This window comes from Streptomyces sp. NPDC101237 (assembly GCF_044767465.1).
In the GTDB taxonomy this organism is placed as follows: Bacteria; Actinomycetota; Actinomycetes; order Streptomycetales; family Streptomycetaceae; genus Streptomyces; species Streptomyces gramineus.
Map to the genome: position 1 here is coordinate 14822 of NZ_JBIWNY010000030.1, position 55335 is coordinate 70156.

Genomic DNA, 55335 nt, shown 5'->3' on the forward strand with positions numbered 1-55335 from the left:
GCGCGGCGGGCGGGGCGGTGGGGCGCCGGTGTCATCGCACGGGGGCGGTTGGGCACGGGTGTCACCGCACAGGTGTGAGGTCCCGTGCGCCGATGCCGTGTCCGAGGGCCGCTGCGCGGCGGGCGGGGCGGTGGGGCGCCGGTGTCATCGCACGGGGGCGGTTGGGCACGGGTGTCACCGCACCGGTGTGAAGTCCCGTGCGCCGATGAACTCGGGGCGGGGGACCGGGGCCGAGAACGGCTCCACCGCCTTGTTCTCCACGCTGTTGAACACGATGAAGACGTTGCTGCGCGGGAACGGCGTGATGTTGTCGCCGGAGCCGTGCATGCAGTTGCAGTCGAACCAGGTCGCCGAACCGGCGCGGCCCGTGAACAGCTTGATGCCGTACTCGCCGGCCATCGCGGTCAGCGCCTCGTCCGAGGGCGTGCCCGCGTCCTGCATCTGCAGCGACTTCTTGTAGTTGTCCTCCGGCGTGGCGCCGGCGCAGCCGAGGAACGTCCGGTGCGAGCCCGGCATGATCATGAGGCCGCCGTTGGTGTCGTGGTTCTCGGTCAGCGCGATCGAGACCGACACCGTGCGCATGTTCGGCAGCCCGTCCTCGGCGTGCCAGGTCTCGAAGTCCGAATGCCAGTAGAAGCCGCTCGCCCCGAACCCCGGCTTGACGTTGATCCGCGACTGGTGGACGTAGACGTCCGAGCCGAGGATCTGCCGGGCCCGGCCGACCACCCGCTGGTCGCGCACCAGATTCGCGAACACCTCGCTGATCTTGTGCACCTCGAAGACCGAGCGGATCTCCTTGGACTTCGGCTCGATGACGGAGCGCTCGTCGGCCCGGACGGCGGGGTCGGCGACCAGCCGCTCCAGCTCGTCGCGGTAGACGGCGACCTCGTCGTCGGCGAGCAGCTGGTCGACGGCGAGGAAGCCGTCCCGCTCGAACTCCTCCAGCCGGGCCGTGGGGATCGGCCCGGCAGCACCGGGCGCCGACCAGACGACCGGGTCCTTGCGGGGCACGGAGACCTCGACCGGGCCCCGGCTCGGGTACAGGTCGGTGATCGTGGTCATGGTCAGCCCTCCTCCGTCAGCAGCGGATAGACGCCGTTCTCGTCGTGGTCCTCCCGGCCGGTGACCGGCGGGTTGAACACGCAGATGCAGCGGAAGTCCTCCTTGACGCGCAGCGTGTGCCGCTCGTGCCCGTCGAGGAGGTACATGGTGCCGGGCGTGATCGTGTACGACGTCCCGGTCTCACGGTCGGTCAGCTCGGCCTCGCCCTCGACGCAGACCACGGCCTCGATGTGGTTGGCGTACCACATGTCGGTCTCCGTGCCCGCGTAGAGGATCGTCTCGTGCACCGAGAAGCCGACCCGCTCCTTGGCGAGGACGATGCGTTTGCTCTCCCAGGTCCCGGACGCGGCCTTGACGTGGCGGTCGGTACCCTCGATCTCCTTGAACGAACGGACGATCACGGTGGTGTACAGCCTCCTAGCTGGATCCTGGTCAGACGGTCTCCCGGACGGCCCGGGCGAGGATGCTCAGCCCCTCGTCCAGTTCGTCCGGGGTGATGGTCAGGGCGGGGAGCAGCTTGACGACCTCGCTCTCCGGCCCCGACGTCTCTATGAGCAGCCCCAGTTCGAAGGCGCGCCGGGCGATCCGCCCGGCCCGTGCCTTCTCGTGGAACTCCACGCCCCACACCAGACCGCGGCCCCGGTACTCGCGCACGTCGGCGAGGTTCTCCTCGACGATCGCGATGAGTCCCTGCTCGATCTGCTCGCCCTTGGCGCGGGTCTGCTTCTCCATCGCCGGGCCGTCGGCCCAGTAGCTCTCCAGCGCGGCGGTCGCGGTGACGAAGGCGGGGTTGTTGCCGCGGAAGGTGCCGTTGTGCTCGCCGGGCTCCCACACGTCCAGCTCGGGCCGGAACAGGCACAGCGACATCGGCAGTCCGTACCCGCTGATGGACTTGGACACCGTCACGATGTCGGGGACGATCCCGGACTCCTCGAAGGAGAAGAACGCGCCGGTCCGTCCGCAGCCCATCTGGATGTCGTCGACGATCAGCAGCATGTCCTGCCGCTCGCACAGCTCCTTGAGGGCGCGCAGCCACTCGGGCCGGGCGACGTTGATGCCGCCCTCGCCCTGCACGGTCTCCACGATCACCGCGGCGGGCTTGTTGAGCCCGGATCCCTGGTCCTCCAGGAGCCGCTCGAACCAGAGGAAGTCCGGGACCTTGCCCTCGAAGTAGTTGTCGAAGGGCATCGGCGTCCCGTGCACCAGCGGGACCCCGGCGCCGGCCCGCTTGAACGCGTTGCCGGTGACGGCCAGGGAGCCCAGGGACATGCCGTGGAAGGCGTTGGTGAACGAGACGATCGCCTCGCGTCCCTTCACCTTCCGCGCCAGCTTCAGCGCGGACTCCACGGCGTTGGTGCCGGTGGGCCCGGGGAACATCACCTTGTACGGCAGGTCGCGCGGCCGCAGCACGAGGTCCTGGAAGGTCTGCAGGAACGACCGTTTGGCGGTGGTCGACATGTCGAGGCCGTGGGCGACCCCGTCACGTTCCAGATAGTCGAGCAACGCCCGTTTCAGCACGGGATTGTTGTGTCCGTAGTTGAGTGACCCGGCGCCGGCGAAGAAGTCCAGGTACGCGTGGCCGTCCTCGTCGTACATCCGGCTGCCCCGGGCCCGGTCGAACACGGTGGGCCAGCTGCGGCAGTAGCTGCGGACCTCGGACTCCAGGGTCTCGAAGACGCTCAGATCGGGCTGCGTGATGGTCACAGGGAGGCTCCTCAGTGCGATGTGGGGGTCAAGGGGCCGATGCGGTACAGGACTTCGGGGTCGTGCGGACCGTCCGGGAACTCGCCGGCCTCGAACAGCACCGTCCGTTCCACGGTGGCGCCGTGCCGGGCGGCGTACGAGGTGAACAGCCGCTCGGAGGCGGTGTTGCCGGGCGTGATGGTGGTCTCCACCGCGGTGAGCGGCTGTTCCGCGGCCACCCGTGCCGTGAGCCCGTCCAGCAGCCGTGCGGCGACACCGCGCCCGCGCTGGACGGGGTGCACGGCGACCTGCCATACGAGCAGCGTGTCCGGGCGGTCCGGCCGCGTGTATCCGGTGACGAATCCGACGGGCTCACCGTCCGCTCCGCGCGCCACCGCCGACGTGCCGGCGAAATCCCGGCACCACAGGAGATAGCTGTACGAGGAGTTCAGATCGAGGTTTCCGGATTCCTTTGCGAGACGCCACAGGGCGGCGCCGTCGGTCACCAGCGGGCGCTCGACGATCAGGTCTGCTTGTGGGGCGGTCATGCGGACTGAATTTAGCGAGGCAAATGCAAAAATGCACGGCGGGTGTCGTTGCCGATCGAACCTGCCATGCCCGTATGTGCCGAAATGTACCAGCACAAACCGGGCAAATGACCCGGTTATGTGGAGTGTGTCACAGGGTTGAAATCTGGAGGAAATTACCCCCGTTTAGCTCCGCAAAAAGCGGGCAGAAGAACTCGGGCAAGCCATCGCTGAAAAGGGAATTCGGAATTAATTTGAATTCAGGCGCCGTCGCCGCCCTCGATGAGCCGCGGACGGCGGGTACCGGCCGCCGGGCGCGGGCGGCGCATACCGCCCGCGGCGCGGCGCCGGCCGGCGCCCGTTTTCGGCCGTCACCGCCAGGCGGACTCCACGGCCCGGCGGGCGCCCTCCAGGTCCACCGTCCGGCCCCGCTCCGCCAGCCCCGCGCCGAGGGCGGCCAGGCTCGCCTGGACCGCACCCACCGTCGCGTCCACCCCGTAGTGGTTCACGCGGATCATCTCCGCGGCCAGCGCACCGCCGCCCGCGGCCAGCGGCAGCGTGCCGTCGCCGGCCAGCGCACCGGCCACCAGCTCCGAGGCCACCACGTCCGAGGGCACCCGCAGCGTCGTGGCCACCGGTGCCGCGTGCGCCTCCTCGTACACGTACGGCTCCAGGCCGCCGCCCAGGGCCACCGCGCCCGCCCGGGTGGCCAGCGCCGCCGTGCGGTGCCGGCGCATCACCGCCTGCGGGCCGTCCGCCTCGATCCGCTCCAGGCACGCCTGGAGGGCGAGCATCTCCAGCTGGGCCGGCGCGTGCGGCAGCGCCGCGCGGCCGCCGTCGAGCCAGCGTTCCTTCCAGTCCAGCAGCGACAGGTACGAGCGGCGCGGAGCGTGCGGGTTCGCCGCCATCCGGGCCCAGGCCCGCTCGCTCACCGACACCGCCGAGACGCCGGCCGGGCCGCCCATCGCCTTCTGGGCCCCGATCACGCACAGGTCCACGCCCCAGGCATCCGGCAGCACCGGCTCGGCGCCGACCGAGGCGACCGCGTCCAGGTAGAACAGCGCGCCGTGCTCCCGCACCACCGCACCGATCCCGGCGACCGGGTTGGTGTTGCCGGTCGCCGCCTCGGCGTGCACCAGGGACACGAAGTCGATCTCCGGGTGCGCGTCGAACGCCTCCCGCACCTGCGCGGCCGTCACCGCCGTGTGGAACGGCACGGAGAGGTCGATCACCGTCGCGCCGCAGTCCCGCAGCCAGCTGCCGAAGGTCTGCCCGTAGGGGCCGGTGATCACGTTCAGCGCGGTCGTGCCGGGACCGGCGGCGGACCTGATCGCACCCTCCAGCGGCAGCAGCGCCTCGCCCTGCATGACCAGGACGTCCTGCCGGGTCTCCAGCAGCCGGGCGACGCCGTCCTCGATGGCGGCGAAGTCCGCGGCGCTCAGCGGGGGCAGGTCGAGGAAGGGGTGGGTCACGGCGGTGCTCTCTTCGCTCGCGTAGGGGCGGGTCGGCATGAGCGTAACCGGCGCCTTTTCGCCAACGGGACCGGTGGTGACCGGCTACTTCTCAGGTCGGACGGCTCCACCGCCATCGGTTTGGTTTGAGATACCCAAACATCTCCTTATAATCGGAACCCGCAGAATCGGAATCCAAAGTTCCCTCACAGTTTCGTGGGGGCCCGCAGACCTACGGGAGGTCTCGTGACCACGCTCCTCGGGCACCGCCGGGCTCGCGCCCTGGCCGCCGCCACCGCCGCGGCCGGGCTGGCCCTCGTGGCCGGCTGCACGTCGAGCGGCAACGGCTCCAGCGCCTCCAGAACGGTGGCGGGCGGGGTCGAACTCGTCAAGGCCGGACAGCTCACCACCTGCACCCACCTGCCGTACCCGCCGTTCCAGTCGGTGATCGACGGCAAGGTGCAGGGCTTCGACGTGTCGATGGTCGACCTGGTCGCCAAGGACCTCGGCGTGAAGCAGAAGGTCCTCGACACGCCGTTCGAGAACTTCAAGACCGGCGCCTTCCTCAACTCCGGCCAGTGCGACCTGGCCGCGGCCGGCATGACCATCACCGCCGAGCGCAAGAAGAACGTCGACTTCTCCACCCCGTACTTCGACGCCACCCAGGCCCTCCTCGTCGCCAAGGGCAGCGGCGTCACCTCGCTCGCCGACGCCAAGGCCAAGAAGACCAAGGTGGGCGCCCAGGCGCAGACCACCGGCGAGGACTACGCCAAGGCGCAGGGCCTGGACCCGGTCTCCTTCGAGTCCTCCGACGCCGTCCTCAACGGGCTGCGCACCGGCCAGGTCAAGGCCGTCGTCATCGACTACCCGGTGATCCAGGGCTGGCTGAAGGACAAGGCCAACGCCGCCGCGTTCCAGGTCGCCGGACAGATCAACACCGGTGAGCAGTACGGCATCACGGTCAAGAAGGGCAACACCAAGCTGCTCGCCGCCGTCGACAAGGCGATCGCCGACGCCAAGGCCGACGGCACCTACAAGAAGCTCTACGAGAAGTGGATCGGCCCCTACGACGCGTCCGCGGCCTCCCCGGCTGCCTCATGACCGCCGCGGACACCGAACTCCAGCCCCGCAGGAAGGGCCTGACCCGGCGGCAGAAGCGCCGGCTGTCGCGCGGCGCGCAGTACGCCGTCTTCGTCGCCGCCGTGGCCGCCTTCGCGGCCGGCGCCGACTGGGGCCGCCTGCAGAACCAGTTCGCGCAGTGGGACATCGCCCGGCAGATGTTCCCGGACGTCATCACGCTGGCACTGAAGAACACCGTGTTCTACACGGTCTCCGGGTTCGTCTTCGCCCTGGTGCTGGGCCTGGTGATCGCGCTGATGCGGCTGTCGTCCGTCGCCCCCTACCGCTGGGTGGCCGGCGTCTACATCGAGATCTTCCGCGGCCTGCCCGCCCTGCTGATCTTCATCTTCATCGGGGTCGCGGTGCCGCTCGCCTTCCCCGGCACGGAGATCGTCGGCGGCACGTACGGCAAGGCCGCCATCGCCCTCGGCCTGGTCGGCGCCGCCTACCTGGCGGAGACCTTCCGCGCCGGCATCCAGGCCGTGCCCAAGGGGCAGATGGAGGCGGCGCGTTCGCTCGGCTTCTCGCCCGCCCGTGCCATGGTCTCCGTCGTCATCCCGCAGGCGTTCCGGATCATCCTGCCGCCGCTGACCAACGAGTTCGTGATCCTCTTCAAGGACTCCTCCCTGGTGCTGCTCCTGGGCGTCACCCTGGAGGAGCGCGAACTGTCCAAGTACGGCCGGGACCTGGCCAGTACGACCGCCAACTCCACGCCGATCCTCGTCGCCGGCCTGTGCTACCTGCTGGTCACGATCCCGCTCGGCTTCGTGGTGCGGCGCATGGAGGCGAAGGCCCGGGAGGCCGTGCGATGACACCCGACACCAGCCGGCCCGAGATCCGGGTCGAGGACCTGCACAAGTCCTTCGGCGACAACGAGGTGCTGCGCGGCATCGACCTGGAGATCGGCCAGGGCGAGGTGGTGTGCGTCATCGGCCCCTCGGGCTCCGGCAAGTCGACGCTGCTGCGCTGCGTCAACCTCCTGGAGGAGCCGACCGGAGGCCGGGTGTTCGTGGGCGGCACGGAGCTGACCGACCCCGACGTCGACATCGACGCCGTACGCCGCCGCATCGGCATGGTCTTCCAGCAGTTCAACCTCTTCCCGCACCTCTCGGTGACCGAGAACCTCATTCTGCCGCAGCGCCGGGTCCTCAAGCGGGACAAGGTGCAGGCGGCGCGCGTGGCCGCCGAGAACCTCGCACGCGTCGGCCTGACCGAGAAGGCGGACGCCTACCCAGCCTCCCTCTCCGGCGGCCAGCAGCAGCGCGTGGCGATCGCCCGCGCGCTGTCGATGGGCCCCGAGGTGATGCTCTTCGACGAGCCGACCTCTGCCCTCGACCCCGAACTGGTCGGCGACGTCCTCGCGGTGATGCGGATGCTGGCCCGCGAGGGCATGACCATGATGGTGGTCACCCACGAGATGACCTTCGCCCGGGAGGTCGCCGACCGGGTCGTCTTCATGGACGGCGGGGTCATCGTCGAGGACGGCACCCCGGACCAGGTGATCGGCGACCCCACCCACGAACGCACCCGCCACTTCCTGTCCCGGCTGCTGAACCCGGCGATGGCCCAGGTCGAGGAGGAATCCGCGGACTAGGCCCGGTCCCCGAGGTGCCGCGCGGGGCCGGCCGCCGGGCCCCGTCGATGGGGGACTTCCCGTCGTCCTAGGCTGAGGCCCATGAGCGATCAACCGGTGCTGCACGTGAGGGGCCGGGTCCTGGCGGGGCCCGACGACGTCCGGGACGAGCTGTGGGTGATCGGCGGCCGCGTCTCCTACGACCGTCCCGCCGGGGTCCGGGACGTCACGGCCGTCGAGGGCTGGACGCTGCCCGGCCTCGTCGACGCGCACTGCCACGTCGGCCTCGGCCCGCAGGGCCCGGTCGACGCGGCCACCGCCGAGAAGCAGGCCCTCACCGACCGCGAGGCCGGCACCCTGCTGATCCGGGACGCCGGGTCGCCCTCCGACACCCGCTGGGTCGACGACCGCGCGGACCTCCCGAAGATCATCAGGGCCGGCCGGCACATCGCCCGCACCCGCCGCTACATCAGGAACTTCGCCCACGAGATCGAGCCGCCCGACCTGGTCGCCCACGTCGCCCAGGAGGCCCGGCTCGGCGACGGCTGGGTCAAACTGGTCGGCGACTGGATCGACCGCGACCTCGGCGACCTGGCTCCCAGCTGGCCGCGGGACGCGGTGCAGGCGGCGATCGCCGAGGCGCACCGGCTCGGCGCCCGGGTCACCGCGCACTGCTTCGCCGAGGACTCGCTCCAGGACCTGGTCGAGGCAGGCATCGACTGCGTCGAGCACGCCACGGGCCTGACGGACGAGCTGATCCCGCTCTTCGCCGAACGAGGCGTCGCCATCGTCCCGACCCTCGTCAACATCGCCACCTTCCCGAGCCTCGCGGCCGGCGGCGAGGCCAGGTTCCCGCGCTGGTCGGCCCACATGCGCCGGCTCCACGAGCGCCGCTACGACACCGTCCGCGCCGCCTACGACGCCGGCATCCCGGTGTACGTCGGCACTGACGCCGGCGGCTCCCTCGCGCACGGCCTGGTCGCGGGCGAGGTCGCCGAGCTGGTCACCGCCGGCATCCCGGCCGTCGACGCGCTCGCGGCGACCAGCTGGGCCGCCCGCGCCTGGCTCGGCAGGCCCGGCCTGGAGGAGGGCGCACCGGCGGACCTGGTGGTGTACGAGAGCGACCCGCGCGCGGACGTACGCGTCCTCGCGTCCCCCCGTCGGGTGGTGCTGAACGGGCGGGTCGTCGAGTAGAGGAACGTCTGTGCGCACGGCCTCGAATGAACGAGCGGAAAGTCCACTAATGAGTGAAGTCACGCAGGATCGCCGCCCGTTCACCCTCAGTGCGTAATTCTTGGCGGGTCCCGAGCAAGTTTCCTCTGGGGGTCCCACCACCTTGAACAGCGACACATTCCGTATGCCCGCACGCCGTCTCGCGACCGTCGCCACGGCCACCGCCCTGGCCGTCGGTCCCGCGGTCCTGGCGGGCGCGGGCACCGCGCACGCGACCACCGGCCAGGGTCGCGCGAGCGCGGTCGTCCTGCGCACCGGCCTCGACGTCTCCCTCCTCGACAAGACCGTGAACGTCCCGCTCGCGGTCTCCCTGAACGAGGTCCAGGCACCGCGCAGCGCCGACCGCACCGCGCTCACCGCCACGCTCGACGGAGTCGACGGCGGCAAGCCGTTCAACGTCCTGAGCGCCGACGTCTCCTCGGCGAAGGCGACCGTCTCCGACGGCGTGGCCGAGGGCTCGGTCCACCTGGCCCACGCCCGGCTGCACCTGCCGGGCCTGCCCCTGCTGTCCCTCGTGGAACTCGGCACCGTCACCTCGAAGGCCACCTGCGAGACCGGCAGGCAGCCGGTGGCCGAAGCCAACGTGCTCGGCGCCGTCACCGTCCTCGGCAAGCGGGTCACGCTGAGCGCCGGCGGCCCCACCGACGTCCGTGTCCCCGGCGTCGGCGAGGTCCGCCTGGACCTGTCCAGGCGCGCGACGACCTCCACGACGGCGGCGGCCAGCGCCCTGGAACTCAAGATCTCCGTGAACCCGCTGAAGCTGAACGTCGCCGACGTGGAGGGAACGCTCACCCTGGCGAAGGCGACCTGCGAGACACCGCAGGCCCAGGCCGCTCCGTCCGACCAGGCCGCTCCGTCCGACCAGGCCGACGCGTCCGGCGCGGCCGGTCCCGTGACCGACGTCAAACCCCAGGGCGCCCCGGCGAAGGAGACCGACCTGGCCGAGACGGGCGGCAGTTCACTGACGCCGTACGTGGCGGGAGGCGCGCTGGCGCTGCTCCTGGCGGGCGCGGGGGCGGTGACCGTCGCCCGACGCAGGCGATAGCGCCCGTCAGGGGCGCGGGGAGCTGTGCGACCGGCCACCGGCGACCGTCCGTCGACAACGGCGCGCAGCCCCCGCTCTCCTCACCCCCGGACCAGGGTCAGCGCCCGGTCCAGCGCCTGCAGGAACCCGTTCACCGTCCCGCGGTCCCGGACGGCTATCCGCAGCCACTCCTCGTCCAGCCCGGGAAAGGTGTCCCCGCGCCGCACCGCGTAGCCCAGCACCCGCAACTGCCGCCGCACCGCGGCCGCCTGGGCCATCCGTACGAGCACGAACGGCCCCTCGGCGGGCCCCGCCACCCTTACCCCCTCCGGCGCGAACTCCTCGAGACCCGCGACCAGATGGGCCCGGTCGGCCGCCGCCCGGTGCGCCGCGTGCGCGGCCTCCGCCAGCGCCCGGGGCGCCGCACACGCCTCGGCCGCCACCAGCGCCGGCGCCGACACCGGCCACAGGGGCTGCGCCCGGGCCAGCCGCTCGACGGTCCGCGGACCGGCCAGCACGTAGCCGATCCGCAGCCCGGCCAGCCCCCACGTCTTCGTCATGCTCCGCAGCACCACGAGCCCCGGCACGTCGGTCCGCCCGGCCAGCGCTTCCCGCTCACCGGGCACCGCGTCCATGAACGCCTCGTCCACCACCAGCGTCCGGCCGGGGCGGGCGAGCCGGGCGACGGTGTCGGCGGGGTGCAGCACCGACGTCGGGTTCGTCGGATTGCCGATCACCACCAGGTCGGCGTCCTGCGGCACGGCCGCGGGATCGAGCCGGAACCCGTCCTCCTCCCGCAGCAGCACCCGGCCCACGGTGTGCCCGGCGTCCCGCAGCGCCACCTCCGGCTCGGTGAACTGCGGATGCACCACCACCGGCCGCCGCACCTCCAGCGCCCGCGCCAGCAGCACGAACGCCTCCGCCGCGCCCGCCGTCAGCAGCACCCGCTCCACCGGCAGCCCGTGCCGCGCCGCGACCGCCGCCCGCGCGGCCCGCCCGTCGGGATAGGCGGCGAGAGCGCCCAGCGAGTCGGCGATCCGCTCGCGCAGCCAGATCGGGGGCGTACCGGCGCGCACGTTGACCGCGAGGTCGACCAGGGCCGACCCGTCGTCACGGACCTCGGCGTCGCCGTGGTGGCGCAGATCGTGCGGTCCCTCCGGGCCGCCGTCAGTGCGCATGCGCGTGGCCGCCGTGGTGATGGTGGTGTCCGTGCCCGTGGCCCTCGTCGTCGGGATGGAAGTGCGGCTGCTGCGGCAGGCCCACCTTGTCCTCGAAGCCGGGCATCGCGATCCGGTACACGCACGAGTCGCAGTTCATCCGCACCTGGTCCGCGGCCGCCTCCCGGTACCGCTCCATCACCAGGTCGAGCAGTTCCGGCTCGGGCCCGATGACGTCGGCCGAGCGCACCTCCGCCTCGGGATGCGCGGCCGCCCAGCCCTCGGTCTGCTGCCGCACCCGCTCCGGCAGGATGCCGGTGAACAGGAAGTACGGGAGGACGACGATCCGCCGCGCCCCGAGGCGCAGACACCGGTCGAGTCCGCTCGGCACGTCCGGCGCGGCCAGCGACACGAACGCCGTCTCCACCCCTGCGTACCCGCGCCCCTCCCACAGCAGCCGAGCCGCGCGGTGCACCTCGGCGTTGGCGTCCGGGTCCGTGGAGCCGCGGCCCACCAGCAGCACGGTCACGTCCGCGCGGTCCAGCGGGGCGCGTCCGCCGTCGCTGCCCAGCACCTCGTCCAGGCGCCGCTCCAGCACGGACAGCAGCGCCGGGTGCGGGCCGAGGGGACGCCCGTAGGTGTACGAGATCCCCGGGTGCCGTTCCTTCTCCCGGGCCAGCGCGGCCGGGATGTCGCCCTTGGCGTGCCCGGCGGAGACCAGCATCAGCGGGACGGCGGCGAAGCGGCGGACACCGCGTTCCACCAGGTCGCTCACCGCCTCGGCCAGCGGGGGCGGCGACAGCTCGATGAAGCCGCCGGCGACGGGCAGTTCGGGATTGCGGCGCCCCAGCTCCCGTACGAAGGCGCGGAACGCCTCGGCCCCGGCTTCGTCCCGGGTGCCATGGCCGGCGATGAGCAGGGCGGGCGGCGTGGTCACGGTGTCTCCTTCGACGTGGGGTGGTACAGCAGGGCGTTGAGTGCGGCGGCGGCGACCGCCGAGCCGCCCTTCTCGGACACGTTGCTCACGGCGGGCAGCCCGCTCGCGCGCAGCGCGGCCTTGGACTCGGCCGCGCCGACGAAACCGACGGGCAGACCGATGACGAGCGCGGGAGCGGCGTCCAGGGTCAGCAACTCCTCCAGCGCGGTCGGTGCGTTGCCGATCACCCACAGGGCGCCGGGGCCGACCTGCTCGTGGGCGAGCCGGATCGCGTGCGCCGAACGGGTCAGCCCGGGACGGGACTCGGCGTCGCGCAGCCGGCACACCGTCTCGCGGCGGGTGATGCCGGCGGCGACCATCTCGACGTCCACGACCACCGGCGCCCCGGCGTGCAGCGCGGCGTGCGCCGCCGCCAGGTCGGCCTCGTCCGTCACGATGTCGGTCGCGTAGTCCAGGTCGGCCGCGGAGTGGATGACCCGCTCCACGACGGCGCGGGTCAGCGGCGGCAGGTGCGAGGTGTCCAGGCGGGCCCGCAGGCGCCGGTAGGACTCCTCCTCGATGGGGTGGACGACCCGGTTCACTCGGCCTCCTTCGAAGCGCTCTCCTGCCAGCGGTACCCGCGCGGGGTGACCATGCGCCCGGCGACGTTGCGGGTGGCGGTGTTGCCGACGGTCACGACGGTCATCATGTCCACCCACGCCGGATCCAGCCCGCCGAGGGTGGTCAGCCGGCTCGACTCGTCGGGGCGCGAGGCGTTGCGCACGACGCCGACGGGGGTCGTCGGCTCGCGGTGCCCGGCGAGGATCGAGAGCGCCTTCGGCAGCTGCCAGTGGCGGCCCCGCGAACGCGGGTTGTAGAAGGTCACCACGAGGTCCGCCTCGGCGGCGGCCCGGACCCGGCGTTCGATGACCTCCCACGGCGTGTGCAGGTCGGACAGGCTGATGGAGACGTGGTCGTGGCCGAGCGGCGCGCCGAGGACGGCCCCGGCGGCGAGCGCCGCGGTGACGCCCGGCACACCGATCACGTCGATGTCGTCGGAGGCCTCGGCGAGGGCGGGCGAGGCCATCGCGTACACGCCGGCGTCACCGCTGCCGATCAGCGCGACGGCGTGCCCGGCCCGCGCCTCGGCGACCGCGGTCCGGGCGCGCTCCTCCTCCGCGCCGAGCCCGGACTCCAGGACCCGGGTGCCGGGCCGCAGCAGGTCGCGGATCTGGTCGACGTACTGGTCGAGCCCGACGAGCACGGAGGCACGCCGGAGTTCGGCCCCGGCACGCGGGGTGAGCAGGTCGCGGGCGCCGGGCCCGAGCCCGACGACCGCCAGCCGCCCGCGCGGCGGCCGCCGCACGACGGCACAGGTCGCCATCGCCGGCCGGGCGTCCGACTTCCTTTTGGGGACGAGGAGTTCGCCGCCGCGCAGCAGGGCGGCCGCCTCCGCGACGGACGGCGTGCCGACGGCGGCCAGCGGCGCCTCGGACGGGTGGGGCACCGTCACCCGGGCCAGCTCCCCGGCCGTGTAGGTCACCAGGGGAACCCCGAGCCGCGCGGCCGCCGCCACGATGCCGGGCTCCTCGGCCTTGGCGTCGACGGTGGCGAGTTCGGCGACGCTGCGCGGGGACAGCCCGGCGTCCCGCAGCGCCCCTTCGACCAGCGCGTACACCTCGTCGGCCGGGGCACCCCTGGAGGCACCGACGCCGACCACCAGGGACGGCGGCCGCAACAGCACCTCGCGCTCGCCCGGTTCGGCCGCGCGGTCGGTGAGCCGGACCGTGTACGCCCCCTCCGCGGCGAACGGCAGCGCCGGCAGCGGCCAGGCCGAGTCGGCCCGCAGCGCGACCGGTTCGCCGTCCAGGAGGGCCCGCGACACGGCCGCCACCGAGCCCTCGACCGGGAAGCCGAGGGTGTCGAGGCCGGGCAGCCCGACGGCGTCCGTCGCCGTGGTCACCACCGGCTGCGCCGCCAGCAACTCGGCGACCTCACGGGCGAGTTCGTTCGCACCGCCCGCGTGCCCGCCGACCAGGGACACCGCGAAGCGTCCGCCCTCGTCGACGCAGACCACACCCGGGTCGGCGGTCTTCTCGCCCAGCAGCGGGGCGATCAGCCGGACCACCGCGCCGGTGGCCAGGAAGCACACCAGCTGCTCGCACTCCGCGAACGCGGACCGCACGGCGTCCCCGACCGGACCGTCGTACACCCGCGTGCGGTCCGGCCACGCCGCGGCCAGCCGGTCGCGGGCCGCCGCCCCCGCCGCGGTGGCGGAAATCAGGCCGATCACTGAGCAACTCCTTCGTCGGAACGGGGGACGCGATTCCCCCACAGCAGGAACACGGGATTGGCCGCCGCCAGCCGCGTGACATCACCCGGCAGCGGCGCCAGGCGCGACGACTGCAGCAGCACCCCGTCGCAGGAGAACCCGGCACCGGTCAGCGCCTCGCGCGCGGCCGGCACCCGGTCCAGCGCGGCGAGCGCGACCACCACCGTCCGCCGGGCCCGCAGCGCGCAGGCGCCGACCACGGCGGCCAGTTCACGGCCCCCGCCGCCGACGAACACGGCGTCGGGATCGGGGAGTCCGTCCAGGGCGTCGGGGGCCGTGCCGTGCACCACGTCCACGTACACGCCGTGCGACCGCGCGTTGGCCGCGATCCGTCCCACCCCGTCGGCGGTCTTCTCCACGGCGACGGCGGCCGCCCCGAGCCGCGCGCACTCCACCGCCACGGACCCGGAACCCGCGCCGACGTCCCAGACCAGGTCGCCGAGGCGCGGTCCGAGCCGGGCCAGGGCCAGCGCCCGCACCTCGAACTTGGTGATCATCGAGTCCCGGTGGGCGAACTCGCCCTCGTCCAGGGCCCAGCCGGCCGGTCCGGCCGGCACCCCGGCGACCGTGCGCACCGCACCGAGCGTCCGCGCCGGGTCCAGGCACAGCACCACGCTGACGTCCGCTCCCCAGTCCCGGCCCGCGGCCTCGGCGGGCGTGACCCGCTCCACCCGCTCCCGCTCCGGATCGCCGAGCGCGCTCGCCACGACCAGCACCCGGTCCGCGGGCACCGCGGCCGCCAGCTCCGCCGGTCCGGCCCCCGGCCCCGTCAGCACCGCCACCTTCGGATGCGCCCGGCACACGTGGACCGCGGTGCGCGGCCGCCGCCCGTGGGCGCTCACCACCACCGCGTCGTCCCAGGGCAGCCCGGCACGGGCGAACGCGGCGGCCACCGAGGACACCCCGGCCCGCACGTCGAGCAGCTCCGGCCCGAACCGTTCGGCCAGCGCTCGCACGATCCCGAAGAACCCGGGGTCGCCGGAGGCCAGCACCGCCACCGGCCGGTCCTCGGCGACGTACCGCGCGACGGCGTCGAGGGCCGGCGCCAGCGGCCCGAGGACGATCCGCTCGGCGCCCTCCGGCAGCCGGGCCGCGTCCAGGTGCCGGCGTCCGCCGACCACCAGCCCGGCCCCGGCCAGCGCCTCCGCCGGCAGCGGCGCGCCGGTGCCCGTGCCGAAGACCGTGATCACGTACTCGCCCCCCGTTCCCGCAGCTCCCGCCGGGCCTCGGGGTCGGCCTTGCGGAACCCGTGGAAGTGGCCGGGGTGGTAGAGGTGCGAGCGGGTGCCGTGCGCGGCCAGGGCGGGGCCGACCAGGAAGAGGGTGTGCTTCCAGAGCTTGTGCTCCTTGACCGTCTCCTCCAGCGTCTCGATCGTGCACCGCACGACCAGTTCCTCCGGCCAGGTCGCCTGGTAGGCGACGACCACCGGCGTCGACGTCGGATAGCCGCCCTCCAGCAGTTCCCTGACCAGCTGCCCGCTGCGCGCGGCCGACAGGAAGATCGCCATGGTGGTGCCGTGCCGGGCGAACTCCCGCACCTCCTCGCCCGGCGGCATCGGCGTCTTGCCGCCGCCGAGCCGGGTCAGCACGACGGACTGGGCGACCTCGGGAATGGTCAGCTCGCGCCGCGCGAGCGCGGCGACCGCCGAGAACGAGGACACCCCGGGCACGATCTCGACCTCGACGCCGATCTCGGCACACCGGTCGACCTGCTCCTGGGTACCGCCCCACAGGGCCGGGTCCCCGGAGTGGATGCGGGCGACCCGCAGGCCCTCGGCGCGGGCCCGCTCGTACACCGCCACGACGTCCTCCAGCGACATCGTGGCCGAGTCGAGGATCTCCGCGCCCTCGCGCGCGTGCCGGAGGACCTCGGCCTGGACCAGGCTCGCCGCCCAGATCACCACGTCGGCGTCGGCGATCGCGCGCGCGGCCCGGAACGTCAGCAGATCGGCGGCGCCGGGACCGGCGCCGACGAAGGTCACCTTGCCGGTGGGAGCGCCGCCGGGGACGGCGGCGGAGGCAGCGGCATCGGCCATGAAAATTCGGTCCTCTCTGGACAAAGGGTGTTACGGGTGCCGCTCGATGTGCGCTGGGGCCGGTCGATCGGATAGCAAGGGCACATGGCGGTCTTCGTCGCGCTCGGCGCGTTCCTGATGACGCTGGCCGGCGGCTGGACGGCACAGCGCGTGACCGACCGTCGCCACCTGGTCCTGGGCCTGGCCGGCGGACTGATGCTCGGGGTGGTCGGCCTCGACCTGCTGCCGGAGGCGCTGCGCGCGGCCGGCCGGGAGGTCTTCGGCGTGCCGGCCGCCCTGCTGCTCTTCGTGGCCGGGTTCCTGCTGGCCCATCTGGTGGAACGCACCCTGGCGCTGCGGCAGGCCGCGCACGGCGGCGCCGAGCACGGTCACCGGGCGCCCGAGGTGGGCCTGACGGCGGCCGGCGCGATGGTCGGGCACAGCGCGATGGACGGCGTGGCGATCGGCGCGGCCTTCCAGGTCGGCGGCGGCATGGGCACCGCGGTCGCGCTGGCCGTGATCGCCCACGACTTCGCGGACGGCTTCAACACGTTCACCCTCGCGAGCCTCTACGGCAACGCGCGCCGCCGGGCGATAGGCATGCTGGTCGCCGACGCCTGCGCGCCCGTCCTCGGCGCCCTGTCCACCGTCTTCGTCACCGTCCCCGAAGCCGTGCTCGGCGGATATCTCGGTGTCTTCGGCGGGGTCCTGCTCTACCTGGCCGCCGCCGAGATCCTGCCCGAGGCCCACCACGAGCACCCGGCCCGCTCCACCCTGCTGTTCACGGTGGCAGGCGCCGCCTTCATCTGGCTGGTGGTGGGCATCTCCGGCTGAGCCCACGGGGGCCGCTGGGCGCCGCGGGCCGGCCGGGCGCGCCGGGGCGGTCACAGTTTCCCGCCTCTGCCGCCGTCCCGGCGCGGCGGCGCGATGAGCGTGGAGAGGTACGGCAGCGGGGCGCCGTCGAGGTCGGCGGCGGGCCGGATGGACTCCTCGTCCAGGCCCAGCGCCGATCCCCACACGGCGTCCCCGGTCCGCCCGGTCTCCCGCAGCGCCTCGGCGACCGCGGCGGCGTGCCGCCCGAACTTGTACGCGACGACCGTCCCCGGCCCGCTCAGCGCGTCCTTCAGCACCTCGGCGCCCGCCGTCACCGGCACCAGCGTCAGCGGCTCGGTCCCCTCGGCGAGCACGGCACCGGAGCGGGCGGCGAGGTCCTGCATGGCGGTGATGCCGGGCACGGTCTCCACGACGACGCCCGGGACCAGCCCGGCGATGGTCTGCGCGAGGTAGGTGAAGGTCGAGTAGACGTTCGGGTCCCCGATGGTGGCGAACGCGACCGTGCCGTGCCCGCGCAGCAGCTCGGCGACCGTGGCGCCCGCCGCGTCCCAGGCGGCCTCGCGCCGCCCCCGGTCGCTGCGCTCGTTCAGCGCGAACACGACCCGGACGACCTTCTCGGCGCCCACGTAGTGCAGCACGGTGGCCTCGGCACGGCCCCGCTCCCCGGTGTCCATCACGGGCACCACGACGACGTCGGCCGCGCGCAGGGCGCCCACGCCCTTCACGGTCACCAGCTCGGGGTCGCCCGGACCCACCCCGACCCCGATCAGCCTGTTGCTCATGACGTCCGGCACCTCTCCACGAACCTCCGGGCCACACCGGGCTCGGACGCCCAGTGCGTGTGCAGGTAACTCGCGTGCACACCCCGCTGTACATGACCCTCGACGCGCGGCTGGGGGGCACGTACTCCCCACGCGGGCGTCGCGCCCGCTCCCGGCTCGACCACGGTCCGGTGGAACTCGTGCCCGCGCATCCGCGTTCCGGCGGCGGCCAGCACGCTGTCGTGCACGGCGACCGCGTCCCGGTAGCCCAGGGTGAGCCGTTCGGACATCCGCGCGCCCGCGTCCAGCACCCCGCACATCGGCAGCCCGTCCAGCTCACGGCACAGGTACAGCAGCCCGGCGCACTCGGCGGCCACCGGGGCGCCGCGGGCCGCGAGGGCGGCGACCGCCTCGCGCAGCGGCTCGTTGGCGGACAGCTCGGCGGCGTACACCTCGGGGAAGCCTCCGCCGACGACCAGCCCGGCCGTCCCGTCCGGGAGCCGTTCGTCCCGCAGCGGGTCGAACGGCACCACCTCGGCCCCGGCGGCGGCCAGCAGCTCGGTGTGCTCGGCGTAGGAGAAGGTGAAGGCGGCCCCGGCGGCGACGGCGACGACCGGCCCGCCCGCCTTCCCGGACGACGCCTCGTCCGGCGTCCCCGGAGGCCCGCCGGCCCGGAGCGGCGCCCCCGCGGCGGCGGCACCGGAGACCGCCTCTGCGGCGTCCCAGGCCGCACCCGGCACCTCCCGCGCACCCCGCGCCAGCTCCAGCAGCGCCGGGAGGTCGCAGCCGTCGGCGACCTGCGCGGCCATCGCCGCCACCGCGTCCACCGCCGCCACGCGCCGCTCGGCGACCGGCACCAGCCCCAGGTGCCGGGAGGGCGTGTCCACCTGGGGGAGCCGCCGCAGCACCCCGAACACCGGCACCCCGGCGGACTCCAGCGCCTCCCGCAGCAGTTCCTCGTGCCGGTCCGACGCCACCTTGTTCAGGATCACGCCGCCGACCCGGACCCGCGGGTCCCAGGAGGCGAAGCCGTGCACCAGCGCGGCCACCGACCGCGACTGCGACGACGCGTCCACCACCAGCACCACCGGGGCGCCGAGCAGCTTGGCGACATGGGCGGTGGACGCCAGCTCGCCTTCCCCCGCGGCCCCGTCGTACAGCCCCATCACGCCCTCGACGACGGCGATGTCACACCCGCGCGCCCCGTGCGCGAACAGCGGCCCGATCAGCTCGGGGCCGCACAGGTACGCGTCGAGGTTGCGTCCCACCCGCCCGGTCGCGAGCGCGTGGTACCCGGGGTCGATGTAGTCCGGTCCGACCTTGTGCGGGGACACGGCGAGTCCCCGCGCGGCGAACGCGGCCATCAGCCCCGTGGCGACGGTGGTCTTGCCGCTGCCGGACGACGGCGCGGCGACGACCAGCCGGGGGACGGAGGACGTCACCACTCGATGCCCCTCTGCCCCTTCTGCCCCACGTCCATCGGGTGCTTGACCTTGGACATGTCGGTGACGAGGTCGGCGAGGTCCACCAGCCTCTCCGGCGCGTTCCGCCCGGTGATCACCACGTGCTGGTTCCCGGGCCGGCCGCGCAGCACCTCGACGACCTCGTCGGTGTCCACCCATCCCCAGTGCATCGGGTACGCGAACTCGTCGAGCACGTACAGCTGGTACGTCTGCGCCGCCAGGTCCCGCTTGACCTGCTCCCAGCCCTCGCGGGCCTTCTCCTCGTTGTCCATCTGCGCGTCGCGCTGGACCCAGGACCAGCCCTCGCCCATCTTGTGCCAGGCGACGGTCCCGCCCTCCCCGCTGTCGCCGAGCACCCGCAGCGCCCGCTCCTCGCCGACCTTCCACTTCGCCGACTTGACGAACTGGAACACCCCGACCGGCCACCCCTGGTTCCAGGCGCGCAGCGCGAGCCCGAACGCGGCGGTGGACTTCCCCTTGCCGACACCCGTGTGCACGACGACCAGCGGCCGGTTGCGGCGCTGACGGGTCGTCAGTCCGTCGTCCGGTACGACACTCGGCTGTCCCTGCGGCATTACGCGGCCCTCCTCTGCACGTCCTTGACCAGCCCGGCGATCGAGTCCGCGCGCAACGCGTCGAGCGTCACCGCGGCACCGCCCAGCTCGGCCGCCAGCTCTCCGGCGAGCCCGAGACGCACCGGGCCCGACTCGCAGTCCACGACCACCGCGGCCACTCCGTCGGCCGCGAACAGCCGGGCCGCCCGGCCCGCCAGCGCGACCGGCTCGGGACCGCCGGTGGCCCGTCCGTCCGTCACCACGACCACCAGCGCGCGCCGCGCCGGGTCCCGCAGCCGCTCCACCCGCAGCACCTCGTGCGCCTTGAGCAGTCCCGCGGCCAGCGGGGTGCGCCCGCCGGTGGGCAGCGCCTCCAGACGGGCCGCGGCCGCGTCCACCGACGAGGTCGGCGGCAGCGCCACGTCGGCGGCCGAGCCACGGAAGGTCACCAGACCCACCTTGTCGCGCCGCTGGTAGGCGTCGAGCAGCAGCGACAGCACGGCACCCTTCACGGCGCTCATCCGCTGCCGGGCCGCCATCGACCCGGACGCGTCGACCACGAACAGCACGAGGTTGCCCTCGCGGCCCTCCCGGCTCGCCTGGCGCAGATCGTCCCGCCGGACCACCAGGCCGGGACCCGACCGCCCGCGCGCCCGCTGGTGCGGGGCCGCGGCCTGCACGGTGGCCGCCAGGTGCAGCTTGGTCAGGGCGCCCCGGGGCCGCCGCGCGCCCGTCGTCCGCCCGTGCTCGGTGCGCGCCCGGGACCGCCGCCCGGCGGCGCCCGCGCCGATCCCCGGCACGGTCAGCACCTTGGTACGGAACGGCTCGGCGGCCCGCGTCGGCGCCTGCTCGCCGGAGCCGCCCGAGGCCTGCGGCTCGCCGTCCTCGCCCGCCTCGGGCCGGGCACCCGTGTCGCCGCCCTGCGGGCCGCCGTCGTCGGGCGCCGGCCCGCCGCCGCCCCCGCCGGGACCGTCCGGATCGGGATCCTCGTCCCCGTCCTCGCCGGAGAACTCCTCCAGCGTCCGGTCCAGCTTGTCCTCGTCGAGGCCCGGCGCGTCGAAGGGGTTGCGGCGCCTGCGGTGCGGCAGCGCGAGCAGCGCGGCCTGCCGGACGTCCTCCGCCAGCACGTCGGTCCGCCCGGCCCACGCGGCCAGCGCGGTCGCCGTCCTCGCCATCACGATGTCGGCGCGCATGCCGTCCACCTCGAAGGCCGCGCAGGTCGCCGCGATCTGCCGCAGTGCCCCGTCGCCCAGGCGCACCGACGGCAGCAACGCCCTTGCCGCGACGATCCGTTGCCGTACCGCGGCCTCCTCGTCGGCCCACCGGGCCGCGAAACCCGCCGGGTCGTCGTCGTGGGCGAGCCGCCTGCGGACCACCTCCACCCGCTGGTCGGGCTCGCGCGAGGCGGCCACCTCCACGGTGAGGCCGAACCGGTCCAGCAACTGCGGCCGCAGCTCGCCCTCTTCGGGGTTCATGGTGCCCACGAGCAGGAACTTCGCGGCGTGCCGCACCGAGACGCCCTCGCGCTCCACGTACGACGCTCCCATCGCCGCCGCGTCCAGCAGCAGGTCGACCAGATGGTCGTGGAGGAGGTTGACCTCGTCGACGTAGAGGATGCCCCGGTGCGCGTCCGCCAGCAGGCCCGGCTCGAAAGCCTTCACGCCCTCCGCCAGGGCCCGTTCGATGTCGAGGGCGCCGACCAGCCGGTCCTCGGAGGCGCCGACCGGCAGTTCGACCATGCGGGCCGGGCGCGTCTCGAAGGCACCGGGCGGGTTGTGAGGGCCGTCCGGGCAGGCCGGGTCCGGGGCGGCCGGGTCGCAGGAGAAGCGGCAGCCCGCGACCACGTCCACGGTCGGCAGCAGCACCGACAGGGCGCGTACCGCGGTGGACTTGGCGGTGCCCTTCTCGCCGCGCACGAGCACACCGCCGACCGCCGGCGAGACGGCGTTCAGCAGCAGCGCCAGCCGCAGATCGTCCTGGCCCACGACGGCCGTAAAGGGGAAGGGGGTGGTCACTGGTCGCCCTCCAAGTCGCCTTCCAGCTCCAGGTAGGTGGCGCGCAGCCGCTCCAGGGTGTCCGCGTCCGGTTCGGCCCACAGGCCCCGGTCGGCGGCTTCCAGGAGCCGTTCGGTGATGCCGCGCAGCGCCCACGGGTTGGACTTCTTCATGAAGTCCCGGTTCTCCGCGTCGAAGACGTACTCCGCGCTGAGTTTCTCGTACATCCAGTCGTCCACGACCCCCGCGGTGGCGTCGTAGCCGAAGAGGTAGTCGACGGTCGCCGCCATCTCGAAGGCGCCCTTGTAGCCGTGCCGGCGCATGGCCGCCATCCAGCGCGGGTTGACCACCCGGGCCCGGAAGACCCGGTGGGTCTCCTCGCCGAGGGTGCGGGTGCGCACCTGGTCGGGGGTGGCCGAGTCGCCGACGTACGCCTCGGGGTTCTCGCCCGTCAGATGGCGGACCATCGCCACCATCCCGCCGTGGTACTGGAAGTAGTCGTCGGCGTCGACGAGGTCGTGCTCACGGGTGTCCACGTTCTTCGCGGCGACCGCGATCCGCCGGAACGCGGTCTCCATGTCCCCGCGCGCCGCCCGCCCGTCCAGCCCGCGCCCGTAGGCGTACCCGCCCCAGACCGCGTACACCTCGGCGAGGTCGGCGTCGGAGCGCCAGTTGCGGGCGTCGATCAGCGGCAGCAGGCCGGCGCCGTACGCGCCGGGCTTGGAGCCGAAGACGCGGGCGGTGGCGCGCCGCCGGTCGCCGTGCCCGGCGGTGTCCTCGTCGGCGTGGGCGCGCACGAAGTTGCTCTCGGCGGGTTCGTCCAGTTCGGCGACCGCGCGTACGGCGTCGTCGATCAGCCCGACCACGTGCGGGAACGCGTCCCGGAAGAAGCCGGAGATGCGGACGGTCACGTCGATGCGGGGCCGGCCGAGTTCGCCGAGCGGGACCACCTCGAAGCCGGTGACGCGCCGGGAGGCGTCGTCCCAGACCGGACGGCAGCCCAGCAGCGCCAGGATCTCGGCGATGTCGTCGCCCTGGGTGCGCATCGCGGAGGTGCCCCACACCGTCAGTCCGACGGACTTCGGGTAGTCGCCGGTGTCCTGGAGGTAGCGCTGCACCAGCGAGTCGGCGAGCGACTGGCCGACCTCCCAGCTCAGCCGGGAGGGAATGGCCTTGGGGTCGACCGAGTAGAAGTTCCGGCCGGTCGGCAGGACGTTGACCAGGCCGCGGGTCGGGGAGCCGGACGGTCCGGCCGGGACGTAACCGCCGTCGAGGGCCTTGAGGATGTGGCCGATCTCGTCCGTGGTGCGGGCCAGCCGGGGCACGACCTCCGTGCAGGCGAACTCCACCACCGCGACGGCGTCCGGGAGTTCGGTGCCGAGCACGGCACGGACCAGGGGACGGCTCTCGGCGACCGCCCAGTCGCGCTCCTCCATCCCCTCCGCGATCCGCCGGCACAGCTGCTCCAGCAGGTCGACGGCGTCGGAGGCGGTGCGGGCGGGACCCTCGACGAGGTCGGACAGCTCCGCCGGCACCTTCACCGGCGCGCCGGGCTCGGCGAGCAGTTCCTTCTCGGCCAGGCCGAAGTGGGCGGCCAGCGCGGCCCTGAGGCCCGGCAGCGCGTTCGCCCGTCCGCCCCACACCTGGGAGGCCCGCAGCACGGCCAGCACCAGGTTCACCCGCGCCTCGCCGGCCGGCCCGCCGCCCAGGATGTGCAGGCCGTCGCGGATCTGCACGTCCTTGATCTCGCACAGGTAGCCGTCGATGTGCATGACGAACTCGTCGAAGTCGGCGTCGTCCGGCTGGTCGTCGACGTGCAGGTCGTGGTGGAGCTCGGCCGCCTTGACCAGCGTCCAGATCTGCGCGCGCACGGCCGGCGCCTTCGCCGGGTCCAGGTCGGAGACCAGCGCGTACTCGTCGAGCAACTGCTCCAGTTTGGCCAGGTCGCCGTAGGTGTCGGCGCGGGCCATCGGCGGGACCAGGTGGTCCACGACGGTGGCGTGCCCGCGCCGCTTGGCCTGGGTGCCCTCGCCGGGGTCGTTGACGATGAACGGGTAGATCAGGGGCAGGTCGCCGAGGACCGCGTCCGGCGCGCAGCCGGCGCTCAGCCCGAGACCCTTGCCGGGCAGCCATTCCATCGTGCCGTGCTTGCCCATGTGCACGATCGCGTCCGCGCCGAAGCCCCCCTCCGACGGCGGGGCCTCCAGCCAGCGGTAGGCGGCCATGTAGTGGTGCGACGGCGGCATGTCCGGGTCGTGGTAGATCGCGATCGGGTTCTCGCCGAAGCCGCGTGGCGGCTGGATCATCACGACGACGTTCCCGAACTGCAGGGAGGCGAGGACGATGTCCTCGCCGTCGACGTAGAGGGAGCCCGGCGGCTCGCCCCACGCCTCGGTCATCGCCTCCCGCAGCCGTGGGTCGAGCTTTTCGAACCACGCCCGGTAGTCGGCGAGCGGCACCCGCGCGGGCGCCGAGGCGAGCTGCTCCTCGGTCAGCCACTCCACGTCGTGCCCGCCGGCCTCGATCAGCCGGTGGATCAGCTCGTCGCCGCCGGAGGGGTACGCCGTGACGCCGTAGCCGGACTCCTTGAGGGCGTCCAGGACCCGGACGGCCGACGCGGGGGTGTCCAGGCCGACGGCGTTGCCGACCCGGGAGTGCTTGGTCGGGTACGCGGTGAAGACCAGCGCGACGCGCTTGTCCGCGTTCGGCTTGTGCCCGAGCCGTGCGTGCCGTACGGCGATCCCGGCGACGCGTCCGGCCCGCTCGGGGTCGGCGACGTACACCGGGACGTCGTCGGGGCCCTGTTCCTTGAAGGAGAACGGGACCGTGATCACACGGCCGTCGAACTCCGGGATGGCGACCTGCATGGCCGCGTCCATCGGGGACAGGGCGGCGTCGGACGCCTCCCAGGCCTGCCGGGAGGAGGTCAGGCACAGGCCCTGCAGCACCGGCACGTCCAGGTCGGCGAGCGCCCCGACGTCCCAGGCCTCCTCGTCACCGCCGGCCGACGCCTGCGAGGCGTGGGTGCCGCCGGCCGCCAGCACGGTGGCGACCAGCGCGTCGGTGCCGGCCAGGATCTCGAACAGCCCGGCGTCCGCTCCGCGCAGTGAACCGCAGTACACCGGAAGGGCGTTGGCGCCCCGCGCCTCGATCGCCTCGCACAGGGTGTCCACGAAGGCGGTGTTGCCGCCGAGTTCGTGGGCCCGGTAGAAGAGCACGCCGACCGTGGGGCGGCCCGCGCGGATCTCGTAGCCGCCGTGCACGCCGAACTCGGGCATCTTCCGCGGCTCGGCGAACCCCTCGCCGGTCAGCAGCACGGTGTCGGAGAGGAACCGGGACAGCTCCAGGAGGTTCCCGGGCCCGCCCTCGACGAGGTAGCGCAGCGCCTCCGCGACCACACCGGCCGGCACCGAGGAGTCGGCCATCAGCTCGGCGTCCGGCACGGTCTCGCCGCCGAGCAGCACGGTCGGGATGCCGGACGCCCGGAGCGCGGCCAGCCCGTCCTCCCAGGCCCGCTTGCCGCCGAGCAGCCGGACGACCGCGATGTCCGCGCCGTCGATCAGCGCCGGCAGGTCCGCCGCGACGTCGACGCGCGTCGGATTGCCGATCCGGTAGCCGGCACCGGTGGCGGCGCGGGCCGCCAGCAGATCGGTGTCGGCTGTCGACAACAACAACACAGTGCTCATGCGGGTGCTCCCGGTGGAATGAAGGGCAGTCCTTGCGGCGCGCCCGACTCGATGAGCCGCCAGAGCGCGTCGGTGTCCGCGTGCTGTTCGATCAGGTCGCCGAGCCGGTCGAGCTGCTCCTCGCGCAGCGCGGCGAACGAGGTGTCCGGGGCGGGCACGAACCGGCGGCCCGCGGCGGCCGCCACCTCGCGCAGGAAGGCCCGGCGGAAACCGTCCGACTCCAGCGAGCCGTGCCAGTGGGTGCCCCAGGTCTGCCCGACCCGGCAGCCGTCCAGGAAGGCCTCGCCGCCGGTCACCTCGGCGACGCCGTGATGGATCTCGTACCCCTCGACCCGCTCGCCGAGTGCCTCTCCGACGGGCCGCGTGAGGGTCTTCTCGCGGGCGAACCGGACCCGCACGGGCAGCACGCCGAGCCCGTCGACCAGGCCCCGGCGGCTCTCGACGTCGTCCTCGATCCGCTCGCCGAGGACCTGGAAGCCGCCGCAGAGACCGAGCACCGGCCGTCCCTCGGCGGCCCGGCGCCGCAGCGCGTCCGCGAGGCCGCGCCGGTGCAGCCACTCCAGGGCCCGGACGGTGCCGCGGGTGCCGGGGACGACGACGAGGTCGGCGTCGGCCAGTTCCTCCGGGCGGTCCACGAACCGCACCACGACGCCGGGTTCGGCGGCCAGCGCGTCCACGTCGGTGAAGTTGGACATCAGGGGGACGGCGCAGACGGCGACCCGCAGGACGTCCTCGCCGACGGGCGGGGCGAGGCTCGACTCGCGCACCGTGCCCCGCAGGGAGACCCGCAGCCCGTCCTCCTCGTCGATCCCGAGCCCGTGCCGGAAGGGCAGCACGCCGTAGGTGTGCCGCCCGGTGAGCCCGTGCAGCATGTCGAGGCCGGGCTCCAGCAGCGAGACGTCGCCGCGGAACTTGTTGACGAGGAACCCGGCGACGAGGGCCTGGTCCTCGGGGGAGAGCAGGGCGACGGTGCCGAAGAAGGAGGCGAAGACGCCGCCGCGGTCGATGTCGCCGACGACGAGCACGGGAAGGTGGGCGTTGCGCGCGATCCCCATGTTCACGATGTCCGTCCGGCGCAGGTTGATCTCCGCCGGACTGCCCGCTCCCTCACAGATCACCGCGTCATACGTGCTCCGCAGCGTGCTGAGGCAGTCGAGCACGGTGCCGAGCAACTGCTGCTGGCGGCCGCCGTGGTAGCCGCGCGCGCTCATCTCCCCGACGGGCTTGCCGAGCAGCACGACCTGGCTGCTGCGCTCGCCGCCCGGCTTGAGCAGCACGGGGTTCATCAGCGCGGTCGGCTCGATCCGGCAGGCCTGCGCCTGCATGGCCTGCGCCCGCCCGATCTCGGCGCCCTCGCGCGTGACGAAGGAGTTGAGGGACATGTTCTGCGCCTTGAACGGCGCGACCTTGACGCCCTGTCGCACCAGCCACCGGCAGATGCCGGCCGTGACGACGCTCTTGCCGGCGTCGGAGGTGGTGCCGGCCACCAGGAGACCGCCGTTGTTCATGACGCCCTTCCCGACAGCCGTCCGCGCAGCAGGGCCCCGGCCGCGCTCACCCCGAGCGCCAGCCATCCCACCCGGCGCGACAACCGCACCGCCCGCTGGATGTCGGCGACTTCCACGGTCCGTCCCTCCCCGTTCAGCACCGGCCGGTGCTCGACCCGACCTCCGTACGACAGCGTCCCGCCGAGCCGTACCCCGAGGGCGCCCGCGAACGACGCCTCCACCGGACCGGCGTTGGGGCTCGGATGCTTCGCGGCGTCGGACCGCCAGGCCCGCAGGGCCCCTCGCGGGTCGGTTCCGGCGACGGCGGCCAGGACGGCGGTGAGCCTGGCTCCCGGCCAGCCCGCCACGTCGTCCAGCCGCGCGGAGGCCCACCCGTACCGCCGGTACCGGGCCGACCGGTGGCCCACCATGGCGTCCAGGGTGTTGACGGCCCGGAAGCCGAGCAGCCCCGGCACTCCGGCGACGGCTCCCCACACCAGCGCGCCCACGACGGCGTCGCTGGTGTTCTCGGCCACGGACTCCACGACGGCGCGGGCGATCCCGTCGGCGTCCAGGGTCTGCGGATCGCGTCCGCACAGGTGCGGCAGCCGGGCCCGGGCCGCCTCGACGTCCCCGGCCCGCAGCGCGCGCCCGATCACACCCGCCTCACGGGCGAGCGACGTGCCGCCGACGACGGCCCAGGTGGCGGTCGCGGTGAGCACGACGGACGCCGCCGTCGACGGCCGTACGACCCGCTGGGCCAGCGCGCCCAGCGTCACGGCACCGCCCGCGCACAGCGCGGTGTGCAGCGCGCCCCAGCCGCGATGGTCCCGCCACAGCGTCCGCTCGACGGCTCCGGCCGCGCGTCCGAACGCGGCGACCGGATGGCCGCGGCGCGGATCGCCGAGCAACAGGTCGCCGAGAAGGCCGGCGGCGGCGCCGTACGCGAAGACGCGCTCGGCACCCATCGGCTCAGCCCGCCGCGGAGGCGGGAAGTGGCCGGATACTCAACCTCGTTCGGCAGCCACGCATGGCGAATTGTCCTCACTCAGGGTGTCCACGCCCTGGTTCGACGAGAACGGCGGTGAGAGTTCCTGGCTCGCGGGGACTGCTACCCCGGTGACAGTGGCGGGACCGCGCCGGATTCGCACCGGCTTCCTCTCATGCCGCCGTACTTGGCTCCGGAAGTCCACCACGCCCCCGGAAGACCCGTCAACTTGCCGTTGACCTGCGAGGGGAGTGTGTGGGAAGGCCCACACCGGCGGTTCGGCCCGGGCTTCTCGGGGCACGCCGAAGGCTCCCTCCCGCGGACCGGGAGGGAGCCTTCGGTGGTGCGGGCGATCGGCCCGCCCGGGTCAGGGCTTGGCGACGATCAGGTGGATGCCGTAGGCCACGGCGACCGCGCAGGCCGCGAAGCACAGGTAGGCGGCGGTCACGGCCACCGCCGCGGAGTTGCCCTGGGCGACGGCGCGTTCGCGGGCGGAGAGGCCTTTGATGCCGAGGGTGAAGAGGGCCACCATGCCCACGGTGACCACGAGGCTGACGCCGAAGACGGAGCCGATGGCTGCCCAGTCGATGTTCATGTCGGTTCTTCCTCGGGTGTCAGACGGTCGCGGCCGGGTCGGCGGCGGGGGCGGCGGGGGCGGCGGGGGAGGGGATGGTGGCCGTCAGGTTCTCGGTGACCGGGCCCGCGGGCGGCGGGGTGACGGCGGCCATCGCCGCGGTGACCACGCCGGCCGGCTCCGCGGGGTCGGTCTCGTTGACGTTCGCGCTGTCCACCACCTGGCGGCGGGAGAGCTTCCAGATGGCGGCGCTGGAGGCGGCGAGGAAGACGGCGACCGCCGCGGTGCCCCAGTCGCCGAGGTCCGTCACGGACTCGGCGAGCGCGCCGACGACGGCGGCCGCGGGGAGGGTGAGCACCCAGGCGACCATCATCCGGGTGGCGGTGGACCAGCGGACCGTGCCGCCCTTGCGGCCCAGGCCCGCGCCCATCACGGAGCCGGAGACGACGTGCGTGGTGGAGAGCGAGAAGCCGAGGTGGGAGGAGGCCAGGATGGCGGTGGCCGCGCTGGTCTGGGCGGCGAAGCCCTGCTGCGGCCGGAGGTCGGTCAGGCCCTTGCCCATGGTGCGGATGATCCGCCAGCCGCCGATGTAGGTGCCGAGCGCGATCGCCAGGCCGGCGGAGAGGATGACCCAGGTGGGAGGGTTCGAGCCGGGGGCGATGGAGCCGCCCGCGATCAGCGCGAGGGTGATGATGCCCATCGTCTTCTGCGCGTCGTTGGTGCCGTGCGCGAGGGAGACCAGGCCGGCGGAGGCTATCTGGCCGGCCCGGAAGCCCTTGCGGGTGGCGTTGTCGTCGGCGTCCTTGCCGATCCGGTAGGACAGCCGGGTGGCGAGCAGCGCCGCCAGACCCGCGACGACGGGGGCGGCGACCGCGGGCAGCAGTACCTTGGTGACCAGGACGTCCCCGTGGACCGCGCCGAAGCCGGCGGAGGCGACGGTGGCGCCGACCAGGCCGCCCATCAGGGCGTGCGAGGAACTGGAGGGCAGGCCCACCAGCCAGGTCACCAGGTTCCAGAGGATCGCGCCCACGAGGGCGGCGAAGATGACCTCGGGCCGGATGCCGTTCTCGTCGACGAGGCCCTTGGAGATCGTGTTGGCGACCTCCACGGAGAGGAAGGCGCCCACCAGATTGAGCGCGGCGGACATGGTCACCGCGATCTTGGGCTTGAGCGCACCGGTCGAGATGGTCGTGGCCATCGCGTTGGCGGTGTCGTGGAAACCGTTCGTGAAATCAAACGCAAGTGCGGTCACCACCACAATCGCGAGGATCAGCGAGAAGTTTTCCATTTACCCGAACAATCTTTAGAGGTCATCGGCTGTTGGACCGTAGGCAACCTGGGTGAACGGAAGATGAACTGAGTCGGTCACCATGGTGACCGAAATCGACATCCGGGGTCCCGCTCGCGGGAAGGGATGCGGCCGTCGGCCGCCGGCGGGTCCGCCGGGCCTGTCGCCCCTTGGCCCGGCGGCCCGCGGCGGACGCCTTCGGCCTCCTCGCCGCACCGGCGAGGAGATTCTGCTCACCCGGCCGTCCGGCCGCCCCCGCGTGACGGGAGCGCGGCCTGACAGGATCGGGTCATGGCTGAGCAGCGGCGGGACGGGCGGGACGGACACGGCGGCGCACCGGACGGGTCCGGGCCGCCCCGGCGCGAGGTGCGCGCCCAGGAGGCGGCGGCCTGGGGCGAACTCGTCGCCACCGCCCGCCGCACGGTGGCCGACGGACTGGTCGTCGGCACCTCAGGCAACGTCTCGGTCCGGGTCGGCGACACCGTCCTCGTGACACCGTCGGGCGTGCCGTACGACCGCCTCACCCCCGACGACGTGACGGGCGTCGACCTCGCCGGGCGCCAGGTCCTCGGCATCCTCGTCCCGACCAGCGAACTGCCGATGCACCTCGCGGTCTACGGCACCACCGACGCGGGCGCGATCGTGCACACCCACGCGGTGGCCGCGACGGCCGTCTCCACGCTCGTCCCGGAACTCCCGCCGATCCACTACATGGCCGCCGCGCTCGGCGGACCCGTCCGGGTCGCCCCGTACGCGACCTACGGCACCGACGCACTCGCCGAGAGCATGCTCCGCGCCCTGCGGGGACGCTCCGGCTGCCTCCTCCAGAACCACGGCACGATCACCTACGGCGCCACCCTGGCCCAGGCCCTCGACCGCACGGCCCAGCTGGAGTGGATGTGCCGCGTCTGGCTGACGGCCTCCTCGGTGCCCGGCCTGACCCCCGCCCTGCTCTCGCCGGACCAGCTGGCCGAGGCGGCCGAGCGCCTGCGCGGGTACGGCCGGCAGCCGGACTGAACCCGAGCGGCACCTTCCGCTGGCCGTCGTCCCGGTCCGCCCCGACACTGGACAGGTGCGCCCAGTCAAAGTCACCGCGGCCGCCGTCGGCGCCGTCCTGGCCGCCGGCGCGGCCGGGGTGGCCGCGGGGCGGTTCGCCAGCGACGCCGCTCTCAAGGCCGCGCCCGGCCGGCCCCTGCCCACCGAGCCCCGGCTCACCGTGCACGGCACCGGAGCCGGCCGCGTCACCCTCACCCGGGACCTCGCCTCGCTGCGCCCCGGCACCTACGGCCTGGCCGGCGACGGCACCCACGCGGTCGTCGGCGCCGTCCTGGAGTCCGCCGCGACCACCCCGGACACCGTCGTACGGCGGCTGGAGCAGGTGACCCACGGCAGCCTCGAAGCCGGCGACAAGGTCTGGCTCACCCCCAACGTCCACATCGGCAACCCGGGCGCGGCCCTGGGGCTGGACCACGCGGACATCGACGTCCCCGGCGAACTCGGCGCGCTGCCCGCCTGGTTCGTGCCCGGCTACCGGGACACCTGGGTGATCGCGGTGCACGGCCTCGGCACCACCCGCGAGCTCGCGATGAACGTCATGCGGTTCCTGCACGACCGCCGCCTGCCGGTCCTCGCCCTCGCCTACCGCGGCGACCTCGGCGCCCCGCGTCCTCCCGACGGCCTCAGCCACCTGGGCGAGAGCGAGTGGCGCGACCTGGACGCGGCGATCCGCTACGCCGTCCGCTACGGCGCCCGCCGTGTCGTCCTGTACGGCTGGTCCACCGGCGCCACCATGGCGCTGCGCGCCGCCGCCCACTCGTCCCTGCGCGAGCGGATCTCCGGTCTCGTCCTGGACTCGCCGGTGCTCAACTGGGAGGTCACCCTGCGGGCCCTGGCCCGGGCCCGGCACACCCCCGACGCGCTGCTGCCGCTCGCGGTGCGCGCCGCCCAGGGCCGCGCGGGCCTGCACGCCGACCACGGCGGCGACCTCGTCGACGCGGGCCAGCCGGTCGTGCCCACCCTGATCGTCCACGGCCCGGACGACACGGTGGCCCCCTGGGTGTACTCCCGCCGGCTGGCCGCCCGCCACCCCGACCTCATCGCCCTGCACGCCGTGCCGGACGCGCCGCACGGAGCCATGTGGAACCCCGACCCCGAGCGGTACGAGGAGCGGCTGCGCCGGTTCCTCACGCCTCTCATGTGATGGCGCCTCTCCGGTGACGTCGGCGCCCCCGCGATGCCGGCACATCTCCGCTCCCGCGAGCTGGGATCTGATGCGCGGCGTGTCCGGCGGGCGCCCGGACCGCTTCCCGCCTCCTCCCGGCATGAGGCGGAGGCCCTGATTCCAGTCGGTCGCGGAGGTTCCGTTTAAGGCCGTACCACTGGCCTGAACATGTCTCCCCGCCTCCCTTCGGGCCCCGTGCGTTGGCCAGCCCCGTCGCCCGCCGTGACATTCCGTTTGGGTTTTCGGACCGTCAACCGGAAGACTGCACCCGTGACGTCCCGTATCCCGCGCGACTCAAGGCTTCGACTCGTCCGAACGCGACCCCTGGCCGCAGCCCCCCGAGCGATGAACCAGCGGCCCGCGCGCCGCCCCGCACCCCGCCCGCCCGAGGGCACCCCGGCCCCCGCCGAGCTGGCCAGAATGGCACGGTCCGGGCTGGCCGGAGCGGCCCGCGTCGCCCACTGGGCGGACACGGCCCTGGGTCCGGGCAGCGACGTGACCGGAGACGGCAAGGCCACCCTCTCCGAGGCGTCCGCCGAACGCGCGTCCGAGGATCTGGGCCTGACCCTCGCTCAGGTCCGCGCCGACTGGGACACCGCCCGCCTCGCCGGCCTGGTCGAGGTGCACGGCGACAGCGCACGCCCCGGCTGGCGCCTGCGGGCCTGGGACCGCGACGACAGCGCCGTGCTGCGCGGCTGGGTCGCCCTCTTCGACGCCTGGTCGCTCGCCCATCCCGAGCCGGCCGAGTTCGAGGCCGCCGCCGTCGCCGAGGTCGTCTCGGCCATGCCCCAGGTGCTCTCCTTCCTCCAGCTGTCCGCCGGTCCCGTCCCGGTCGAGCAGCTCCTGGACCTGCTCCGGCAGCGGGTCACCGAACTGCGCACCGAGCGCTGCGAGGTCTCCTACGAGACGGAGGCCGGGATCGGCGCCGTGGACGCGTCCGCCGCCGTCCCGGTGCCTGCCGCCGTGCCCGCAGGTCCCGCGGACCGGGGCCCGGCCGACGACCCCGCCCCCGCCGAGGAGGCCGAGCTGGCCCCCCTCCTCGACTGGTCCCTGCACGCCCTCGCCTCCGTCGGCGCGCTGACCTGCGGCGCCGGCCAGGCCACCCTCACCCCGCTGGGCAGCTGGGCGGTCTGGGTCAAGCTGGAGCAGATCTGCGTGGCCGCGCAGAGCCCCGCGGGCAACATCGAGGTCGCCGCCGAGGAGATGCTGCGCGGCTGCGCCCAGCTGCGCCCGAACGCGGCCCGCGCCGAGTACCGCGCCTGGCTCGCCGCCCGCCCCGTCGGCAGCGCCGTCGGCGAACTCGTCGCCGCCGCCCGGGGCGAGGACGCCCTGCTGCGCGGTCTGGCCTTCGAGGCGCTGCGCGTGGTCGGGGCCCCGGCCGAACCGGAGGTCCGCGCGGTCGTCGACGAGCCCACCCTGCGGCCGTACGCGCTGCTGTGGCTGGCCGAGCACGACGGCGTCGACCCCGAGGACGCCCACGAGGTGCTCACCCGCGAGGAGGCCACCTGGCTCTGGGTGGACACGGCCGCCGCGGTCGCCGACCACGGCGAGGCTCCGATGCTGGTCCGGCATCTGGAGTCGGCGCTGCAGCCCACCGTCCCCGTGCTGCTCGACGAGGTGCGCGCCGTCGGTCACCCGCGCACCGTGCAGGTCCTGGTCGCCCTCGCCGCCGCCCACCCCGACCCGGCGCTGGCCAAGGCCGTCCGCCGGGCCGCCTTCCAGGTGCACACCGGAGGCTGACGGGACGCGCGGGCCGGGGCGGGCGAGGATCAGGCCGTTATCTCCGGGGCGTAGGTGCCGAAGCTCCAGATGTTGCCCTCGACGTCCCGGGCCATGTAGTCCCGCGACCCGTAGTCCTGGTCCGTCGGAGGCATCAGGATCTCCGCGCCGTGGTCCACGGCCCGCTGGTGGTGTGTGTCGACGTCGTCCACCACGACGTACACCCCGGTCGGGCCCGCGCCCTCGAGCGCCGCGTCGAAACGGCCGCCGCGGCCCTTGGACCCCAGCATGACCGCGCCGTTGCCCTGCACCAGTTCGGCGTGCAGCACCAGGCCGTCCTCGCCCTCGTACACCGACAGCTCCGTGAAGCCGAAGGCCTCCGTCAGCTGTCTGATCGCCGCCTTCGCGTCCGCGTACAGCAGTGACGGATAGATGCTCGGCCGTCCGCCCGTCGTGCCTGCCATGCCGATCACTCCCCTCGTGTGCCGGTCCCTCGCAGGCCGTCGTCCGGCCCGTCGCACAGTCTGGCACCCGGCACCGACAACGCCGCGGCCGAAGGCGCCGCGCTCACCGGAAGGTGTCGCACTGCGCCATGTCACCGGTCCGGTATCCCTGGTAGAACCAGTCCTGGCGCTGCCTGGCCGACCCGTGCGTCCAGGTCTCCGGCGTCACCCGGCCCTGGAACCGCTCCTGGATCCGGTCGTCGCCCACGGCCGCCGCCGCGTCGAGACCGTCCCGGATGTCGGCGTCCGTCAGGCTGGTGATCAGCGGCCGGCCGGTCGACTCGTCCTTCGTGGTCGTCGCGTGCCGTGCCCACACCCCGGCGTAGCAGTCGGCCTGGAGCTCCACGCGCACCGCGTTGCTGTTCGCGCCGGTCATGTTGTCCTGCGACCTGCTCAACGTGCCCATCAGGTCCTGCACATGGTGTCCGTACTCGTGCGCCACCACGTACGCCTGCGCGAACGGGCCGCCGCTGGCGCCGAACTTGGACCGCAGCTCGTCGAAGAACCCGAGGTCCAGGTAGACCTTCCGGTCGCGCGGGCAGTAGAACGGCCCGACCGCCGACGTGGCCGTACCGCACGCGGTGGCGACCCGGCCGGTGAAGAAGACCGTCGGCGCGTTCGTGTAGACGCCGCGGCGCTGCTGGAACTCCTGCTTCCAGAAGTCCTGCACGCTGTTGACCACCGCCACCATCCGGCAGTCCTCCCTGGCGTTCGCGTCCCGCCCGGTACGGCAGCTCTGCTGCACCTGCGCCAGCGAGGACGAGGCCGGTGAGGGCGCGCTGTCGCCCGAGGAGAGCCCCAGCTGGTCCGGCCCGACACCGAAGAACAGGCCGAGGAGCAGCGCGATCAGCCCGGCGATGCCGCCGCCGATGGTCGCCCGCCCGCCCGGCACACGGCTGCCGCGCTCGTCCTGCACCTCGGAGGTGTCCAGGTTCGCGTCGTCGTCGAACTGCATGGGGCACCGCCTTCTGCTCGCACCGTCCCTGCATCCACCTTGCGCCCTCCCGCCCGGCACTTCGCGTCGATGGCCCGGCGACCGCCCGATCGGGCGACGTCCCGTCCCGCCCCCGCGTCACGCCCGCCGCCGCCGTACGGCCGTGACTACGCTCTGCGCCTGATCCATGGGACGAGGACGCCCGCCCTGGGCGCCGAAGGGGGGAGCGGTGCCCGTTCTGCCACTCGGAGCGGTGCCGCCCTCCGCCGCGGCGGACGGCCGCCGGTCGCGGCCCGCCGCGGCCCCCGGCCCCCGTCCGGCCGCCCCGGTGGCCGCTTCCACCGGCCCCCGCACGCCGGCTGCCGTCCCGCGCGCGGTGCCCGCCCGCCCCGCCGCCCGCGTCCTGCGCCTGGCGGGCCTGCTGGCCGGCGCCGCCGTCCTCTGCGCGGTCCAGCAGGCCCGCCCCGCCCCCTACGGCGACCACCTCACCCCGGGTCCGGCCGCGCGCAGCGCACGCGCGCACGGGGCGGCCGTCGAGGCGTACGACGGACGGACCCTGCGCTGGCGGTACGCGCGTGCGGGCCGCCGTCCGCTGAGCGTGCTGCCCGCGCGCGGGCACGCCATCGCCGTGTGGGACGACGGGCTGGTCACCGACACCGACGGCCGCTCCGTGCGCTGGCACCGGGCCCTGCCCGCGGCCGGCGGCTGGCTCCGCCGCCAGGGCGGCACCGGCGTCCTGCGTCCGCTGGGCCGCGGCATCCTCGCGGTCGTCACCCCGGACCGCATCGCCGCCTACCGCACCGCCGACGGCGACCTGCGCTGGGTGCTGCCCGCCCGCGCGGGCTGCGCGTTCCGTCCCGAACGTGCCGTACGTCACGGCCCGGCCCTGCTCGTCGCCCAGCCCTGCGCGGACGGCGCGTGGACCGCGCAGCTCATCGCCGTGGACGACCTCGGCCGGATCGTCCCGCACCGCGCGCCCCTCGGCAACGACCGCCCCGGCACCGCCCCCGCACGCCCGCGCACCGGAAAAGCCCTTGCGCCGCCCCGTTAGACTTGGCCCATGGCCATTCTCCTCGCGCATTAGACGGCGGGAACGTCCTCAGCCGCCCACCCGTCAAACCCCGTACGCCCTGGAGTCTGTCCGTGATCTCCGCCTCCGGTATCGAGCTGCGCGCCGGCGCCCGCATCCTCATCGAGAACGCCACCTTCCGCGTCGCCAAGGGCGACCGCATCGGTCTGGTCGGCCGCAACGGCGCGGGCAAGACCACCCTCACCAAGGTGCTGGCCGGCGAGGGCACCCCCGCCGGGGGCACCGTCACCCGCTCCGGCGAGGTCGGCTACCTTCCGCAGGACCCCCGTACCGGCGACCTCGACGTGCTCGCCCGCGACCGCGTCCTGTCCGCCCGCGGCCTCGACGTGCTGATCCGCAAGATGCGCGAGAACGAACAGCGCATCGCCAACGGCCAGGGCGCCACCCGCGAGAAGGCGCTGCGGCAGTACGAGCGCCAGGAGACGGAGTTCCTCACCAAGGGCGGGTATTCCGCCGAGGCCGAGGCCGCCACCATCGCCGCCGCGCTCAACCTGCCCGACCGGGTGCTCGGCCAGCCCCTGCACACCCTCTCCGGCGGTCAGCGCCGCCGTATCGAGCTGGCCCGGATCCTGTTCTCGGACGCGGACACGCTGCTGCTGGACGAGCCGACCAACCACCTCGACGCCGACTCGATCGTCTGGCTGCGCGACTACCTGAAGACCTACCGCGGCGGCTTCATCGTGATCTCCCACGACGTCGACCTGGTCGAGACGGTCGTCAACAAGGTCTTCTACCTGGACGCCAACCGCTCCCAGATCGACGTCTACAACATGGGCTGGAAGCTCTACCAGCAGCAGCGCGAGGCCGACGAGAAGCGCCGCAGGCGCGAGCGGGCCAACGCCGAGAAGAAGGCGGCCGCACTGCACTCGCAGGCCGACAAGATGCGCGCCAAGGCCACCAAGACGGTCGCCGCGCAGAACATGGCCCGCCGCGCCGACAAGCTGCTGGCCGGCCTGGACGCCGTCCGGGTCTCCGACAAGGTCGCCAAGCTCCGCTTCCCGGAGCCCGCGCCCTGCGGCAAGACGCCGCTGACCGCCGAGGGCCTGTCCAAGTCGTACGGCTCGCTGGAGATCTTCACCGACGTCGACCTGGCCATCGACAAGGGCTCGCGGGTCGTCATCCTCGGCCTCAACGGCGCCGGCAAGACCACCCTGCTGCGGCTGCTCGGCGGGGTCGAGCAGCCGGACACCGGCGAGGTGATCGAGGGCCACGGCCTCAAGCTCGGCTACTACGCCCAGGAGCACGAGACCCTGGACCCGGAGCGCACGGTCCTGGAGAACATGCGCTCGGCCGCGCCCGACATGGATCTGGTCGAGGTCCGCAAGGTGCTGGGCTCGTTCCTGTTCTCCGGCGACGACGTCGACAAGCCCGCGGGCGTGCTCTCCGGCGGTGAGAAGACCCGGCTCGCGCTCGCCACCCTGGTCGTCTCCTCGGCGAACGTGCTGCTCCTGGACGAGCCGACCAACAACCTCGACCCGGCCAGCCGCGAGGAGATCCTCGGCGCCCTGCACACCTACAAGGGCGCGGTGGTCCTGGTCACCCACGACGAGGGCGCCGTCGAGGCGCTCCAGCCCGAGCGGATCATCCTGCTCCCGGACGGCGTCGAGGACCTGTGGGGCGCCGACTACGCGGACCTGGTCGCGCTCGCCTGAGAACCCGTCCCGTCGCCGTGGGTTGATCGAATGCCTGATCCACTGGCTATGGATCATTCGGCCTATCGGTGATCCATCATCTGTGTGAGATCTCCTCGTATCGAGGTGTGTCCTACACCGATTTCCCGGCCGGCCCCTCCGTCTGCGAGGGGCCGGCCGTTTTTCGTTCCTGACCTGGCATTTCGTGGCGGAGCCCGTTCAGCCCCATGGACGCCCGGTGGCGGAATCAAAGATTCCGATTGTGGGGACGGGTTCCTGTCGTCACAACGATGTCTCACGGACCTTGCCGAATGGGTGGCCATCGCGCCCCGGAGGGGTGATCATGAGGAGACCAGAGCGCACTTCCCATGAGGAGGCACGGGTGGCCGAGACTCTGAAGAAGGGCAGCCGGGTGACCGGCGCCGCGCGCGACAAGCTCGCGGCAGACCTGAAGAAGAAGTACGACTCCGGTGCGAGCATCCGGGCGCTGGCCGAGGAGACCGGCCGCTCGTATGGCTTCGTCCACCGGATGCTCAGCGAGTCGGGTGTCACGCTGCGTGGGCGTGGCGGGGCGACGCGGGGCAAGAAAGCCGCGTCCTGACCCCGGGCGGCCCATCGGCTTCGATGGTGGCCACCCGGTCGGCCGACTGATCGGCCGGGTGGTTACTGTGCAGTCACTTAGCATGCCCCACGGCACTGCGTCATGACCGCACACATCGGAGGCGCCCCATGGCTTCGCCCGACCAGGACCTCGCTCCTGTTCTCGACAAGGACGGCGTACGGCTCACCGTCGACGACGCGCTCGCCACGGTGACGCTGACCAACCCCGCCAAGCGCAACGCCCAGAGTCCCGCTCTCTGGAGGGCGTTGGCCGAGGCCGGGCGGTCGCTGCCGGGGTCGGTCCGTGTCGTCGTGCTGCGCGGCGAGGGACAGTCCTTCTCCGCGGGCCTCGACCGGCAGATGTTCTCGCCGGAGGGGATCCCGGGAGAGCCGACCTTCATCGACCTCGCGCGCCGTGACGACGCCGGGCTCGACGCGACCATCGCCGAGTACCAGGAGGCGTTCACCTGGTGGCGGCGCAACGACCTGGTGTCGATCGCCGCCGTGCGGGGCCACGCCATCGGGGCCGGATTCCAGCTGGCCCTCGCCTGTGACCTGCGCGTCGTCGCGGACGACGTCCAGTTCGCCATGCGCGAGACCAGCCTCGGCCTGGTGCCCGACCTCACGGGTACGCACCCGCTGGTCTCGCTCGTCGGCTACGCCCGCGCGCTGGAGATCTGCGCGACCGGCCGGTTCGTGCAGGCCGAGGAGGCGGTGACCTCGGGACTCGCGAACCTCGCGGTGCCCGGTGCCGAACTCGACGCCGCCGTACGCGACCTGGCCGCGGCCCTGCTGGCCGCGCCCCGGGACGCCGTGGTGGAGACCAAGGCCCTGCTGCGCGACGCGAGCGGCCGTGGCTACGAGGAGCAGCGGGCCGCCGAGCGGCAGGCCCAGGCCCGGCGGCTGCGGGACCTGGCGGGCGTGGGCGAGTAGTCCGGTGCCGGCGGGGGGCAGGTCGCGCACCCGCCCCGCCGCCCGGCGCTCTCAGCCGACACCGGTCACCAGCACGGCCACCGTGGGCTGATCGTCCAGCGCGGCACCGACCGCCGTACGGACCCCGCGTGCCACGTCCGCGGCCCGGCCCCCGCCGGCCAGCGCCACCTCCACCCGCACGTGCCGGCGCGGCAGCGCGGTCCCGGAGGGCACCTCCCGGCTCAGCACTCCCGTCACCCGCGTCACGCCCGGCACCGCGAGCGCCACCGCCGTCACCCGCGCCCCGTCCGGATCCGTGCTCCCGACGGCCGGCGGCGGGCCGGGCGGAGACACCGTCCGCGGCGCAGCCGGGCCGGCGCTCAGCAGTTCGGTCACCCGCAGATCCACCTCGGCCACCGCGAGCCCGAGGCGGGCCGAGGCCGCGGCCGCCAGGACCCGCCGCAGCCGCTCCGCCGCCGTCGGCAGCGGCTCGTCCTGGCCCGCCGCGAAGTCCGCCGACAGCCGCAGCGGCCCCGGCGGCACGGCACCGGGCGGCGCCGGCACGACGGGTTCCGGGGCCGCCCGCGGATCCGCCGGCGCGATCCGCACCGCACCCAGCCGCACCCCCGCCACCCCGGCCGCCGCCCGCCGCAGCACCGCGTCGGCCGCCGCCTCCGTCACCCAGGTGCCGTCGCGCGGCCCGCCCAGCGGGAGCGGCCTGCCCGGCCCCAGGACGTGCCGTACCGCTCGCGTCCACCGGTCGTCCGTCATTGCTCCAGCCTGCCGCATCATCGGGGCACGACCGGGCATCCGCACTTACCGTGGTCGCAAGGCCACGATCGGAGAGGGGCGCACGGCGATGACGGAGATGACGACGGAGCCGGAGAAGGACCCGCAGGACCCGACGGCGCAGACCCGCAGGGCCGTCAGACGCGGGGGCGGTGACCCGGCGACCCGGGGGCGGACCACCATCGCCGACGGAGTGGTGGAGAAGATCGCCGGGCTGGCCGCCCGCGACGTGGTCGGCGTGCACGCGATGGGCAGCGGACTCGCCCGCACCTTCGGTGTGGTGCGCGACCGGGTGCCCGGCGGCTCCAAGTCGGTCACCCGAGGCGTGAAGGCCGAGGTCGGCGAGGTGCAGACCGCGCTCGACCTGGAGATCGTCGTGGACTACGGCGTGTCGATCGCCGACGTGGCCCGCGCGGTGCGGGAGAACGTGATCGCGGCCGTGGAGCGCATGACCGGACTCGAAGTGGTCGAGGTCAACATCGCGGTGAGCGACGTGAAGCTGCCCGAAGAAGAGGAAGAGGAGCCGGAGTCCCGGCTCCAGTGACGGCTGAGGGGAGCAGACCATGAACCTGGCCGTGGTCGGCATGATCGCCGGCATGGCGCTGGGCTTCGCCGGATACTTCGGCGGGTTCGGCGCCTTCCTCCTGGTGGCGGCGCTGGGCGCCGTCGGCTTCGTCGTCGGCAGGTTCGCCGAGGGCGACCTCGAACCGGGCGACTTGTTCCGCAGCCGCGACGACCGCCGCGACCGTCGGCGATGACCGGCGTGAACGGCGGGACCCACCGGCCCGCGAAGGCCGTGCCACCCGGCGAGCGCGGGGCCGTCAGGATCGCCGACCGGGTGGTGGCGAAGATCGCGGCGCAGGCGGCCCGCGAGGTCCTCGGCCCGCTCCCGAAGGACGCCGTGCCGCCGCACGCCACGGTGGTCGTCCACCACGGCACCGCCCGGGTCCACGTCCACCTCGAACTGGACTATCCGTCCGCCGTCGGCGCCCGGTGCGCGGCCGTGCGTCGACAGGTGACCGAGCGGGTAGGCGCGTTGGTGGACATGGAGGTGCGGGAGGTCGCCGTGCACGTCGAACGGCTGCACCCGGCCCAGACCCCGGGGAGGGCGTGATGAGCACCGAGCCGACACAGGTCGCCGAGAGGCCCGCCGAGACCGCGCCGCCCCCGGCCGGCCACGCCGCCCGCTTCTGGTCGCCCCGCCGCGCACCCGCGGCCCTGGCCGCCGCCGTCCTCCTGGCGGCGTCGGCCGTCCTCCTCTACGACATCGGGGCCGTGCGCGCCCACCACCCGGCGATGCACTGGCGCCGCGTACTGGCCCGGCAGCTCGCGACCCGGCCGCTCGACGACACCTGGGTCCTCACCGGCGCGGGCGTCGCCGCCGCCCTCGGCCTGTGGCTGCTGATCCTGGCCCTGACACCGGGCCTGCGGGACGTCCTGCCGATGCGCCGCAGCCACCCCGACGTGCGCGCCGGGCTGCGCCGCGACGCGGCCGCGATGAGCCTGCGCGACCGGGCCATGGAGATCTCGGGCGTCCGCCGGGTGCGGGTACGGCTGGGCCGCTCCCGCGCCCACGTCCTCGCCGTCTCCCACTTCCGTGAACTCGACGAGGTGCGGGCCGACCTGGACGCCGCCCTCACCGACGCGATCGAGGGCCTGGGCCTCGCGCACCCGCCCAGGCTGACCCTGCACGTCATCCGTCCCGGCCGGAAGGGCTGAACGATGCGCACGGTGATCAACCGCGTACTGACGGGGCTGGCGGGCCTGGTGCTCCTGGTCCTCGGCGGCGCCGTCCTGGCCGTCGGCCTCGGCGCGCCGTCGCCCTCCTGGTGGATCCACGACGGCCGTCACGACGTCCTGCTGAGCACCGCCGAACGCACCCACTGGCGGGACGCGGGCTGGTGGTGGCCGACGGTCCTGGCCGCCCTCGCCGTCCTGGTCCTGCTGTCCCTGTGGTGGCTGACCGCACAGCTGCGCCGGCGCCGTCTGCACGAGGTCGTGGTCGACACCGGGGACGGCGAGGGCGCGCTGCTGCGCGGCAGGGCGCTGGAGGCGGTCCTCGCCGAGGACGCGGCCCGCCAGGCGGGCGTCGCGCACGCCCAGGCGGTCCTGCGCGGCAGGCCGACGGCCCCGGCGGTACGGCTGTGGCTCCGGCTGGACGCGGACGTGCCGCCGCGTGACGCCCTGGACGACCTCACCACGCGGGCACTGGCCCACGCCCGGGACTCGGCCGCCCTGAAGAAGCTTCCGGCGGAGGTCAGGATGAGTTCGGTCAAACACCGCGCGGAGCGGGTCACCTGAGACCGCGTCCGGCTCCCGGCCGGCCGCACCCGCGCCGGGAGCCAGGCCGTCAGAACCCGTGCCGCATACCGCCGTCGACCGGCACCATGATCCCGGTCAGGTAGGACGCCGCGGGCGACAGCAGGAACGCGCCCACCCGGCCGAACTCCTCCGGCTTCCCGTACCGCCGCAGCGGGATCCGGGACTCGTTCTCCAGCCGGGTGGCGCCGGGGTCCGCCGACAGCCCGTCCAGCTCGCGGACCCGGTCCGTGTCGATCCGCGACGGCAGCAGCCCCACCACCCGGATCCCGCGTGGACCCAGCTCGTCGGCCAGCGACTTGGCGAACCCGGCGAGACCCGGCCGCAGCGCGTTCGAGATCGTCAGCCCCGGAATCGGCTCGTACACGGACGCGGACAGCACGAACCCGATGACACCGCCCTCCGCCAGCTCGGCCGCGGCCGCCCGCGCGAGCCGCACCGCGCCCAGGAACACGGTCTCGAAGGCGCTCTGCCACTGCTCGTCGGTGTTGTCGGCGACGAACCCGGCGGGCGGGCCGCCGACGCTCACGAGGACGCCGTCGAAGCGGCCGAACAGCTCGCGCGCCGCCGAGATCACCCGCTGCGGCGCGTCCGGCTCCGCGTTGTCCACCGCGACGCCCGCCGCGTTGGGCCCCAGCTCGGCCACCGCCGCGGCGACCCGCTCCTCGTCCCGCCCGGTCAGCACGACCTTCGCCCCGTCAGCGACCAGCTCGCGCGCCGTCGCGTTGCCGAGCCCCCGGGTCGCTCCGGTGACGACGTACACCCGGTCCTTCAGTCCAAGATCCATGGCCCCTATCCTGCCTCGTCGGTGCCGAACAGTGTGAGGGCGGTGTTCACCAGCCCGATGTGGCTGAAGGCCTGCGGGAAGTTGCCGAGCAGGCGGCCGAGTTCCGGTTCGTACTCCTCGGAGAGCAGCCCCACGTCGTTGACGAGTCCCACCAGCCGTGCGAACAGTTCCCTGGCCTCGTCGGTACGGCCCGTCATGTGCAGCGCGTCGGCGAGCCAGAACGAGCAGGCCAGGAAGACGCCCTCGCCGCCCGGCATGCCGTCGACGCCGATCGCGTCGGTGTCGTAGCGGCGCACGAAGCCGCCGTGGCCCAGGCCTTCGCGGATCGCGTCCACCGTGCCGATCACCCGCGGGTCGTCCGGCGGCAGGAAGCCGAAGCGGGGGATCAGCAGCAGGGCCGCGTCGAGTTCGCGCGAGCCGTAGTACTGGGTGAAGGTGTTGCGCTCCGCGTCGAACCCCTTCTCGCACACCTCCCGGTGCACCTCGTCGCGCAGCGCCCGCCAGCCCTCCGGTTCGCCCTCCAGCTCCGGATGCTCCTCCAGGGTGCGGACCGCCCGGTCGGCGGCCACCCACACCAGCACCTTGGAGTGCACGAAGTTCCGGCGGCCGCCGCGCACCTCCCACAGGCCCTCGTCGGGCCGGCGCCAGATCTGCTCGAGGAACTTCATCAGCGAGCGCTGGATGGCCCACATGTGCGGCTTGGTGGACAGGCCCGCGGTGCGGGACAGCGACAGCGAGTCCATGACCTCGCCGTACACGTCCAGCTGGAGCTGGGCGACGGCGCCGTTGCCGACGCGCACCGGCGCCGAGCCCACGAAGCCGGGCAGCCAGGGCAGTTCGAACTCGGGCAGCCGGCGCTCGCCGGCCAGGCCGTACATGATCTGCAGGTCCGCCGGGTCACCGGCCACCGCGCGCACCAGCCAGTCGCGCCAGGCCTCGGCCTCCTGGTGGTAGCCGGCCGACAGCAGCGCGCCGAGGGTGAGGGTGGAGTCGCGCAGCCAGCAGAAGCGGTAGTCCCAGTTGCGCACGCCGCCCAGTTCCTCGGGCAGTGAGCTGGTGGCGGCGGCCACGATGCCGCCGGTCGGCGCGTAGGTGAGCGCTTTGAGAGTGATCAGGGAGCGGACGACCGCGTCCCGGTAGGGGCCGCGGTAGGTGCAGCGGGCCGTCCAGCGCCGCCAGTCCGTGACGCTGGAGCGCAGCGCCCGGTACGGGTCCAGCAGCGGCGGCCGGGGTTCGTGCGAGGGGTGCCAGGTGAGCACGAACGCGACCCGTTCGCCCTCCGCGACGGTGAACTCCGAGTGCGTGCCGAAGTCCTCGCCCCAGGTCCGTACGGGCGGTTCGCTGCGCAGCCACACCGAGTCGGGGCCCGCGACGGCGACCCGGCTGCCCCCCGAGCGGCGCATCCAGGGGACGACCGAGCCGTAGTCGAAGCGGATGCGCAGGGTGCTGTGCACGGTGACGCGGCCGCTGACGCCCTCGACGATGCGGACGACGTCGGGCGCCCGGTCGCGCTGGGGCATCAGGTCGGTGACGCGGACCGTGCCCTCGGGGGTCTCCCACTCGGTGTCCAGGACCAGCGTGTCGGGCCGGTAGGCGCGCCGCGCGCAGGTGGTGGCGTCCTTCGGGGCGATCCGCCAGTGGCCGTGGTCCTCGTCGCCGAGGAGCCGCGCGAAGCAGGCGGCCGAGTCGAACCGGGGCACGCACAGCCAGTCGATGGAGCCGTCCCGGCCGACCAGGGCGGCGGTCTGTTCGTCGCCGATGAGGGCGTAGTCCTCGATGCGTCGGTCCACGGATTCCGGTTTCCCGCCGGGATCGTGGGCCAACCAGGGGGTGAGCCGGGGGAGTGACCCGGCGCTCAGGCGACGGCCGCGGGTTCCGCTTCCGCCGCCGGCCGGGTGTTCTCGCCCTCCTCGCGGGTCCTGGCCTCGCGGCGGACCAGGACGAACCAGCCGTAGGGGACGCCGGCGGCGAACAGCCACCACTGGATCATGTAGGCGTAGTTCAGCGGGGCGTCTTCCTTGCCCGGGTCGGAGATCTGCTCCGGGGTGCCGCCCTTGGGCGCGGGCGCGGTCTGCTGGACGTAGCCGCCCAGCACCTGCCTGCCGAGCCGGCGCGCCTGCTCGGCGCTGTTGATCAGCATGATCTGCCGGTCGGGCAGGCCCTTGAGTTCCTTGATGCCGCTCGCCGCGGTGGTCTCGTCGGGCATCAGCCGGCCCTGGACGGTGACCCGGCCGGCCGGCGGGGCCGGCACCTTCGGGAACGCGGTCTGGCTCGGCCCGTCCGAGGAGATCCAGCCCCGGTTGACCAGCAGCACCTTGCCGTCGGCCAGCACGAAGGGGGTCAGGACGTGGTACCCGACCTCGTCGTCGGCGTTGGTCCGGCGCCGGACCACGACCTCGTCGGCGGTGTCGAAGGTGCCGGTCGCGGTGACGGTGTGGTAGCGCTCCTTGCGGGTCACCGCGTGTCCCGGCGAGGTCACCCGCTCGGCGGGCACCGGCTCGGCGTTCAGGGCCTGGGAGACGAGCGCGTTGCGCGCGCTGCGCTCCTCGTACCGGTGCTTCTGCCAGAACCCCAGCCGGATCATCGTGGGGATGAGAAGCAGGGAGATCAGGGTGAGGATCACCCACTGCCGGGTCAACAGGAAGCGGTACACCCCACGACCGTACAACTCGGTCGTGGGGGGCGTTCGCGCGGGTACCGGGTCAGACGCGGTCGACAATGCCCGCCTTCCCGGCCGCGCGGGCGCAGTGGGCACCGCAGTACCACTGGTTCTCGGCCTCGACGCCCTGGCCGATGATCGAGACCTTGCAGTGCTCGCAGACCGGGGCCATACGGTGGATCGCGCAGGAGAAGCAGTCGAAGACGTGGACCGCGCCCTGGGCGTGCACCTCGAAGGTCATGCCGTAGTCATTGCCGCAAACTTCGCATTTCGCCATGCGCCTCAGAGTGAGCGGTCGCCTTCGCGCGGGCGAGCGGACGCCGGGCGAGTCGCCTCGCAATCACCCGTTAGTAGGGCCCGGCGACATCACCCGATAGCGGTGCCCGGCGACCCGGTCACCGCTCGGCCGCCGGTGCCGCCGCCGGAGCCACGTCCCGCAGCAGCTGGCCGAAGGCCGCCTCGTCGACGACCGGGGTGCCGAACTGGCGCGCCTTGACCACCTTCGAGGTGCCCGAGTCCGGGTCGTTGGTGACGAGCAGGCTGGTGAGCCGCGAGACGCTCGTCGACACGTGCAGACCGGCCTCGACGGCCCGGTCCTCCAGGAGCTCCCGCTCGGTCGAGGTGTCCCCGGAGAACGCCACCCGCATGCCCTGCCGCAGCGGCCTGCCGTCCTCGAACCGCCCCGGGTTCGGATACGGACAGGCCGGACGCTTGCGGGACGGGCGCCAGCCGCTCGGGCGGTAGCCGCCACCGCTCGCCTGCTGCCCGATGCGGGGCGTCTGCGACCACTCCGTCAGCGGCCGGCACTCCAGCAGCGGCAGCCGTACGCCGCCCGCCGCGGCGGCCCGCAGGCTCGGCCGGAACGCCTCGGCCAGCACGCGCGCGTCGTCCAGCGCGTGGTGCGCCCGTCGCTGTACGACACCGAAGTGCGCGGCCAGCGTCTCCAGTTTGTGGTTCTGCAGCGGCAGCCCCAGCTCCTTGGAGAGCGCGATCGTGCACAGCCGCTGTTTCACCGGCGCCTCGCTCTTCGCGCGCGCGTACTCGCGCGCGATCATCTGCCAGTCGAAGACCGCGTTGTGCGCCACCAGCACCCGGCCGTCGAGCCGGGCCGCGAACTCCCCGGCGATGTCCGCGAACAGGGGTGCCCCGTCGAGGACCTCGCTCGTCAGACCGTGGATCCACACCGGGCCCGGATCGCGCTCCGGGTTGACCAGCGTGTACCAGTGGTCCTCGACCTCGCCGCGTCCGTCGAGCCGGTAGACGGCGGCGGAGATGATCCGGTCGTCGCGGGCCAGCCCGGTCGTCTCCACGTCGACGACCGCGTACCCCTGCGGATACGCGGCCGGCCACGGGGTGCCGGCGGAGACTGCGGTCGTACGGTCTTCGAGCATGGTCATTGAGGATACGGGCCCCGGCCGCCAGTCCGGTCCGTCAGGTCGCCCGCCGCCACGGCCCGTTCGAACGACCCGATCGCCCTTCGCGCGGCTGTGGACCACGTCGGCTTCAAGTTCCCCCCGGTGACGGACGGTTCGGGGTTCGGCGGGGAACCGGTGCCGGTGCGCGCCGCGGCGACCCCGTGGGGGTCCGTGTTCGACCCGGTCGCCGAACTCCCGGTGCCGAGCGCGCCGGAGGTCGCCCTCGGCGAGAGGAGCGGCGACCGGTCCGGTGTCCGCGCGAGGCGCCCGGGTCCGCGTCCGGGGACGTCGGTGCCGTCCTCGCCGGGGCCGGAGTGCGATCCTCCGTGTCGTGACGGAACAGACGCACGACGACGAGGCACACGGCGGAGCGCTCGGCTCCCGGCTGAACTGGCTGCGGGCGGCCGTACTGGGCGCCAACGACGGCATCGTGTCGACGGCGGGCATCGTCGTCGGCGTCGCGGGCGCCACCGGTGACCGCGACGCGCTCCTGACGGCGGGACTCGCGGGACTGCTCGCCGGGTCGATGTCGATGGCGGCGGGGGAGTACGTGTCGGTGTCCACCCAGCGTGACTCGGAACTGGCCGCCCTGGCCCTGGAGAGACGGGAGCTGAAGGAGCGGCCCGAGGCGGAGCTGGAGGAGCTCACCGAACTGCTGGCGCGGCGCGGACTGTCCCGGGAGGTGGCCCGCGAGGCGGCGGTCCAGCTCACCGAACGGGACGCCCTGAAGGCCCACGCGAGCGTGGAACTGGGCATCGACCCGGACGAGCTGACCAGCCCGTGGAACGCCGCGCTGGCGAGCTTCGTGGCCTTCACCGTGGGAGCGCTGCTGCCGCTGCTGGCGATCGTGCTGCCGCCCGCCGGCTGGCGGCTTCCGGTGACCGTCGGGTCGGTGCTGGCCGCGCTGGTGCTCACCGGCTGGAGCAGCGCCCGGCTGGGAGCGGCGGCGGTGGGCCCCGCCATGGTCCGCAACGCGGCCGGCGGCGCGCTGGCCATGGGCGTGACCTTCGCGGCGGGCACGCTGCTGGGAGCGGCGGGCGTGTAGCCGCGGCCGGGTGCCGTGCGGCCGGTTGGCGGAGATCACCAACAAACAAGCGCGTACCGTGGGAAATACTTGTGGGTAACAACGTCTAGCCCCGGGCGACCGGCGGTTCTACGGTGCCTCCATGCCGAACCTGCCCGATGTCGTGCTGTGGTCGATACCCGCCTTCGTGCTGCTCACCGTGATCGAGGTGATCAGCTACCGCATCCATCCCGACGACGACAGCGACGGGTACGAGACCAGGGACGCGGCCACCAGCGTCGGCATGGGGCTCGGCTCGCTCGTCTTCGACTTCTTCTGGAAGATCCCGATCGTCGCGATCTACTCGGCGGTCTACGCCCTCACGCCGCTGCGGATCCCGGTCCTGTGGTGGACGATCCCGCTGCTCCTGCTCGCGCAGGACTTCTTCTACTACTGGTCCCACCGCGGCCACCACGTCATCCGCATCCTGTGGGCCTGCCACGTCGTCCACCACTCCAGCAAGAAGTTCAACCTCACCACCGCGCTGCGCCAGCCCTGGACCTCGCTGACCGTCTGGCCGTTCTACCTCCCGCTCATCGCGGCCGGCGTGCACCCGGCCACGCTCGCCTTCCTCTCGTCGGCGAACCTCGTCTACCAGTTCTGGATCCACACCGAACGCATCGACAAGATGCCCCGGTGGTTCGAGTTCGTGTTCAACACCCCCTCCCACCACCGCGTGCACCACGCCTCCCAGGGCGGCTACCTGGACCGCAACTTCGGCGGCATCCTCATCGTCTGGGACCGCCTGTTCGGGTCCTGGGTGCCCGAGGTCGAGCGGCCCGTGTACGGCCTGACCAAGAACATCGACACGTTCAACCCGATCAAGGTGGCCACCCACGAGTACGTGGCCATCGGCCGGGACCTGAAGGCCGCCCGCACCTGGCGGGAGCGGGCCGGACGGGTCTTCGGCGGCCCCGGCTGGGCCCCGCCGGCCGCCGTCGAGCAGACCGAGGAGTCCGTGGCCGCGTGAGAGCGTCCCGGGCGCTGCTCGCCGCCTTCGCCCTCGCCGTCGCGGCCGACCTCGGCTGCCTGGCCGCCGGCTTCCACGCCGGGCACGTCGTCGCCAAGGTGCTCCTGATGCCGCTGCTGGCCGCGTGGGCCGCCCGCGCGGGCGGACCGCGGCTGCTCGTCGCCGCGCTGCTGTGCGGGTGGGGCGGCGACGTGCTGCTGCTCTCCGACGCCGGCCCCGCCTTCATGGCGGGAATGGCCTGCTTCGCCGCCGGACACGTCTGCTACCTGGTCCTCTTCCACCGCCACGGCCCGCCACGCGCGCGTGCCGGCGTCCTCGCCGTCGGCTACGCCGCCGCCCTCGTCACCCTGGTCGTCCTGCTCTGGCCGGACCTGCCCGCGGGTCTGCGCGGGCCCGTCGCCGGGTACAGCACCCTGCTGACGGCCATGGCGTACACGGCGCTCGCCCGGGTCGGCCCGGTCGCCGGGCTCGGCGGCGCGCTCTTCATGCTCTCCGACACCCTCATCGCGACCGGCGTCGCCGACTGGCCGCAGCCGCCGAGAGCCGACTTCTGGATCATGCTCACCTACGCCGCCGGGCAGTTCCTGCTGGTCCGAGGCACCCTCGACGCGCGGCCCGCGCCGGTGACGGCGTACCGTGAAGTGCGCCGGGCCACCCCCTGAGCGCACCCACGACCACCGCACGAGAGGGATCCTCGCCATGCGCGCCACCACCATCCACGCCCCGTACGACATGCGCGTGGAGGACGTCCCCGAGCCGGTGGTGCAGCTGCCCACCGACGCCGTCGTACGGGTGCTGCGCGCCTGCATCTGCGGCAGCGACCTGTGGGCCTACCGCGGCGAGGCGGCCCGGCAGCCGGGCCAGCGCATCGGGCACGAGTTCCTCGGTGTCGTCGAGGAGACCGGCTCCGAGGTGGGCACCGTGCGCCGCGGCGACCTCGTGGTGGCCCCCTTCATGTGGTCCGACGGCGTCTGCGACTACTGCCGCGAGGGCCTGACGACCTCCTGCGTGCACGGCGGCTTCTGGGGCTCGGTGGGCTACGACGGCGGCCAGGGCGAGGCCGTGCGGGTCCCGTTCGCCGACGGCACCCTGGTCGGGCTCCCCAAGGACGCGGCCTCCGACGACCACCTGCTGACCGCCCTGCTGACGCTCTCCGACGTCCTCGGCACCGGCCACCACGCGGCCCTCGGCGCGGGTGTCCGTCCCGGTGCCACCGTCGCCGTCGTCGGGGACGGCGCGGTCGGCCTGTGCGCGGTGCTGGCCGCCAGGCGGCTGGGCGCCGAGCGGATCATCGCGCTCGGCCGGCACGAGGTCCGCACCGACATCGCCCGCCGCTTCGGCGCCACCGACGTCGTCGCCGAGCGGGGCGAGGCCGCCGTGGCCGCCGTGCGCGAACTCACCCGCGGCCAGGGCGCGCACGCCGTGGTGGAGGCCGTGGGCACCGAGCAGTCCATGCGGACGGCGGTCGAGATCGCCCGGGACGGCGGCGCGATCGGCTTCGTCGGCGTCCCGCACGGCAGTGGCACCGGACTCGACCTCTCCGTCATGTTCGACCGGAACATCGCCCTGCGCGGCGGGGTCGCCCCGGTCCGCGCCTACATCCCCGACCTGCTGCCCGACGTCCTGGCCGGCACCGTCGACCCGTCGCCGGTCTTCGACCTGACCGTCGGTATCGAGGGCGTACCCGACGGCTACAAGGCGATGGACGAGCGCACCGCCCTGAAGGTGCTCGTCACCAACGGCTGAGCCGACCCTCCGGTCCCGGCCCGATCACGTTCAACTGATCGGCCCCGGCCGTGCCGTCAGGAGGCCCGACACCGCGACCACGATCCCCGGCACGGCCACCGCGGCCCGCGCGGGGACGTACGCGGTGACCGGGTCGGCCGCCGGCGCGGGAGCCGCCGCGCCCACAGCGCGAGCACGGCGACGGCGGCGACGGCCCGGCCGGTGCCAGGGCGGCCTGCGGGGCTTCGCGGCCCGGCCGCTTCCGTGGTCGGTCCGGGCGCCGTCGTCCGACGATCCCCGCCACCCGGCACAGAACCGGGCGAGGGAGAGAGGACAACTGACCGAGCGTCACTCCGTCTCTTCGGATTTCTCCGGCCGCGCGGGCGGTGCGGTCAGGCCCACACGGCCGGATCCGATCCCCAGGGCACCGGAGGCCGCGCCCAGTCCAGCGGACCGCCGTCGAAGCGCACCGGCGGCCGCGCGTACCGCAGCCGCCCCAGCGGTCCGTCCCGCTCGGCGAGCCAGGCCCGCGGCCCCTCGTACGGCTCACCGCCGTCGGGCCCGCGCTCCGTCTCCACCGCCAGCCATCGCGCCGTGCGCGCCAGCGCCACGCGTACGACCCTGCTCCCGCCGTCGTACGACTGCTCGGTCAGCGCGCGCAGCACGCCCGCGGCCAGCAGGTATCCCGTGCCGTGGTCGAGCGCCTGCGCGGGCAGCGCGCCCGGCCGGTCCGCCGACCCCTCGGTGTGCGCGATGCCGGTGGCGGCCTGCACCAGGCTGTCGAAGCCGCGCCGCCCGCCCCAGGGCCCGTAGCCGCCCCACGCGGAGACCTGGGCGACGACCAGTCCCGGCCGCCGTTCGGCCAGCGCCTCGGGGGAGAGGCCGAACCGGTCCAGAGCGCCCGGCCGGTAGCCGGTGACCACGACGTCCGCCGAGGCCAGCAGTTCCTCGAAGGCCGCCCTGCCGGTGCCGAGATCGAGCGTCGCCGAACGCTTCCCGATGCCGGTGTCGGCGTGCTGGTCGGGCAGTTCGGGCAGCCAGGGCGCGTCCAGACGCAGGACGTCCGCGCCGAGGAAGGCCAGGGTGCGGGTGGCGACCGGGCCCGCCAGCACCCGGGTCAGGTCCAGGACGCGCAGTCCGGCCGCGGGCAGCAAGGCGGCCGAACGGGCGTCGAGCGGTGGAAGGCCGCGCACCGGGGCCGTGTCCGGACGGGACCGCTCGACGAGCGGGCGGGCGGCGATCTCCGCCGCCTGCTCGTGCGCGGCCCACGCCCCGGGCGAGCGCAGCGCCACCGCGAGCCCGCCGGCGCCGAAGACGGCGGTCTCGACGTCCAGGGCGGCCCGGCCGGCGATCCGGTCCGCCACGTCGTCCGCCGAGGCGTCCTGCGGCAGCCCCAGCGCGGCGAGCAGCCGGGTCCGGTGGTGCGGGTAGTTGGCGTGCGTGCGCACCCACCCGTCGGCCGCGCGCCAGAACCGCGACAGCGGGGCGAACTGCACCGGGGCCCGCCCGTCGACCAGGAGCCGCCGCTCGCTGGTGAAGGCCGCCGCCACCGCACCGTCGTCCACCAGGACCGCCGGTACCCGGGCGGCGGCCGTGCGGCGCGCGCCCAGTTCCGCGGCGGCCAGCGCGCACGCGCCGACGCACGCGCGCGCGAGCCGTCGTACGGGAAGCCGCGACGGGAGCGTGTCCGCGCGGGGCACGGTCGTGATCCGCGCGGGCAGCGACGGATCGCCGCCCAGCGCGGACCACGCATGGTTGATTGCAGTCATGACCGCACTATGCAGTATTGACCGAATCAATATGTGTGCGGATACCTAGTGGGTCACCGCCGCCAGGGCGTCCACCGTGCCCCAGCCGTAGAAACCGTTGTGGTTCCTCGAGCCCTCGCACACCGCGTCGACCTTGCCGTCGCCGTTGATGTCGTACGGGTCGGTGCACGGCGTGGCGGTCGCCTCCGCGTACAGCAGGGCCTTCACCAGGGCCGGCGAGGCGTGCGGATGCGTCGATTTGATCAGCGCGGCGACACCGACGACATGCGGGGTCGCCATCGACGTACCGGCCATGTAGCCCCACCTGCCGCCCGGCAGCGGGCCCAGGATCAGGCCGCTGGTCGCCGGCGGCGCAGGGGTCTGGTAGGCCGTCGAGTCGCCGCCGGGCGCGGCCACGTCGATCACCCCGAGGCCGTAGTTCGAGAACGACGACTTCAGGCCCTTCGCGCCCGTGGCGGAGACCGTGACGACGCCCGGCAGCTGGGTCGGTATGTCGAAGCACTTGCGCGGGTCGATGACCCGGTCGCTGGGCGTGCCGTCGTTCGGCGAGACCGGGTCGGTGATCGAGTCGGCGGCCAGGTCGTAGCTCTCGTTGCCGGCCGCCGCCACGTTGACGGTGCCCTTCCGCTCCGCGAACCGCGAGGCCCGGGTGATCGCGTCGACGAGGGCCTTCTGGTCCGGGTCGGTGGTGCAGTTGAAGTACCACGGGTCGGTGTAATAGCTGTTGTTGGTGACGTCGATGTGGTGCTCGGCCGCCCACACGAAGCCGCAGACCACGGACTCCGTGTAGAAGTAGCCGGCGGTGGTGGCGACCTTGATGCCCGCCACCTTGACGCCCGGGGCCACGCCCGTGATGCCCACGCCGTTCCTGGCGCCCGCGATCTCACCGGCCACGTGCGTGCCGTGCGGGCTCTCGGTGGCACCGGGCCGCCAGGCGCCGTACGTCGTGTCCGGCTTGCCCGTGACGCAGTTGGTGGACTGCGCGGCGGAGAAGTTGGGGGCGATGTCCGGGTGGGTGTCGTCCACGCCCGTGTCGATGACGGCGACGGTGACCTTCGAGCTGCCGAGGGTCTTCTCGTGCGCCTTGTCGGCCTTGATGGCCGGCAGGTCCCACTGGAGCGGCTCCAGCGGGTCCTGCCCGGCGGCCGCCTTGGCGCCCGCCGCGGCGACCTGCCCGGCGCTGAGCGCCAGCGGCGTGCCGACGTCGGTGGTCGACTGCGCGGGCAGCGGGGCGTTGCGGGTGGCGCCCGCCGAGTCGACACCGGGCACCTTGCGCATGGCCTTGGCGAAGTCGGGGTTCGACGAGTGGACGACGATCACGCCGATCTCGTCGTACGCGATCACCACCGAACCGCCGGCCCGGTCGATCGCCCGCTGGACGCGCTGCGAGGTGCCGTGCCCCGCGCGGATGTTGACGACGTAGCTGAGGGACGTCGCGTCACTCGCGTCCGAAGCCCCCGCGGCCGTCGAGGCGGCCGCGGTCGTCGTGTCGGCGGCGGACGCCGAGACGTTGGGCAGGAACGCGAGGGCCGTGGCCATGGCCATGCCGAGCGGGATGGCGAGCGCGCGGCGGTGGCGCGACTGGGGCACTGTCATGTGGGTGAGCCTCCGGTTCGTTCGCGATACGAGCATGCCGTGCGGGAAGTCCTGCTGAGGGAAGGTCACTTGACCGCGCGGAGCGCGCCCGCGATCCCCGGGCCGCGGAAGCCGTCGACGTGGGTGCCGCCCGCGCGGGTGGCGTCCGTGACGCCGTCGCCGTCCGGGACGGCGCGTGCCGGCCCGCGTCGGGAACGCAGATGAGCCATGGGGTCTCCACATCATCCGAAAACGGGCCTGCCCGGGCCTGACGTGACCTATCTGGACAGGTACATGACGGGTGGTGCAGAGCGAAGCTATCTCCCGCACTCACCGGCCAGCAATGACCGGAGGCGACTCACGCGAACGACTTCCGAAAGAAACCGGGCGAGTTGAACCCGTCCACGTGTGGCGCCGTGACCTTGAGGAGGGAGCCGCAGCAGGATCGAGGCCCCCTGTGGGCATCACTTGCCGGAGTGGGCCGAACACTTCGTGTAGGCGGTCCGCATGTCTGTCCGAATCCGCATGTCCGTATCGCGAGGAGACTCCGTGGCCACCGAGACACCACCGCCCTCGAAACCGCACAACCGGCTTCCCTCCAGCGAGGAGTTCGCCGAGGTGCAGCAGAGTCCGGAGTTCGCCGACCTGCGGCACTCCCACCGCTCCTTCGCCTTCCCGCTGACCGTCGGCTTCATCGCCTGGTACCTGCTGTACGTCCTGCTGTCCAACTACGCGGGCGACTTCATGGGCACCAAGGTCGTCGGCAACGTCAACGTGGCCCTGGTCCTCGGCCTCGCCCAGTTCCTCACCACGTTCCTCATCGCCTGGTGGTACGCCCACCACGCCGCGACCAAGCTCGACCCCAAGGCCGAGGCCATCAAGTCCCGGACGGAGGGCGGCGCATGACCCCCGCGATCACCATGACCCCCGCGAT

The 55335-nt window shown here is 73.7% G+C and carries 55 protein-coding genes and 1 riboswitch (1 of these 56 running past the window's edge); of the genes, 24 read left to right on the forward strand and 31 right to left on the reverse strand.

The features are described from left to right. Positions 1-174 precede the first annotated feature (174 nt). The 5 genes from thpD to ACIRQ9_RS33735 form a co-directional block, all read right to left on the reverse strand. A complete protein-coding gene (gene thpD, locus ACIRQ9_RS33715) occupies positions 175-1062 on the reverse strand; it encodes an ectoine hydroxylase (protein WP_404182260.1) in 888 nt (295 codons plus the stop codon). 2 nt (positions 1063-1064) lie between these two features. Continuing rightward, positions 1065-1463: an ectoine synthase gene (locus ACIRQ9_RS33720; protein ID WP_351326185.1), complete on the reverse strand. Its 399-nt coding sequence runs from the start codon at positions 1461-1463 to the stop codon at positions 1065-1067. Positions 1464-1494: 31 nt separating this feature from the next. Next, positions 1495-2766, reverse strand: a complete 1272-nt coding sequence (gene ectB, locus ACIRQ9_RS33725; protein WP_404182263.1) for a diaminobutyrate--2-oxoglutarate transaminase — start codon at positions 2764-2766, stop codon at positions 1495-1497. 11 nt (positions 2767-2777) lie between these two features. Beyond that, positions 2778-3293 carry a diaminobutyrate acetyltransferase gene (gene ectA / locus ACIRQ9_RS33730; RefSeq protein ID WP_404182266.1) on the reverse strand — a complete coding sequence of 172 codons (516 nt, stop codon included), beginning with the start codon at positions 3291-3293 and terminating at the stop codon, positions 2778-2780. A gap of 350 nt (positions 3294-3643) precedes the next feature. Beyond that, on the reverse strand, positions 3644-4744 hold the full coding sequence (locus ACIRQ9_RS33735; RefSeq protein ID WP_404182496.1) for a pyridoxal-phosphate-dependent aminotransferase family protein: 1101 nt from the start codon (positions 4742-4744) through the stop codon (positions 3644-3646). Positions 4745-4969: 225 nt separating this feature from the next. On the opposite strand from ACIRQ9_RS33735, the gene ACIRQ9_RS33740 reads away from it, so the two are divergent. The 5 genes from ACIRQ9_RS33740 to ACIRQ9_RS33760 all read left to right on the forward strand — a co-directional run bounded on the left by ACIRQ9_RS33740 (position 4970) and on the right by ACIRQ9_RS33760 (position 9693). Further along, a complete protein-coding gene (locus ACIRQ9_RS33740; protein ID WP_404182269.1) occupies positions 4970-5824 on the forward strand; it encodes an ABC transporter substrate-binding protein in 855 nt (284 codons plus the stop codon). Continuing rightward, positions 5821-6654, forward strand: coding sequence for an amino acid ABC transporter permease (locus tag ACIRQ9_RS33745; RefSeq protein ID WP_404182272.1), 834 nt, complete (start codon positions 5821-5823; stop codon positions 6652-6654). The genes ACIRQ9_RS33740 and ACIRQ9_RS33745 overlap by 4 nt, the downstream gene beginning before the upstream one ends. Then, complete coding sequence (locus tag ACIRQ9_RS33750; protein WP_404182275.1) at positions 6651-7436, forward strand: amino acid ABC transporter ATP-binding protein; 786 nt, start codon at positions 6651-6653, stop codon at positions 7434-7436. The genes ACIRQ9_RS33745 and ACIRQ9_RS33750 overlap by 4 nt, the downstream gene beginning before the upstream one ends. Positions 7437-7517: 81 nt before the next feature. After that, positions 7518-8609 (forward strand): amidohydrolase family protein, encoded by a 1092-nt coding sequence (locus tag ACIRQ9_RS33755; RefSeq protein WP_404182278.1) that lies wholly within the window; start codon positions 7518-7520, stop codon positions 8607-8609. 142 nt (positions 8610-8751) lie between these two features. Further along, positions 8752-9693 (forward strand): SCO1860 family LAETG-anchored protein, encoded by a 942-nt coding sequence (locus tag ACIRQ9_RS33760; protein WP_404182281.1) that lies wholly within the window; start codon positions 8752-8754, stop codon positions 9691-9693. An 80-nt stretch (positions 9694-9773) separates the two neighbouring features. On the opposite strand, the gene cobC is transcribed toward ACIRQ9_RS33760, so the two are convergent. From cobC to cobM, 6 genes are read right to left on the reverse strand one after another with little or no spacing between them, the layout of a single operon-like run. Further along, positions 9774-10850, reverse strand: coding sequence for an Rv2231c family pyridoxal phosphate-dependent protein CobC (cobC, locus tag ACIRQ9_RS33765; RefSeq protein WP_404182284.1), 1077 nt, complete (start codon positions 10848-10850; stop codon positions 9774-9776). Then, positions 10840-11766 carry a sirohydrochlorin chelatase gene (locus ACIRQ9_RS33770; protein WP_404182287.1) on the reverse strand — a complete coding sequence of 309 codons (927 nt, stop codon included), beginning with the start codon at positions 11764-11766 and terminating at the stop codon, positions 10840-10842. The genes cobC and ACIRQ9_RS33770 overlap by 11 nt, the downstream gene beginning before the upstream one ends. Further along, positions 11763-12347: a precorrin-8X methylmutase gene (locus ACIRQ9_RS33775; RefSeq protein WP_404182290.1), complete on the reverse strand. Its 585-nt coding sequence runs from the start codon at positions 12345-12347 to the stop codon at positions 11763-11765. Before ACIRQ9_RS33775 ends, ACIRQ9_RS33770 begins: the two co-directional genes overlap by 4 nt. Then, entirely contained in the window at positions 12344-14038 is a 1695-nt protein-coding gene (gene cobJ / locus ACIRQ9_RS33780; protein ID WP_404182293.1) for a precorrin-3B C(17)-methyltransferase, read from the reverse strand. Before cobJ ends, ACIRQ9_RS33775 begins: the two co-directional genes overlap by 4 nt. After that, positions 14035-15267 (reverse strand): precorrin-6y C5,15-methyltransferase (decarboxylating) subunit CbiE, encoded by a 1233-nt coding sequence (cbiE, locus tag ACIRQ9_RS33785; protein WP_404182296.1) that lies wholly within the window; start codon positions 15265-15267, stop codon positions 14035-14037. The genes cobJ and cbiE overlap by 4 nt, the downstream gene beginning before the upstream one ends. Continuing rightward, positions 15264-16112: a precorrin-4 C(11)-methyltransferase gene (gene cobM, locus ACIRQ9_RS33790; protein WP_404182299.1), complete on the reverse strand. Its 849-nt coding sequence runs from the start codon at positions 16110-16112 to the stop codon at positions 15264-15266. The genes cbiE and cobM overlap by 4 nt, the downstream gene beginning before the upstream one ends. An 84-nt stretch (positions 16113-16196) precedes the next feature. On the opposite strand from cobM, the gene ACIRQ9_RS33795 reads away from it, so the two are divergent. Next, positions 16197-16925, forward strand: coding sequence for a ZIP family metal transporter (locus ACIRQ9_RS33795; protein WP_404182302.1), 729 nt, complete (start codon positions 16197-16199; stop codon positions 16923-16925). Between the two features lie 50 nt (positions 16926-16975). Here the strand turns inward: ACIRQ9_RS33795 and cobI are convergent, their stop codons facing one another. From cobI to ACIRQ9_RS33840, 9 genes are all read right to left on the reverse strand, one after another. Continuing rightward, the gene (cobI, locus tag ACIRQ9_RS33800; RefSeq protein ID WP_404182305.1) at positions 16976-17707 is read right to left on the reverse strand and encodes a precorrin-2 C(20)-methyltransferase; all 732 of its coding nucleotides are present in this window, start codon (positions 17705-17707) and stop codon (positions 16976-16978) included. Further along, entirely contained in the window at positions 17704-19128 is a 1425-nt protein-coding gene (locus ACIRQ9_RS33805; protein WP_404182308.1) for a cobyrinate a,c-diamide synthase, read from the reverse strand. The genes cobI and ACIRQ9_RS33805 overlap by 4 nt, the downstream gene beginning before the upstream one ends. Continuing rightward, a complete protein-coding gene (gene cobO, locus ACIRQ9_RS33810; RefSeq protein WP_404182311.1) occupies positions 19125-19724 on the reverse strand; it encodes a cob(I)yrinic acid a,c-diamide adenosyltransferase in 600 nt (199 codons plus the stop codon). Before cobO ends, ACIRQ9_RS33805 begins: the two co-directional genes overlap by 4 nt. After that, positions 19724-21718: a putative cobaltochelatase gene (locus ACIRQ9_RS33815; protein ID WP_404182314.1), complete on the reverse strand. Its 1995-nt coding sequence runs from the start codon at positions 21716-21718 to the stop codon at positions 19724-19726. Before ACIRQ9_RS33815 ends, cobO begins: the two co-directional genes overlap by 1 nt. Continuing rightward, entirely contained in the window at positions 21715-25383 is a 3669-nt protein-coding gene (gene cobN, locus ACIRQ9_RS33820) for a cobaltochelatase subunit CobN (RefSeq protein ID WP_404182317.1), read from the reverse strand. The genes ACIRQ9_RS33815 and cobN overlap by 4 nt, the downstream gene beginning before the upstream one ends. Next, on the reverse strand, positions 25380-26891 hold the full coding sequence (locus ACIRQ9_RS33825) for a cobyric acid synthase (RefSeq protein ID WP_404182320.1): 1512 nt from the start codon (positions 26889-26891) through the stop codon (positions 25380-25382). The genes cobN and ACIRQ9_RS33825 overlap by 4 nt, the downstream gene beginning before the upstream one ends. After that, positions 26888-27838, reverse strand: a complete 951-nt coding sequence (locus ACIRQ9_RS33830) for a cobalamin biosynthesis protein (protein WP_404182323.1) — start codon at positions 27836-27838, stop codon at positions 26888-26890. Before ACIRQ9_RS33830 ends, ACIRQ9_RS33825 begins: the two co-directional genes overlap by 4 nt. Positions 27839-27936: 98 nt before the next feature. Beyond that, positions 27937-28081: riboswitch (cobalamin riboswitch) on the reverse strand. 144 nt (positions 28082-28225) lie between these two features. After that, positions 28226-28453, reverse strand: coding sequence for a hypothetical protein (locus ACIRQ9_RS33835; RefSeq protein ID WP_404182326.1), 228 nt, complete (start codon positions 28451-28453; stop codon positions 28226-28228). A gap of 19 nt (positions 28454-28472) precedes the next feature. Continuing rightward, positions 28473-29720: an anion permease gene (locus ACIRQ9_RS33840; protein ID WP_404182329.1), complete on the reverse strand. Its 1248-nt coding sequence runs from the start codon at positions 29718-29720 to the stop codon at positions 28473-28475. A gap of 291 nt (positions 29721-30011) precedes the next feature. Between ACIRQ9_RS33840 and ACIRQ9_RS33845 the strand changes: the two genes are divergently transcribed. The 3 genes from ACIRQ9_RS33845 (at position 30012) to ACIRQ9_RS33855 (ending at position 33681) form a co-directional block, all read left to right on the forward strand. After that, the gene (locus tag ACIRQ9_RS33845; RefSeq protein ID WP_404182332.1) at positions 30012-30737 is read left to right on the forward strand and encodes a class II aldolase/adducin family protein; all 726 of its coding nucleotides are present in this window, start codon (positions 30012-30014) and stop codon (positions 30735-30737) included. A gap of 55 nt (positions 30738-30792) precedes the next feature. After that, entirely contained in the window at positions 30793-31920 is a 1128-nt protein-coding gene (locus ACIRQ9_RS33850) for an alpha/beta hydrolase family protein (RefSeq protein WP_404182335.1), read from the forward strand. Positions 31921-32286: 366 nt separating this feature from the next. Then, positions 32287-33681 carry a hypothetical protein gene (locus ACIRQ9_RS33855; RefSeq protein ID WP_404182338.1) on the forward strand — a complete coding sequence of 465 codons (1395 nt, stop codon included), beginning with the start codon at positions 32287-32289 and terminating at the stop codon, positions 33679-33681. 29 nt (positions 33682-33710) lie between these two features. Here ACIRQ9_RS33855 and ACIRQ9_RS33860 read toward each other — a convergent pair whose 3' ends face one another. Together ACIRQ9_RS33860 and ACIRQ9_RS33865 are read right to left on the reverse strand one after the other, a co-directional pair. Then, a complete protein-coding gene (locus tag ACIRQ9_RS33860; protein ID WP_404182341.1) occupies positions 33711-34124 on the reverse strand; it encodes a VOC family protein in 414 nt (137 codons plus the stop codon). A 103-nt stretch (positions 34125-34227) separates the two neighbouring features. Beyond that, positions 34228-35118, reverse strand: coding sequence for a neutral zinc metallopeptidase (locus tag ACIRQ9_RS33865; protein WP_404182344.1), 891 nt, complete (start codon positions 35116-35118; stop codon positions 34228-34230). A gap of 208 nt (positions 35119-35326) precedes the next feature. Between ACIRQ9_RS33865 and ACIRQ9_RS33870 the strand changes: the two genes are divergently transcribed. The 4 genes from ACIRQ9_RS33870 to ACIRQ9_RS33885 all read left to right on the forward strand — a co-directional run bounded on the left by ACIRQ9_RS33870 (position 35327) and on the right by ACIRQ9_RS33885 (position 39351). Further along, positions 35327-36148: a hypothetical protein gene (locus ACIRQ9_RS33870; RefSeq protein WP_404182347.1), complete on the forward strand. Its 822-nt coding sequence runs from the start codon at positions 35327-35329 to the stop codon at positions 36146-36148. 92 nt (positions 36149-36240) lie between these two features. Further along, a complete protein-coding gene (locus ACIRQ9_RS33875) occupies positions 36241-37839 on the forward strand; it encodes an ABC-F family ATP-binding cassette domain-containing protein (RefSeq protein ID WP_404182350.1) in 1599 nt (532 codons plus the stop codon). 361 nt (positions 37840-38200) lie between these two features. Then, positions 38201-38419, forward strand: a complete 219-nt coding sequence (locus tag ACIRQ9_RS33880) for a helix-turn-helix domain-containing protein (RefSeq protein ID WP_046727957.1) — start codon at positions 38201-38203, stop codon at positions 38417-38419. A gap of 128 nt (positions 38420-38547) precedes the next feature. After that, positions 38548-39351 carry an enoyl-CoA hydratase/isomerase family protein gene (locus ACIRQ9_RS33885; RefSeq protein ID WP_404182353.1) on the forward strand — a complete coding sequence of 268 codons (804 nt, stop codon included), beginning with the start codon at positions 38548-38550 and terminating at the stop codon, positions 39349-39351. A gap of 51 nt (positions 39352-39402) precedes the next feature. Here ACIRQ9_RS33885 and ACIRQ9_RS33890 read toward each other — a convergent pair whose 3' ends face one another. Next, complete coding sequence (locus ACIRQ9_RS33890) at positions 39403-40101, reverse strand: nucleopolyhedrovirus P10 family protein (RefSeq protein ID WP_404182356.1); 699 nt, start codon at positions 40099-40101, stop codon at positions 39403-39405. 88 nt (positions 40102-40189) lie between these two features. Between ACIRQ9_RS33890 and ACIRQ9_RS33895 the strand changes: the two genes are divergently transcribed. From ACIRQ9_RS33895 to amaP, 5 genes are read left to right on the forward strand one after another with little or no spacing between them, the layout of a single operon-like run. Further along, positions 40190-40663, forward strand: a complete 474-nt coding sequence (locus ACIRQ9_RS33895) for an Asp23/Gls24 family envelope stress response protein (protein ID WP_404182359.1) — start codon at positions 40190-40192, stop codon at positions 40661-40663. A 19-nt stretch (positions 40664-40682) separates the two neighbouring features. Continuing rightward, a complete protein-coding gene (locus tag ACIRQ9_RS33900; RefSeq protein ID WP_404182362.1) occupies positions 40683-40877 on the forward strand; it encodes a hypothetical protein in 195 nt (64 codons plus the stop codon). Next, on the forward strand, positions 40874-41233 hold the full coding sequence (locus tag ACIRQ9_RS33905) for an Asp23/Gls24 family envelope stress response protein (protein ID WP_404182365.1): 360 nt from the start codon (positions 40874-40876) through the stop codon (positions 41231-41233). Before ACIRQ9_RS33900 ends, ACIRQ9_RS33905 begins: the two co-directional genes overlap by 4 nt. Continuing rightward, positions 41233-41838 carry a DUF6286 domain-containing protein gene (locus ACIRQ9_RS33910; RefSeq protein WP_404182367.1) on the forward strand — a complete coding sequence of 202 codons (606 nt, stop codon included), beginning with the start codon at positions 41233-41235 and terminating at the stop codon, positions 41836-41838. Before ACIRQ9_RS33905 ends, ACIRQ9_RS33910 begins: the two co-directional genes overlap by 1 nt. 3 nt (positions 41839-41841) lie before the next feature. Next, a complete protein-coding gene (amaP, locus tag ACIRQ9_RS33915; protein ID WP_404182370.1) occupies positions 41842-42420 on the forward strand; it encodes an alkaline shock response membrane anchor protein AmaP in 579 nt (192 codons plus the stop codon). A 49-nt stretch (positions 42421-42469) separates the two neighbouring features. On the opposite strand, the gene ACIRQ9_RS33920 is transcribed toward amaP, so the two are convergent. The 5 genes from ACIRQ9_RS33920 to ACIRQ9_RS33940 all read right to left on the reverse strand — a co-directional run bounded on the left by ACIRQ9_RS33920 (position 42470) and on the right by ACIRQ9_RS33940 (position 47275). Next, on the reverse strand, positions 42470-43225 hold the full coding sequence (locus ACIRQ9_RS33920; RefSeq protein WP_404182373.1) for an SDR family oxidoreductase: 756 nt from the start codon (positions 43223-43225) through the stop codon (positions 42470-42472). 5 nt (positions 43226-43230) lie between these two features. Next, on the reverse strand, positions 43231-45015 hold the full coding sequence (locus tag ACIRQ9_RS33925; RefSeq protein ID WP_404182376.1) for a glycoside hydrolase family 15 protein: 1785 nt from the start codon (positions 45013-45015) through the stop codon (positions 43231-43233). 65 nt (positions 45016-45080) lie between these two features. Beyond that, the gene (locus ACIRQ9_RS33930; protein ID WP_404182379.1) at positions 45081-45878 is read right to left on the reverse strand and encodes an SURF1 family protein; all 798 of its coding nucleotides are present in this window, start codon (positions 45876-45878) and stop codon (positions 45081-45083) included. A 49-nt stretch (positions 45879-45927) separates the two neighbouring features. Beyond that, positions 45928-46161, reverse strand: coding sequence for a hypothetical protein (locus ACIRQ9_RS33935; protein ID WP_362568400.1), 234 nt, complete (start codon positions 46159-46161; stop codon positions 45928-45930). Between the two features lie 118 nt (positions 46162-46279). After that, positions 46280-47275, reverse strand: coding sequence for a DEDDh family exonuclease (locus tag ACIRQ9_RS33940; protein ID WP_404182383.1), 996 nt, complete (start codon positions 47273-47275; stop codon positions 46280-46282). Between the two features lie 355 nt (positions 47276-47630). On the opposite strand from ACIRQ9_RS33940, the gene ACIRQ9_RS33945 reads away from it, so the two are divergent. The 4 genes from ACIRQ9_RS33945 to ACIRQ9_RS33960 all read left to right on the forward strand — a co-directional run bounded on the left by ACIRQ9_RS33945 (position 47631) and on the right by ACIRQ9_RS33960 (position 51078). After that, positions 47631-48344, forward strand: coding sequence for a VIT family protein (locus ACIRQ9_RS33945; protein ID WP_404182386.1), 714 nt, complete (start codon positions 47631-47633; stop codon positions 48342-48344). Between the two features lie 121 nt (positions 48345-48465). Further along, positions 48466-49332 carry a sterol desaturase family protein gene (locus ACIRQ9_RS33950; protein WP_404182389.1) on the forward strand — a complete coding sequence of 289 codons (867 nt, stop codon included), beginning with the start codon at positions 48466-48468 and terminating at the stop codon, positions 49330-49332. Next, entirely contained in the window at positions 49329-49994 is a 666-nt protein-coding gene (locus ACIRQ9_RS33955) for a lysoplasmalogenase (RefSeq protein WP_404182392.1), read from the forward strand. Before ACIRQ9_RS33950 ends, ACIRQ9_RS33955 begins: the two co-directional genes overlap by 4 nt. A 37-nt stretch (positions 49995-50031) precedes the next feature. Further along, positions 50032-51078, forward strand: a complete 1047-nt coding sequence (locus tag ACIRQ9_RS33960; protein ID WP_404182395.1) for a zinc-dependent alcohol dehydrogenase family protein — start codon at positions 50032-50034, stop codon at positions 51076-51078. Between the two features lie 371 nt (positions 51079-51449). Here the strand turns inward: ACIRQ9_RS33960 and ACIRQ9_RS33965 are convergent, their stop codons facing one another. The 3 genes from ACIRQ9_RS33965 to ACIRQ9_RS33975 all read right to left on the reverse strand — a co-directional run bounded on the left by ACIRQ9_RS33965 (position 51450) and on the right by ACIRQ9_RS33975 (position 54631). Further along, complete coding sequence (locus ACIRQ9_RS33965; protein WP_404182398.1) at positions 51450-52826, reverse strand: CoA transferase; 1377 nt, start codon at positions 52824-52826, stop codon at positions 51450-51452. Positions 52827-52871: 45 nt separating this feature from the next. Further along, complete coding sequence (locus ACIRQ9_RS33970) at positions 52872-54422, reverse strand: S8 family peptidase (protein WP_404182401.1); 1551 nt, start codon at positions 54420-54422, stop codon at positions 52872-52874. Positions 54423-54487: 65 nt separating this feature from the next. Then, on the reverse strand, positions 54488-54631 hold the full coding sequence (locus ACIRQ9_RS33975) for a hypothetical protein (RefSeq protein ID WP_404182404.1): 144 nt from the start codon (positions 54629-54631) through the stop codon (positions 54488-54490). Positions 54632-54950: 319 nt separating this feature from the next. On the opposite strand from ACIRQ9_RS33975, the gene ACIRQ9_RS33980 reads away from it, so the two are divergent. Together ACIRQ9_RS33980 and ACIRQ9_RS33985 are read left to right on the forward strand one after the other, a co-directional pair. Next, the gene (locus ACIRQ9_RS33980) at positions 54951-55307 is read left to right on the forward strand and encodes a DUF485 domain-containing protein (RefSeq protein WP_404182407.1); all 357 of its coding nucleotides are present in this window, start codon (positions 54951-54953) and stop codon (positions 55305-55307) included. A gap of 14 nt (positions 55308-55321) precedes the next feature. Continuing rightward, on the forward strand, positions 55322-55335 hold the beginning of the coding sequence (locus tag ACIRQ9_RS33985) for a cation acetate symporter (protein WP_404182499.1). Its footprint extends 1606 nt past the window's final position; the window shows 14 of its 1620 coding nt (coding positions 1-14); it begins with the start codon at positions 55322-55324; its stop codon lies off the right edge, out of view.

What these genes read in the sequence shown, in the direction of transcription:
- thpD (WP_404182260.1), bottom strand. Translation starts at nt 1,062, where the DNA reads ATGACCACGATCACCGACCTGTACCCGAGCCGGGGCCCGGTCGAGGTC.
- ectA (WP_404182266.1), bottom strand. Translation starts at nt 3,293, where the DNA reads ATGACCGCCCCACAAGCAGACCTGATCGTCGAGCGCCCGCTGGTGACC.
- ACIRQ9_RS33745 (WP_404182272.1), top strand. Translation starts at nt 5,821, where the DNA reads ATGACCGCCGCGGACACCGAACTCCAGCCCCGCAGGAAGGGCCTGACC.
- ACIRQ9_RS33750 (WP_404182275.1), top strand. Translation starts at nt 6,651, where the DNA reads ATGACACCCGACACCAGCCGGCCCGAGATCCGGGTCGAGGACCTGCAC.
- ACIRQ9_RS33755 (WP_404182278.1), top strand. Translation starts at nt 7,518, where the DNA reads ATGAGCGATCAACCGGTGCTGCACGTGAGGGGCCGGGTCCTGGCGGGG.
- cobC (WP_404182284.1), bottom strand. Translation starts at nt 10,850, where the DNA reads ATGCGCACTGACGGCGGCCCGGAGGGACCGCACGATCTGCGCCACCAC.
- cobM (WP_404182299.1), bottom strand. Translation starts at nt 16,112, where the DNA reads ATGGCCGATGCCGCTGCCTCCGCCGCCGTCCCCGGCGGCGCTCCCACC.
- ACIRQ9_RS33795 (WP_404182302.1), top strand. Translation starts at nt 16,197, where the DNA reads ATGGCGGTCTTCGTCGCGCTCGGCGCGTTCCTGATGACGCTGGCCGGC.
- cobI (WP_404182305.1), bottom strand. Translation starts at nt 17,707, where the DNA reads ATGAGCAACAGGCTGATCGGGGTCGGGGTGGGTCCGGGCGACCCCGAG.
- cobO (WP_404182311.1), bottom strand. Translation starts at nt 19,724, where the DNA reads ATGCCGCAGGGACAGCCGAGTGTCGTACCGGACGACGGACTGACGACC.
- cobN (WP_404182317.1), bottom strand. Translation starts at nt 25,383, where the DNA reads ATGAGCACTGTGTTGTTGTTGTCGACAGCCGACACCGATCTGCTGGCG.
- ACIRQ9_RS33825 (WP_404182320.1), bottom strand. Translation starts at nt 26,891, where the DNA reads ATGAACAACGGCGGTCTCCTGGTGGCCGGCACCACCTCCGACGCCGGC.
- ACIRQ9_RS33830 (WP_404182323.1), bottom strand. Translation starts at nt 27,838, where the DNA reads ATGGGTGCCGAGCGCGTCTTCGCGTACGGCGCCGCCGCCGGCCTTCTC.
- ACIRQ9_RS33835 (WP_404182326.1), bottom strand. Translation starts at nt 28,453, where the DNA reads ATGAACATCGACTGGGCAGCCATCGGCTCCGTCTTCGGCGTCAGCCTC.
- ACIRQ9_RS33840 (WP_404182329.1), bottom strand. Translation starts at nt 29,720, where the DNA reads ATGGAAAACTTCTCGCTGATCCTCGCGATTGTGGTGGTGACCGCACTT.
- ACIRQ9_RS33845 (WP_404182332.1), top strand. Translation starts at nt 30,012, where the DNA reads ATGGCTGAGCAGCGGCGGGACGGGCGGGACGGACACGGCGGCGCACCG.
- ACIRQ9_RS33855 (WP_404182338.1), top strand. Translation starts at nt 32,287, where the DNA reads ATGAACCAGCGGCCCGCGCGCCGCCCCGCACCCCGCCCGCCCGAGGGC.
- ACIRQ9_RS33860 (WP_404182341.1), bottom strand. Translation starts at nt 34,124, where the DNA reads ATGGCAGGCACGACGGGCGGACGGCCGAGCATCTATCCGTCACTGCTG.
- ACIRQ9_RS33865 (WP_404182344.1), bottom strand. Translation starts at nt 35,118, where the DNA reads ATGCAGTTCGACGACGACGCGAACCTGGACACCTCCGAGGTGCAGGAC.
- ACIRQ9_RS33885 (WP_404182353.1), top strand. Translation starts at nt 38,548, where the DNA reads ATGGCTTCGCCCGACCAGGACCTCGCTCCTGTTCTCGACAAGGACGGC.
- ACIRQ9_RS33890 (WP_404182356.1), bottom strand. Translation starts at nt 40,101, where the DNA reads ATGACGGACGACCGGTGGACGCGAGCGGTACGGCACGTCCTGGGGCCG.
- ACIRQ9_RS33895 (WP_404182359.1), top strand. Translation starts at nt 40,190, where the DNA reads ATGACGGAGATGACGACGGAGCCGGAGAAGGACCCGCAGGACCCGACG.
- ACIRQ9_RS33900 (WP_404182362.1), top strand. Translation starts at nt 40,683, where the DNA reads ATGAACCTGGCCGTGGTCGGCATGATCGCCGGCATGGCGCTGGGCTTC.
- ACIRQ9_RS33905 (WP_404182365.1), top strand. Translation starts at nt 40,874, where the DNA reads ATGACCGGCGTGAACGGCGGGACCCACCGGCCCGCGAAGGCCGTGCCA.
- ACIRQ9_RS33910 (WP_404182367.1), top strand. Translation starts at nt 41,233, where the DNA reads ATGAGCACCGAGCCGACACAGGTCGCCGAGAGGCCCGCCGAGACCGCG.
- amaP (WP_404182370.1), top strand. Translation starts at nt 41,842, where the DNA reads ATGCGCACGGTGATCAACCGCGTACTGACGGGGCTGGCGGGCCTGGTG.
- ACIRQ9_RS33920 (WP_404182373.1), bottom strand. Translation starts at nt 43,225, where the DNA reads ATGGATCTTGGACTGAAGGACCGGGTGTACGTCGTCACCGGAGCGACC.
- ACIRQ9_RS33935 (WP_362568400.1), bottom strand. Translation starts at nt 46,161, where the DNA reads ATGGCGAAATGCGAAGTTTGCGGCAATGACTACGGCATGACCTTCGAG.
- ACIRQ9_RS33940 (WP_404182383.1), bottom strand. Translation starts at nt 47,275, where the DNA reads ATGCTCGAAGACCGTACGACCGCAGTCTCCGCCGGCACCCCGTGGCCG.
- ACIRQ9_RS33950 (WP_404182389.1), top strand. Translation starts at nt 48,466, where the DNA reads ATGCCGAACCTGCCCGATGTCGTGCTGTGGTCGATACCCGCCTTCGTG.
- ACIRQ9_RS33960 (WP_404182395.1), top strand. Translation starts at nt 50,032, where the DNA reads ATGCGCGCCACCACCATCCACGCCCCGTACGACATGCGCGTGGAGGAC.
- ACIRQ9_RS33965 (WP_404182398.1), bottom strand. Translation starts at nt 52,826, where the DNA reads ATGACTGCAATCAACCATGCGTGGTCCGCGCTGGGCGGCGATCCGTCG.
- ACIRQ9_RS33970 (WP_404182401.1), bottom strand. Translation starts at nt 54,422, where the DNA reads ATGACAGTGCCCCAGTCGCGCCACCGCCGCGCGCTCGCCATCCCGCTC.
- ACIRQ9_RS33975 (WP_404182404.1), bottom strand. Translation starts at nt 54,631, where the DNA reads ATGGCTCATCTGCGTTCCCGACGCGGGCCGGCACGCGCCGTCCCGGAC.